Origin of the sequence: Mesorhizobium sp. BR1-1-15 (genome assembly GCF_020165475.1) — a bacterium.
Taxonomy (GTDB): domain Bacteria; phylum Pseudomonadota; class Alphaproteobacteria; order Rhizobiales; family Rhizobiaceae; genus Mesorhizobium.
The window spans coordinates 57672-115342 of record NZ_JAIUIF010000016.1 but is presented as its reverse complement, the minus strand read 5'-3'; the positions used below and the strand labels follow the sequence as shown (position 1 = coordinate 115342).

Sequence of the window (57671 nt, the reverse complement as noted above, 5' to 3'; positions counted from 1 at the left end):
CTGTTGTTCGACGACGGCAATGGGAACCCTTCGGCGGTTACGCGCGACTACGTCTTCGACGTTGACGAGACCGGGGGCGCGCCACTGTTCAATGTCTTCGGCGGCAAGATCACGACCTTCCGGAAATTGGCCTAGCGCGGCCCATCGCCTCGAACATATCTTTCCGCAGATGGGGGGCGACTGGACCGCGAGTGTGCCGCTGCCGGGCGGCAACATGCCGAACGCGGACTTTGAGCCTTCCGTCAACGGATTATGCGAAACATGGCCGTGGATGCCGCGCGCCCTCGTTCATCATTACCGGCGGCTCTACGGCACGCGGTCAGGAGGTGGTGGGCGCCACGGCTGGCATGTCCGACCTCGGGCAGCACTATGGCGGGCTGCTCTATGACTCGGAAGCGCGTTACCTGGTGGCGAGGGAGTGAGGGCGCACGCCCGAGGACATCCTCCCGCGGCATGGCGGGCCTCTTGGGACGACTTGCTGTGGGTCATAAGCTGGACGGTTTGACCGGCGCTAGCTGCCAAGCCAGTCCCGGACAACTCCATTGAATTCGCGTGGGCGATCGATCATGACCATGTGAGCGGCATTGGCGAAAATGTGCATGTCGGCTTGCGGCGCGCGTTCCAGCAGCTTGATGCCGCGCGCCACCGGCACGGTTTCGTCGCAGCCTGACCAGGCTATGAACAGCTTGGCCTGCATGGTGGGCAAATGCGGAAGGAGATGGTCCTCCTGGATCTGGGTATATTCGGTGTCGTCCTTTTTCCGGGCAGCCTGCTTGAAGCGCTCCAACTGACCGGACTCGCAGGCCAGGCGGTAGTTCTTTTTTAGCAGCTCCACGAACTCCGGCGGATTCTTCGTGCTTAGCCTCGCATTGGTTCGCAGAAAGTCTTCCTCGGTGTCGCATCCCTCGAGCACATTATACGCTGCTGCCGCTGCTGCCTGCCAAGCGTGGTCCTCATTTCCGCCGAGGCGCGGGGAGGTCGCACCGCTGCTCACGACGACCACCTTATCGACCAGACCTGGCTTTTCAACGGCGAGCATTGCCGCGATGAAACCGCCTTCGGAATGGCCGACGAGCGCGCATCGGGTGACGCCGAGCGCTTCGATGAAGGCTGAAACGTGATGCCGCCTTTCGAGGCGGGGAACGTGTTTCCCGTCCACCGGCGCATCCGAGAGACCGAAGCCGACCAGATCGGGCGCCAGCACCCGGAAGTCATGCGCGAGTGCCGGGATGGTGTTGTGCCAGGTGGACCAGGCATCGATCGCCAGTGACGAGCCGTGCAGCAGGATCACGGCCGGTCCGCTGCCAGCTTCGAAATAGCGCGTACGGATGCCGCCCGCCACGACATAATTCTCCTTCACCGTCGCCGCGGGTAGCGGCGGACGGGCGGCGTCTCGCGCTTTCAAGCGCCGCCGATCAGCTGACGGATTGGTTTTCAAGCTGTTCGATCATCCCGAGCGCGAACTGGGCGGCTTTGCGTACATGCTTTTTTGCAAGCCGCTCGGCATCCGATGCCCTGCGATTCACAAGGGCGTCGAGCAGGGCTGCCAGCTCTTCCTGAGATGCCTTTCGCCGCTCTGCATCGGAAAGAGAAATCATGCGCAACTGTGAGGCCCGCATATGGATGCTGCGAAGCATCCGTTCCGCCTCGGAATTGTTCGCGCCCGCTACCAAGACGTCGTAGAATCTAGTCTTTGCAGCTATCATTTCGCGCGCCACACCGACGCGATAGGTTTCCATCAACTCGTCATACACGCCCCGACAACGCGTGATATGATCGTCAGTCGCATTCTCGCAAAACAACCTGCATACAAGCGCCTCCAGCGCCTCGCGAAGATCAAAAATGTCCTTCGCGATCTTGGGATCGACGACAGAGACGATAAGCCCCCGGTTGGGCAGGTTCGTGACAAGGCCCTCGTTCTCGAGCTCGCGCATCGCTTCCCTGAGCGACGTCCGCGAAACGCCCATGCGCTCGCAAAGCGTGCGCTCCACCAGCCGCTCTCCCGGCCCCAGTTCTCCGACGACGATGGCGTTGCGGATGGTATCGGCCACCTGCGTGTACAGGCGCGGCGGAGCATGGACTCGCAGATCATACACGGCGGATTTGCTCCTTTGAAACGTGCGCGAACGAGTGCAATTTCACAAGCATATCAGCTTACCGCAAGCATTGTGCTTCATTCAGTGGCCTGAGGCGTTCAGCGGCCGTGGCTCGTAGGCCCCGTCGATGCGGTCGATATGTTCGGAGGTAAGCACTATGTCCAATGCCGCGACTGCCTCGTCGACATGGTCTGTCGAGGTCGCTCCGAAGATGGGCGCGGTAATGCCGGGGCGCGCCAATGTCCAGGCGAGAGCCACCTGCGCCGGTGTCTTTCCGATGTCGGCGGCAACGGCAGCGACGGCTTCGCGCACGGCGTGGTCGCCGTCGCGGTGGTAATATTTCTGCGTATAGTCGTCGCTTTTCGTGCGCGCCGTCTGCTGGCCGGGATTGCGGCGATCCGCGGCAAGGAAGCCGCGCGCGATCGGGCTGAACGGTATCAGGGCAACATCATCGTGGCGGCAGTAGGCAAGCAGTTCCCGCTCGCACTCCCGGTGAGCGGGATTGTATTCGCATTGCATCGAGATGAATGCCGGAAGGTCGCGTGCGCTGGCAGCCGCACGGCATTTTGCGAGTGTCCAGCCGGGCATCGTCGTGACGCCTACATAGAGCGCCTTTCCGGCGCGCACGATATCCGCCATGGCATCGACCAGTTCGTCGAGGTCGGTGTCCTTGTCCCAGATATGCGTCTGGAAGAGGTCCACGTGATCGGTTCCAAGGCGGACCAACGAATCGTCGATTGCCTTGAACAGGTGCTTTCTGGAGTAGCCGCGGCCGTTGCAATGCGCGGCCATCGGGTTTCCCGCCTTGGTGGCGATGACGAAGCTGTCGCGCGGCTGCTTGAGAACGAGTATCTGGCCGAGAATGCGTTCACTCTCGCCAGCCGAATAGAAGTCGCAGGTGTCGAAGAAGTTGATGCCGTGGTCGAGGGCGCGCGCAACGATCGGCGCCGACGCCTTCTCATCGAGCACCCAGGCCCGCCATCCCGCGGATCCGAATCCCATCGCGCCGAGGCATAGCCGGGATACCTTCAGATTGCTCTTGCCGAGCCTGACATAGTTCATGTGTCGATCCGTTGCTTGCGTGATGAGGATTTGGCGTTCTGCCCGGAGTCCCGCAGCAGCGACAGCGCGAAAGCCGCGGATCTTTCGACATACCCGCGCGTGAGCTTTTCGGCGAGGTCGGCATCGCGCGCGCGCAGCGCGTCGAAAATGCCGTGGAGCAAGGCCATCGTATTCCTGCGCCGTTCAGCCGAGGCGACGCGGGTGGTGACGGTGCGCAGATAGGTGACGCGGCCATGCAGGAGAAAGGTCATTTGCCTGGTGATGTCGTTGCCTGCGCCTTGCATGATGATGTCCCACACCGCGTCGAGCTTCTCAGCATGCTGCCTGGCAAGCTCGGAGGTGTCGGTTTCGCCTGCTTCCGAAATACGCCGCGCCAATTCGTCCATTTGTTCCTGGCTGGCCCGTTCGACAAACAGGCGCGCCATGGCCGATTCCAGGATTGCGCGGGCCTCGTAGATCTGCCGGACTTCCCGTTCCGACAAGCGGGTCACGAACATGCCCTTGCCGGCTACCCGAGTCACAAGCCCTTCGGACTCAAGCTGGCTCAGCGCTTCCCGAATGCTTGTGCGGCTTACGCCGGTCTGCTCGGCGAGCTTCCGTTCCACCAGCTTGTCACCCGGCTTGAACACTTCGTTGAACAACGCCTCGCGCAGCGTGACAACGGTCTGCTCGCGCAATGTCGGCGAATCCGCAATCGACCAGTCCGTCCATTCATGCATCGCGGCGTCCTCTCCCGTCGTTCCTTCCATGACAGCTACGCGTTCGACTCTTTCATCACAAGTAGCCGATTCAAATACGGTTGACCATATGCCTGTCTGTCGGTATACCAAAAAAATCGAGTTCGAACGAGGGACCTGGGATGGCGCCGATGCGCACCAAAGACGATCTCATCGCCTATGAGAGAAGCGGTAAGGGCCATCCTCTCGTGCTGGTGCACGGTGTCGGCGCCAACCTGCAAAGCTGGGACGACGTCAGCCTCCAATTGGAGGGCAGCTTCGACATTATTCGCTCCGACCTGCGCGGTCATGGTCAGTCCGCGCACATCGATTCGGAATATTCCGTCGAGAAGTTTGCCGCCGATATCGTTCGGGTGATGGACGACGCCGGCGTGCGCAAAGCCCATCTGGTCGGCTTTTCATTGGGGGGCTTGATCGCGCAAGAACTGGCCTGTTCCTATTCGGACCGGTTTGAGCGCGTCGTGCTTCTTTCCGCAGTTGCGGGGCGCACCCCCGCCGAACGTGAGAAGGTTGTGGCGCGCCTGCAGATGATCCGCGACGGCGGTATGGACGCAGTAGTTGGTGCTGCGCACGACCGCTGGTTCACCAAGGAATTCGCCGAGCGCCATCCCGATGTGATCGAGCGGCGAATTGCCGAGCTCAAGGCTGTCCACGTGCCGTCTTACCTGGAGGCGTATCGGGTGTTCGGCCTTACCGAACTGGTGGATCGGCTTCCCGAGATCAGACAGCCAACGCTGGTGATGACGGGCGAATTCGATCAGGGGTCGAATGTCCGGATGGCCGAGACGATGCACCGGCTGATCCCCGATTCGGAATTACGCATTCTGGCCGGCCTGAAGCACAGCGTCCTGGTCGAGGCATCCAAGCTGGTGTCCGACCATGTCCGCGAGTTCCTTTTGCGTCCACGCTGAAAATGAAGGGAAGACGAATGAACGAGACGCTATTTGAGCGTGGGCTGGAGCGGCGCAAGGCGACGCTCGGCAGCGAATATGTTGAAAATTCGCTGAGCAAGGCAACCGAGTTTTCCAAGGGTTTTCAGTCATTTATCACAGAATATTGCTGGGGAACGGCCTGGGGTGACGACAGGCTGGATGCCAGGACCCGCAGCATGCTGAACATCGTCATGATTGCCGCGCTCAACCGCATGCATGAGTGGGAACTGCATTTTCGCGGCGCCCTTCGCAACGGGGTCACCCGTGACGAGCTGGACGCGTTGATAACCCATCTCACGATTTATTGCGGCGTTCCTGTCGGCGTCGAATGCCATCGCATCGCCAACCGCGTGCTTGCCGAACTCGCAGCCGGCGGAGTGGAAAAATGACTGGGGTCCTGATCCGCAAGATCGTCGATTTCGTCGAGGACACGCTTATCGAAGGGGGGCGCGTCGCGCCGGTTCCGCTTCGCATGGCCGCCTGCGCGGCGGTAATCCGCAATCCCTGGGCAGGATCGGCATTCGTCGAGGACCTGCAGCCGCACATCATGGAGCACGCCAAGGCTCTCACGGATGCCCTCGTGCCTCGCCTGGTGGCGATCATGGGCGGTCCGGACAGGATAGAAGCGTTTGGAAAGTGCGCGGTGACCGGGACGGACGGCGAAGTCGAACACGCGGCCGGCCTGATCCACACGCTGCATTTCGGCAATGTCTTCCGCATCGCCGCTGGTGGCGATTCCTTTCTCCCGTTCACGAACAAGCGTGCCGGCGCCGGCACCGCGCTCACCGTTCCCTTGACCCACAAGGACGCTGAGAAGAAGGGAAGCCGCGCTCATTTTCTGACCGTGGAATTCACCATTCCCGACGCGCCTGCGCATGACGAGATCGTCATCGCCTTGGGCGCCGCGAGCGGCGGGCGTCCGCACCATCGCATCGGCGATCGGTTCAACGACATGCGGATCATGGGAGTCGATCAGGCCGGCCGGCCGCTGCCAGCCGAGAGCAAATAACGCGCAAGCCTCCGGGTCCTTGCCCGGAGGCCAATAACGGCAATGCCGATAATATCGGGAACTGAACCTACGGAGGATTTGTCATGGATAGAAGGCAATTTATGGCCGCCGTCAGCGGCTTCGCAATCGTGGCCTCTTTGCCGGCGGTAGCGCTGGCTCAAGATACCCAGCCGGTCACCGGCGGCACGCTCAACGTCGGCTTCATCAGCGACGTCCGCACGCTCGACCCGCTTCAGTCGTCGCAATGGACCGAGCGGCAGATCCTTTTCCTGATATTCGATACGCTTCTCGAGACCGAGGCGGACTTCTCCCTGAAGCCTGCCCTGGCGAAAAGCTGGGAGTTTTCGGACGACGGCAAGCGCGTGGTCCTGAAGCTGCAGGAAGGCGTGAAGTTCCATGACGGCACACCGTTCAACGCCGAGGCCGTGAAATGGAACCTTGATGCGCGTCTCGATCCGAAAGGCAACTCATCGCAGCTCAAGTTGCTGGAAGGCGTCAAGAATGTCGAAGTGCTGGACGAATTCACCGTCGCCATCGACATGAAGGAACCTTATCCGCCGCTGCTGGCGCTGTTTGCCGACCGCGCAGGGCTGATGGCTTCGCCAACTGCGGCCAAGAAATACGGCAGCGACGTCGGTTCCAATCCTGTCGGGACCGGTCCGTTCGTTTTCGGCGAATGGGTCCGCGGGTCGCGCATCGCGCTCACCAAGAACGACAGCTATTGGCAGAAGGGAATGCCATATCTCGACGGCATTACCTTCCATGACATTCCGACGAACGTCGTCGGCATTCAGCGCATGGCCATCGGTGAACTGGATTTCATAAGCCAGCTTGATCCGTTGGATACGCGCCTTTCCAAGGCCAGCCCGGACATCGAGCTTGTGCCGTCGAAGGGTGGCGTCTGGTATTCCTACCAGTGGCGGTGGGACGCCGAGCCATATAACAAGCCGGAACTGCGCCAGGCCATCGCGCATGGCCTCAACCGCGACCGCATCAACCAGATCATATGGGCGGGGCAAGGCAAGATTTCCGACAGCTTCACGCCAGACGGCCTGTGGTGGACCCCAACCGATCTGGTGCACTACGAATACGATCCGGAAAAGGCGCGCAAGATCGTGGCTGATTCCGGCCTGAAGGGCACCACCATCAAGCTTGCGGCGCCAAGCGGCGATACGCTGCGACGCTTTGCCGAACTTGCCAAGGAAGACCTCGACGCGATCGGCCTCAACATTGAGCTCGAGCCGGTCCCCCAAAGCGACTACTACGCAAAGGCGGTCTCAGGCGAGATACGCTTCACGCCGATGCGCTGGACGCAACGGGCGGATCCCGACGGCCTGATCCACTATCTCTTCTCCAGCAAAGGCACCGCGAACTCCACGGGCTACAAGAATGACCAAGTGGACAAATGGATCGATGAAGCGCGGGTAATTTCCGATCAGGCGCGCCGCAAGGAATTGTACGAAAAGATCCAGCGTCAGATTTCTGCCGATCTGCCTTACATGCCCGTCGGGTTCAGCATCGAATTCAACGCCATGCGCAACACCGTCAAAGGGTTCGCTCCGATGCCGGACGAGATCCCGCGGTTCCGTTACGTCTGGAAAACGCAGGCCTGATCTTCATGCTTTGCCGCGGCGCGCCGCGCCGCGGCGTCTGGCGCGGGTGGACCCGGTCCCGCCTGCAACCGGTAGAGGAACTTGATCGCCATTATGACCGCCGCCCATCGGATGTGCCCCAACCGCCCGCTTTGCGAGACGGGCTCCCCGGAGACGTTTCTTCAATCCTTCGCGATGAACTGAGGCCGGCATGCTTGCGCTTGTACTTTCCCGCATAGCGATCATGGTTCCGAACGTTATCGTTCTGACGTTTCTGCTGTTCACGTCGGTGACGTCCTTTCTGGGGACGCCGGCGGCGATCATGCTGGGGGAGAACGCATCCCCTCAATCGATCGCCGAACTCAACGCGAAGCTAGGCTTCGACCAGCCCATCCTGTCGCGTTACTGGAACTGGATCAGCGCCGCATTGTCGGGCGACCTGGGCCGGTCTTATTCCACCCAACAGCCTGTCGCGCAAATGATCGCGGATGCCCTTCCTCTAACGCTTGAGCTGGCATCCTGGGCGATCCTCATCGCATTCCTGGGGGCCACGCTGATCAATTCGGCGACGTTCATGAAAAAGCTGGTGGAGCGGCTCACCGCCGCCGTCAGCATCGTCGGCATCACCGTGCCCAATTTCTTTCTCGGACTGCTGCTGATCTACCTTTTTTCGGTTCAGCTCCGCTGGCTGCCGACGACCGGATGGTCGCCGTGGTCACGGGGCGCCGGGCAGCATCTCATCCACATGATCCTGCCCGTCATCACGCTTACGACCTTTTATTTCAGCTCCTTCACGCTCGTCTATAAAGCCGAATACCAGTCGGTGAAAGGCAGCCTCTACATCCAGGCCGCGCGTTCGAAGGGGCTGTCCGAGGCGCGCATTTCCTACCGGCACATTCTGCCCAACAGCATATTGCCGTTGATCACCTATGCCGGTCTTTCGCTTGGACAACTGGTTGGCGGCGCGGTCGTCACCGAAACCGTCTTTTCGATGCCGGGCATGGGCCGGCTTCTGGTGGAAGCGATCTCGTCCCGGGATTTTCCTGTCATGCTGTCGGTTGGAATGGTGATCATCGTCGGCGTGATGATCCTCAACCTTGTGGCGGACGTGACCTACAGCCTCGTCAATCCGCTCGTGCGAACATCGGCTTAGCATCCAATGAGAAAACTTCCATTCCGATTGGTCCTTGGCCTGACGCTTCTGGTGATCATCACTTTGATCGCGGTGTTCGCGCCCTTGATCGCGCCCCTGCACCCGACCGCCACGACGGTAAACGTCCTCGGCCCGCCTTCGGCTGAAAACATCCTTGGCACGGATCAACTTGGCCGGGACGTGCTGTCGCGCGTCATCTACGGAACAAGGGTTTCACTGCAGGTGGGCGCTTCGGCGGCCATAGTGGCTGTGCTGATCGGCGCCCCCATTGGCCTGATCGCCGGATTTTTCCGTGGCTGGATCGATTTTGTCCTCGTCCAGATCATCGACATTTTCATCGCCTTGCCGGGGCTCGTTCTCGCATTGATCATCACCGCGATGCTCGGGCCATCGGTGGTCAACCTGGCGGTCACGCTGGGTGTCGTCACCGCGCCGACGGTCGCCCGGCTGGTTCGTGGTCAGGTCTTCGTCGTCCGGGAAATGGTCTTCGTGGAAGCTGCGCGCGCCACGGGCGCAAGCTCTTTCTGGATCATCCGCCATCATATCATGCCAAACACGATGCGCGTGGTGTGGGCGCAGTTCGCAATCAATGTGGCCTTCGCGATCTTCACCTCCGCAAGCCTCAGCTTCCTGGGGCTGGGCGTTCCTCCGCCGGCTCCGGACTGGGGCGGCATGGTACGCGACGGTTCGATGTTCCTGCCGATCCTGCCGCTGCTCAGCCTGGGGCCGGGCGCTGCCGTCGCCCTTACAGTTTTCACATTTTATCTTGTCGGGTCGAGCATGAACGAGGCCGCGTCCCGCAATGATCGCTGATTGGAACAGGGAAATGACGTCTAACCAGATCGAGCCGCCGCTGCCGGCATTCATAGAACAACGCCTGCAGGAGTTTGCCGGCCGGGAAGGTGCCCTGAAAGCGCGGCGATGGATGCGGCCGGCGGATGTTCTGATGCGTGTGGAGAACCTTCGCTGCTTCAAGGCTTCGCGCGTCAGTTTTGCCGACATGTTGTTGCGCAGGATCGTTCGCGAACGCTGGCAGATAAGGATGATCTCGGCGGAATGCGGCGATGACGGCGCGGCGAGATTCGTCTACCGGATCGACGCGGAAGGCCATTCCTTCTCCTATATTGCCCGAGCATATCCATGGGACGGAATCGAAAAAGTCGGACGCCGCTCCGATGGCGCGGACCGTGACATGTTCGGCGCGCTCTTCGTCAATCTTGCCAGCCAACAGCGTATCGAGCGGGAATTTGAAACGTTCGACATCAAGGCTGAAGGCCAGATGCGTACGGATTCGGATGTGGTCGGCTGGACCCCGGCCAATCGCAGCAGCCGGCATTTCGACGCCGTAGTCGAAGCACTGTCCCGCGGCGAACAGCCCGCCCCCGAGCTCGGCATCGCCTATCTCATGCGGAACGGTGGCTTTCAAAGCAGCGGCCGGAATGGCACGGTTTCCTATCCGGGCATTCCCGAGGGGCATCCGCTGGCGCACCCGTTCTTTGCGGATATCTTCGCCATCTACCTGGTGCGGCTCGTCTCCATCGATCTCGTCAATGCCGTGGCGCGGCGGCGCAATCCGGACGCAGCGCAGCTCGACATTTCGATCGCGCGCGGGCTTGGAATAGGCAACTCCTCAGGCCAGGGCATGTGCGTTGCCCTCCAGCGCTGGCCGCATTGGGTCGCCACATGGGTGACCGTACGCGAGGCGGCTCTTGGCTACGCAAAAAGCCTGCCGGTCGATGCGGGAAGCATTTCAGTTGTCCGCGGCTCGATAGAGAGCACCATCCGCATCTATGCGCAGACCGACCCACAGACGCAGGACTACGTGGTGGCCAACGAAACCATCATCGAGAACCTGACACGCATATCGGCAAGCCTGCGCGAAGGACAGTTTCGGTGCTGGGGCGACGTTGCTGCGCACGTCGCAGAAGTCATGGATGGCGAGACCAGTGAGCAGTTCCACAGCGTACTTCTCGACGTGGTACCGGACTTTTGTGACGCCATCGCGCCCTATTTCCAGATCGGCGCAGCCCGCAAGCGGCAATTGCAGCCAGCAATGACGGTCGCTGAATTGCGCGAGATCCTGCGCAGGAACTACGTCTGGGCTCTCACCGCCGACCGCACGCTTGCCGAAACCCATCAGCACTTCTGGTACCATTCGATCGACAATGGCGAACAAAGGCGCGGCGAGCGGGTCATCGACCCGCACGAGCGTTTCGAATCCTTCATCGATCATATCGGATTGATCCAGAGGCTGGCGGCGGTGCTGGTCAGCCGTGGTGACAAGGAGCGCGCCGGCGACGTCGTCCTCGACCATCCGGACTTGCATTACGCCATTTCGCGGGTGCAATATCTGGATGGCCTGCTCTATGCGGAAATACGCGATCCGCTCGCGCATCGCGATTTCGTCCCCGCCGATCTCATACGGTTTTTCCTTGCGTCGCTGGGCATTCGCGGCTCGACGCCGCTCAGCATCCGCTATGTGCGGGGGACTTTCTTCCAAGACCAGCCGCTGCCTTCGGAATTCCTCGAGCCTGGCAGGCCGGGTTCCCGGGTTCGCAAGCATGAGAATGAGGTCGCCCTGTGAGCACGAGCATGTTTGTTGCCTATTCCGAACTGACTCGCGTCCTGCCGTGGTCGCTCAGGGCGCTGGGCTACGCGTTCGGAACCGCTGACCGGGGCGCTCATCTCGTTGCAACAGGTGCGGCGCTCGATCCGGCTATTCTGGATGAAATTCGCCAGGCGGGACCGCGGCCCTCCCATGGCTTCCGCTACCGGAAATCGAACGGGCTCACGATGCTGGACGCCGCCGGCGTTTCATTTCTGGAAACGGGACCTGCCGCGATCGATGCTCTCGCCGCGCATGCAGGCGGCGCCAAATGGGAAATGTGCCGGATATTGGCGGCGACCGAGCTGTCGCTTGTTCCGGCCACGCTGGTCGGTGCGATGGACTACAATCTCTCCTCTATCGGCATCATCGCCAGGGATGGAACCTTCGACTGGCTGTTGGCTGACCCCGACGCACGGGGTGTGCTTTATTCGGGCCGGGGCCGGGATGCCCTGGCGGCGCTCCTCGGTGAGGACACGGCGGTTCTGGAATCGATCGACGCCGCCGGGCTGACGCCGGGCTGCGCGCTTCTCATGGTCAGCGCCCGCAGGCCTGAACTGAAGGCGTCCGGGCACGTTGCCGTTCGGCCTCGGGAAAAGATCGCCATGGCGCACCAGAAGGGCATTCCCCTGTCGCGCGAGACGCTGGATGCGCTGTACGCGCTCGAAATGCTCACCTGGGCTCCAACTTCGGAGCGCTCTCGCTCGCAGGCGGGCTTCACTGTTGCACCGGCGCCAAACTCATGAGTGAACGGAAATCCGATCCAGTGGTCGAGGTAAAAGGCCTCAACGTCGCTTTCGGCAAGCATCAGGTGGTGCATGATGTCGATCTGGCCATCCATGCTGGCGAGACGCTGGCGCTTGTCGGCGAGTCGGGGTCCGGCAAGAGCGTCACCTCCATGACGATCATGGGACTGCTTTCCGGCAATACCCAAGTGACCGGTTCGGTCATCGTGGATGGCCAGCAAGTGGTGGGGGCGTCGACATCGACATTGCGGCGGGTGCGTGGCGGCATTGCCAGCATGATCTTCCAAGAACCGATGATGAGCCTGAACCCGGTTCTGCAGGTCAGCACCCAAATCAAGGAAATGCTGCGCCAGCATCGACCCTTAAGCGATGCCGAGGCGCGGGAGGAGGGCATCCGGCTTTTCGACCGCGTTCGCATTCCTGACGCGCGGCGGCGGTTCAATGACTATCCTCACATGTTCTCCGGGGGGATGCGGCAGCGGATCATGATCGCCATCGCATTGGCGTGCTCGCCGAAGCTGCTTATCGCCGACGAGCCGACAACAGCGCTCGACGTGACGATACAGGCGCAAATCCTCGATCTCCTGAACGAGGTCCAGCGCGATACCGGCACTGCGATCCTGTTCATCACGCATGACATGGGCGTAGTGGCCAACATCGCCGACCGCGTCATGGTCATGCACAAGGGACGCGTGGTGGAGACGGGAGCAGTAAAGGACGTTTTCGAGCGTCCGCGCGAGGACTATACGAGGATGCTGATCGACGCGGTCCCCCGCCTGGGGCAAGGCGTCGCCCGCTCCTACCGCGCGCCCGCCAAGGATGCTGTGCCGAAGCCGGTTTTGAGCGTGCGCAAGCTGGTGACCCGGTTCGACGTGCGTGGCGGGGCGATGCGTCGCAAGGTGGGGCGTCTCCATGCCGTCGAGGGTCTGAGCTTCGACATCATGCCTGGAGAAACGCTGTCGCTGGTTGGCGAATCCGGCTGCGGCAAGTCGACGACCGGACGCAGCATCCTGTTTCTCAATCCTCCGGATTCCGGCGAGGTGGTCTTCGACGGACGCACGGTGCGGCGCGACAACAGGTCCGATCTTTCGGATCTCCGGCGCAATGTGCAGATGATCTTCCAGGATCCTTTCAGTTCCCTGGACCCGAAGCAAAACGTCGGTGCGATCCTGGCGGAGCCCCTGCTATGCCATGGGTTGGCGACCAGGGCCAAGGCCCTGGACAAGGCGAAACATCTTCTGGAGCGTGTCGGCCTCGAACCGTCGATGATCACCCGTCTTCCGCACGAGTTTTCCGGCGGACAGCGTCAGCGAATCTGCATTGCGCGGACCCTGATGCTCGACCCGAAGGTCATTATAGCCGACGAGGCCGTCTCGGCGCTCGACGTTTCGGTAAAGGCGCAGGTGATCGACCTGCTGCTTGAGTTGCAGGAGGACCTGCGGTTGTCCTACCTCTTCATCAGTCACGACATGGCCATTGTCGAACGTGTCAGCCACCGCGTGGCGGTCATGTATCTTGGCGAGATCGTGGAGATCGGGCCCAGCCGCGAGGTGATAGGGAATCCGAAACATCCCTATACCCAGAAGCTGATGGCAGCGGTGCCGAACCCGGAGCCGGCCGCGGACAGGCACCGCTTGATCGGCAAGCCAGTGACGGAATTGCCGTCTCCCGTGCGGCCGCTCGATTTCATTCCGCCGAACCGGCAGCCTCGCGCGGTCGGACCCGACCACTTCGTGATCGAGTGACAAGCTTTAACGAGGGCGCTTCAGATGGACGCCCTTGAACGAATCCGGGCAAGGCGCTTCCCGATACCTATGGAGAATTCGATGAACACACATGCTGATCAGTTCCGAATTGGAGAGAAGGCGGCGTCCTTTTTACGCCAGGAGAAAAAACTCCTTATCGATGGAAAATGGGTGCCGGCTCAGTCCGGGAAGATTTTCGACACATATGATCCGGGCACGGGACGCATAATTGCACAGGTTCCGGAGGGCGACGCCGCCGATATCGACAATGCCGTCAAAGCTGCGCGGCAGGCCTTTGAAGAAGGCCCATGGAGCCGCATCACGCCCAGCGAACGTGGACGTCTCATCTGGAAACTGGCGGATCTGCTGGAACAGAACGCCGATGAACTCGCCGAACTGGAGGTTCTCAACAATGGCAAGCCGCTTGCCAATGCCCGGAATTCCGACGTCACGCTCAGCGTGGATATGTTCCGCTACATGGCGGGCTGGGCGACCAAGATCACAGGCGAAACCATTTCGATCTCTGCGCCGGACAAGTACCATGCCTTCACGGTGCGCGAGCCGGTCGGCGTCGTCGGGCAGATCATTCCGTGGAATGCGCCACTGCTCATGCTGGCCTGGAAGGTAGCTCCGGCGCTGGCCACCGGCTGCACGATCGTGCTCAAGCCGGCGGAGCAGACGCCGCTGACGGCGCTGCGCTTCGGTGAACTGGTCCAGGAGGCCGGCATTCCCGCCGGCGTGATCAATATCGTGACCGGTTTTGGACCTACGGCGGGCGCAGCGATAGCCTCGCACCCCCAGATCGACAAGGTTGCCTTTACGGGTTCCAGCGAGATCGGCCGCGTCATCGTCAAGGCTGCCGCGGGCAATTTGAAGAAAGTGTCGCTCGAATTGGGAGGGAAGTCGCCCGTCATCGTCTTTCCCGATGCTGACATGTCGGTTGCCATTCCCGGTGTCACGCAGGGCATTTTTGCCAATAGCGGCCAGGTCTGCACCGCAGGATCGCGGCTGTTCGCCCACAAGAAGGTGTTCGACCAGATCGTGGATGGGATCGGCCAGCGGGCGGGGAACATCCGCGTTGGTCATGGCCTCAGCGAAGGCGTCCAGATGGGGCCGGTCATTTCCCCGGTCCAGTGCGACCGCGTCATGAGCTATATCGAGCAGGGCAGGAGCGCCGGTGCAACGGTGGCGTTTGGCGGCACGCGGATAGGCAATGAAGGCAACTTCATTGCGCCGACGGTGCTGACCGATACCCGACCCGACATGGCGGTGGTGCAGGAAGAGATTTTCGGTCCTGTCCTGTGCGCCATGAGCTTCGATGACGACGACCTGGAACAGATCGCGCGGCAGGCGAATGACAGCATCTTCGGACTAGCTGGCAGCGTCTGGACGCGGGACCTAAGCGTCGCCCACAAGATGGTACGGCGAATTCGCGCGGGCCGGATCGGGGTCAACGTACACGGCTCGGTGGACGCGGCGATACCCACCGGCGGCTTCAAGCAATCCGGCTGGGGCAGGGAACGGGGACAGGAAGGGCTGAACCTTTATACGGAGACCAAGTCGGTCATCATGTCGCTTTGAAGGCCTGCCAAACCTTTCGCGAACAGCCGGCAAGGTCGATCCTATCCATGCCGGCCATATGGCGGCGGCATGACCCCCGGTAACGAATATGACTGTGGCGCGCCATCGACCAGGAAGGCTATGTAACGATCGAGTACCGGCAAGCAGCGAGGTTCTGTTGAGCGCTTTGGATCGCCCGCTGTCACGCGTCCTGCGCGACGTGACCAGCCTCATCAATTCCAGCGTCGACCTCGAGACAACGCTGCAGCACCTTGTCGATGCGGCATGCCAGCACGATGCCTGGTCGATGGCGGCGGTGATGAGCATCGATCAGGCGGATGGCAATGCTGTGGTCGTGACCCGGCATGATCCTAGCCAGTTGACGAAGTCCTATCGCAACCGCTGGACGCTGGCGACAAGTCCATCCCTCATCGCGTTGACCCGCAATGATCCGGTGATCATTCGCGATGCCCAGGAGAGCATCGAATTTCCGGGCTATCGGGAAGAGGCAATCCAGCGCGGTTATCGCACTGTCGTGGTTTTGCCTCTGGGCTGCCGGGACATGGAAGACCGCGCGATGGTCTTGTCGGTGCAGTCGCGCGACGTTGTCGATCTGTCAGCGGCCGATCTCGCATTCCTGCAGACGATCGTCCATCTGGGCGCCATAGCCGTGGACAAGGCCCACAGGCTAAGGGCGGAACATGCTGCCGCCGCGCAACTCCAAAACGCACTTGCCGCGCATTCCTCCCTGATGCACCAGGTCCTGTCGGACGGTTCCGTCGCATCCGCGGCTTCCATGGTCGAAACCTTCCTGCCGAACGCAATCGTCGTGGTGGATCTGACTGCCAACCTGGTCGTTGCCGGACGTTCGCCCAAGCCGGACCTCATCGACACCGACCGCTGGCGCGAGGAGATGGACGATTGCATGAGCCGCCAGTTTCTCCGTCTTGCTCGCGATATCTCGGACCAGGCCGGGCTTGAAATGCGCAAGCTGTACCTGAACTGCGGCGGCCATCACCTCAACCTGCCGGCGGCGGTGGAGCCGTTGGTGGTGGATGGCAAGACGGTAGGGGCGCTGATCGTGTTTTCGCTCGACGCCAATTTCGGCGACCTCGATCATCTACTTCTTCAGAGCGCTCGGTTCGCGCTCAGCGTCCAGTTGATGCGCAGCCATTTACGGTTCCAGACGGAATCGCAGACTTCCAGCGAATTGTTCATGGAAATCGTTTCCGGCAACTGGCGCAACGTGGACGATTTGACGGCGCGGGCGCGCCGGCTCGGCATTGACGTAAACGCCACCGCCAGGCTGGTCGCGATCGGCCTCCCGGAAACTGTGCCGGAAAAGGGCAAGACCATACCCGAACTGCACCGCTCCATCATGCGGCTCGCCGGCCAATTGGCGCCGCAGGCGACCGCCGCCGCATTGGGCGAGATCATTCTGTGCCGCATTCCCGACGCGCCCCGCGACGCGGACACGGTGGTCAAGACGTTTGTGCGCAAGCTGATCGAGGAAACGCAGTGGCTGATCGGCACCAAGCCGATCATCGTGGCGGGTAAGACCTGTTCGAGCATTCACGACTATCCCCAGGCATGGCTTGAATGCGAGCGCATGATCCGTCTTGCCGTCCGCTTCAACCGTACCGGGTTGCTTGCGCCCCAGGACTTCGGTCCTTTTCCGCTGCTGCTTTCGGCGGCCGACAGCAAGGAAGTGAGGTCGTTCGTGGATATCGCCATTGGCGCGGTCGTGCGTCACGACGAGGCGCATGCAACGGACTATATCAGGACCCTGACCGTCTTTCTGGAGCACGGTTGCCGCAGCCAGGCCTGCGCGGACGCGATGGAATTGCATGTTACTACGCTTCGTTATCGCCTGAACCGTATCCAGGAACTGTTTGGCATCGAGATCGATTCACCCGAACGTCGGTTCGCGCTTGAACTGGCAATACGCCTCAACGAGACCATCGCCCGGGAGCAACCTGTCTGATGCGGTCTCTGCTTCGTGTCCTAGGAGTCTGACTACCGCCTCTCCTGCGTAGAGCAGGAAGACCCTCTCTCACGTCCCTTTATCCTTCCATCCTCCTGGAGAGGCAGGACGCATGACGGACAAGAGGCAAAAAGAGCTGAGCACGATCGATCCAGTGGAACTGCGGCGAACGTTCGGCACCTTCGTCACGGGCATCACGGTGGTGACGACGCGGGACGAAGATGGTTCGCCGCGCGGCATGACTGCGAATTCCTTCACCTCAGTCTCCCTTGAGCCGCCGCTGCTGCTCGTCTGCATAGGAAAGAGCGCCAGCAGCTTTCCGGCATTCAACACGGCCGAAGGCTTCGCCGTCAACGTACTGCACGAGCGCCAGAAGGAGGTGGCGAGCCTCTTCGCCTCGAAGTCACTCTCCAAGTTCGAGACGATAGCCCATACTACCGTGCATACGGGCTCGCCGGTGCTCACCGACAGCCTTACCTGGTTCGACTGCACGGTGCATGACCGTATCGAGGCGGGAGACCATGTGATCCTGATCGGCCGGGTGCGTGCTTTCGGCACCAGCCCTGCCGCTCCGCTAGGGTTTTGCCGGGGGCGCTATGTCTGCGTGGAAGACCCGATGCCGCCTGGCTGGACGCCTTCCCATCGCATGATCATCGGCTACCTGGTCGAGCATGACGGCCGCATCCTGCTGCGCGACGATGGCGCCGGAGGCTGGGAACTGCCGACGGCAACGCACCGTAAGCCGGGCGACATGCTCAGCTTCGAAGGCGGCGGCGTGGTTGCGCCGCTCACCAGCGATGCGTTTCTCTATTCGGTCTTCGATGTGGCCGACCAGCAGCCCGGTTATGTCGTTTACCGTGGCGCGCTCGCGGGCCCGCCTGGCGAAATTCCGGATTTGTCGCCGTCGCTGAGGTTCTTTGCCCATGAAGAGCTGCCTTGGGACAGCATTCCGATCAGGCAGATACGCGCAACGCTGCGCCGTTACCTGCATGAGCGCGCGGACTCTCGCTTCGGGATCTACGTCGATTCCAGCGATGGCGGCCGGGTGGCGATGATAGACGGCGCCCCGCGTCCGTGGCGGTCGCTTAACGGCTTGGCCGGCGACCGAGAAACCGCGAAGGGATGAGATGATGGACCTGACGCTGAAGGTGATCGAAGGATCGCGCCAGGATCTTTTCATTGCCGGGGAGCGCCTCGCGCCGCGGTCCGGCCGCTACATGCCGAGCTACGATCCGACGAACGCGGCGCCCTGGTATGAGGTTGCCGACGCCGGGGCGGATGATGTCGACGCCGCCGTGCAGGCAGCCAAAAGAGCGTTTCACGATCCGGCCTGGCGCAGGCTGACGCAGACGGATCGCGGCAAGCTGCTGCGCCGGTTGGCCGATCTCATCGCGGAACACGCCGATGAACTCGCGGCCATCGAGACGCGTGACAACGGCAAGCTTCTGAAAGAGATGCGTGTGCAACTGCGCGCGGCGCCGGACAGCTATCTCTATTTCGCCGGAATGGCCGACAAGCTGCATGGCGAGACCATACCGGTCAATAAGCTCGATATGCTGAACTTCACGCTGCGCGAGCCGATCGGCGTCGTAGGCATGATCTCGCCGTGGAATTCACCGCTGATGCTGCTGACCGGCACGCTCGCACCCTGCCTGGCGATTGGCAATACGGTCGTGGTCAAGCCATCAGAGCATACTTCCGCGTCCACCCTTGCCCTCGCCGAACTGATTGCAAAAGCGGGCTTCCCGGCTGGCGTTTTCAATGTCATTACCGGCAAGGGCGCCACGGCGGGCGAAGCGCTGACCTTGCATCCCGATGTCGCCAAGATCGCCTTCACGGGCAGTACGGCAACCGGCCGCCGCATCGCCGCCAACGCTGCCAGCCGACTTGTTTCGTGTCAGATGGAACTGGGCGGCAAGTCGCCTCATGTCGTATTCGCCGATACCGACATCGAGCGCGCGGTGAACGGCGTGGTTGCCGGCGTGTTCGCCGCTGCCGGGCAGACCTGTATCGCAGGCTCGCGCTGTTTCGTCGAAAAATCCATCTATGCCGCATTCGTCGAAAAGCTGGCGGATCGTACCAGGCGCGTGCGTATCGGCCATCCGACCGATGAGGACACGGAAATCGGTCCGCTGGCGCTGGCTGCCCAACTCGACAAGGTCGAGCAGTATGTGGACTACGGCGTCGCCGACGGTGCGCGGCTGGTTGCCGGAGGCCGCCGGCCGCGGCGGGACGACCTCTCCGGCGGCTGGTATTACGAGCCCACGGTTCTGGCGGATGCGCGCAACGACATGCGCTTCATGCGCGACGAAATTTTCGGGCCCGTCGTGGGCGTCGTGCCGTTCGACAATGAAAGCGAACTGATTGGGCTTGCCAACGACACCCATTATGGGCTGGCGGCGGGTGTCTGGACCCGCGACATCGACCGGGCGCTGCGCTTTGCGCGCAACGTCGATGCCGGCACGGTCTGGGTCAATACGTATCGCTCTGCTGCTTACATGTCGCCCTCCGGCGGGTTCAAGGAGAGCGGTTACGGCAAGCGCGGGGGCTTCGAGGTCATGCGCGAGTTCTCCCGCCTGAAGAATGTCGTCATCGACTACTCCGGCGCCACGCAGGACCCGTTCGTAATCCGTTTGCGCTGACGCTCATCCGACGGTTCCCTAATATTCGAAAAGGTCATTGCCATGAAATTTTCCGTTTCCCTGAACATGGAGAGGTTCAGTCCCGACAAGGATATGCGCCAGGTGGCGGCTGAGACGCTGGAACTGGTCCGTATGGCCGATGCCGGCGGCTTCGAGACCGCCTGGTCGCCCGAGCATCACACGATTGAATTCACGATCGCGCCCGGCCCGTTCCAGTTGCTGGTCTGGTGGGGAGCTCATACCGAACAGATCCGGCTTGGCACCGCCACCATCGTCGCGCCGTACTGGACCCCGATCCGTCTCGCGGGAGAGGCCGCACTTTGCGATCACCTGACGGGAGGGCGGCTGGAATTCGGCATCGCCCGCGGCGCCTATCAGTATGAATTTGATCGTATGGCGGGAGGCATCCCGCAACAGGAAGGCGGCGCCTACATGCAGGAACTGCTGCCGGCAGTCCAGAAATTATGGGCAGGCGACTACGCCCACGAGGGTAAGTATTACCACTTCCCGCTGGCAACCTCGGTGCCGAAGCCCTTGCAGCAACCCAACCCGCCTATCTGGGTGGCGGCGCGTGACCCCGGCACATTCGATTGGGCGGTGCGCAATGGCCACAACATCCTCTCCACGCCGTTGTCGCGGCCGGTCGCGGAAATCGGCATTCTCGGCGACAAGTTCAAGAAGGCGGTCCAGGATCATCCCGAAGTGCCGAGACCGCGGTTCATGATGCTGCGCCGCACTTGCGTGTATGAACGTCCCGAGGACTGGGAACTGCCGGTTCGCTACAGCTATCAATATGGGCGCAGCTTCGAGAACCTGTTCCAGAACATCGGCACGGTGAAGAACGGCTTTCCTGAAGCGGTTTCTTACGACACCGTTGGCAACAGCGGCGACTACGATCCACGGTCGATCCGCGACAATCTCCTTTTCGGCACCCCGGACGAGGTGGTCGAAAAGCTGATGGTCTATGAAGCGGCGGGCGTAGACCAGTTCTGCCTCGGCCTCGCCTTCGACCTGCCGTTTGAGGTGCAGAAGAAATCGCTGGCGCTGTTCATCAAGGAAGTGATGCCCGTATTTGCGATGCGCGAGAAGGAAGCGGGCAGGGAAAAGTCGCGGGTGATCGCCTGATGGGAGCTGTCACGCCATGATTGTCGAGGAACGCATCTACAAGATAAGGGCCGGCCGTCTCGCCAGGTACATGCAGCTTATCAGCGAGGAAGGCCTTGCCATCCAGCAGCCGATCCTGGGCAACCTGATCGGCTATTTCCGCACCGAGATCGGACCTCTCAACCATGTCGTGCATCTATGGGGCTATAGCGACCTGAACGACCGCGCCGAGCGGCGTCAGCGGCTGGCCGAAGATCCCGCGTGGCGGGCGTTTACCGTCAAGCTCACCGAGAATATCGAAACGATGGAAAACCGAATCCTGATCCCGACCGATTTTTCACCGCTGCGGTAGGTTCAAGACCTGGCTTCCCGCTTGCCCGACCGCGAAAGAATCCAGGAGCCGGTCCGTGGTCATGACCCAGCCGTAGTTGCGTGCGAAAGCATCGAGCATGGCCTGCCGGCTGGGCGGATGGTTGGAAGAAACAGCATCCTCCACCACAATCGTGGGATAACCGAAATGCACGGCGTGACGGCAGCTATCTTCGACGCACATCTCCGCTACCGTGCCGACGAATACCAGACCGTCCACCGCAAGCAGCTTGAGCGTCTTGGCAAGATCCGTGGCATGAAAGGCGCTGAAATAGACCTTGTCCAGCACGATATCGCCATCCTGTGGCGCAAGCTCGTCAATCACCTCCGCGGCATCCCGCATGCCCTCGACATCGCCGTAGGAGCGCATGAAGCCTGGTACGCACGCATGGGTCGGCGCATCGGTCAGCTTGATCCAGGTCAGCTTGCCGGCGAGGGCCTGATACAGGGAGTCGGCAACGTATCGCGTGAATACCACCGGCTTGCCGTTGCCGCGAAACGCCGCAATGAGTCTGCCGATCGAAGGTATGGTTTCGCGCGCGGATGCAACCTCCATCGGCGCATGCCTGCGCACGAAATCGTTCTGCATGTCCACGACCATGAGGGCAGGGTTTTTAAGCGAAGCCAGCACGCCGTTTCTCCATACAGGCGTCCCGGATTATACCTATCCGGGTAGCGGAGAGCCTATATCATCGAACCCGCGAGCCGTATGCTTTCCTTCGTAGCACTGGGCTACGCGGGTATCCTGCCGAACGGGGGAAGACGGCGGGTGCACTTCTATCTTCATTAGTCGGGATCGTGGCTCTGGAATGTGCTGACTATCGTCCGCCAGGCCAGGAGTGGAGGACAGGTGTGACGGATCGCATAACGGTCGAGGGCGTGTACAAGATTTTCGGCAGATCGCCGGAATCGGCTTTGGCCATGCTGAAGTCTGGCGAGACAAAGGAAGCTGTGCTCCAGAAGACCGGGCAGGTCGTCGGCTTGAGCGACGTGTCGCTGTCCGTTCCCGTCGGTTCGATTTACATGATCATGGGCTTGTCCGGCTCCGGTAAGTCGACGCTTGCGCGATGCATCAATCGCCTCATCGAGCCGAATGCAGGGCGCATCCTTATCGATGGCGAGGAGATCACCGGCGCCAGCGAAGCGCGGCTGCGCGAAATCCGCCGGACGCGTATCTCCATGGTGTTCCAGCACTTCGGCCTGTTGCCGAACAGAACGGTGTTGGAGAATGCCGAGTTCGGCCTGAAACTGCGAGGTGTGCCAGCCGCCGCGCGCAGGAAGAAGGTGATGGAGGTGCTGGAGGTCGTCGGGCTGGCTTCGTGGGCAAATCATCTTCCCGGTACGCTGAGTGGCGGCATGCGTCAGCGCGTCGGATTGGCCCGCGCACTCGCCACGGATGCCGATGTCCTGATCATGGACGAGGCTTTCAGCGCGCTGGACCCACTCATCCGCAGCGAAATGCAGGACGAACTGCTGCGCCTGCACAGGACTTTCCACAAGACCATCCTGTTCATCACGCATGATTTCCAGGAGGCGCTGAAGCTCGGAAGCCGGGTCGCCATCATGGCGGATGGAATGGTGATGCGCGAAGGCGTTCCGCAGGACATCGTGACCAAGCCCGGGAATGACTACGTCGCCGCCTTCACCCGCGACGTCAACCGGGCCCATCTGTTCGATGCGAGTTCCGTGATGGTGGAAAGCAGTCCGCTCCGGCTAGACGGACGTGCGTTTGGCGGCCGCGATGCCGAGGGCGAACCGGTGTTCATCGTCGACGATTCGATGCAGGTCGTGGGTGTCGTCGGACCACGCCAGTTGCCACGCCTCGCCGATGGTTCGGCGATCCAATCATTGATGAGCAAGGACTATGAGACGGTATGCGGCACGGAAAAGCTGTCGGTGGTGGCCAGCCTGTGCCATCGAGACCGGCCGATAGCCGTCGTTGACGAGGGCGGCCGATATTTGGGGCGTGTCGATCCACTCCAAATCCTGTCCCGCATTGGCGCTCCGGCGGCGGCTTCCTCGCAATCCCGGGGAGCGAAGGCCTGATCATGCTGGATGTCGATAATCTCTATGTCATCCCGCTGGACCAGTGGATCCAGGTCGGCGTCCGCTGGCTGGCAATGCATTTCCGGCCGCTTTTCCAGACCATCAAGTGGCCCGTCGAGACCCTTCTGACCGCGATCGACCATGGACTCCATGCCATTCCGTTTCCAATCCTGATCGGGATCTTTGCCCTCATCGCATGGCGCTCCGCATCGCGTGGCGTGGCTATATTCACGCTGCTTTCGCTGACCCTGATTGCCTTCATGGGCCTGTGGGCGGAAGCGATCACCACCCTGTCGCTCATCGCCACGGCAATCGTGGTGTGCGTCATTCTTGGCATTCCAATCGGAATCCTGTGCGCGCGCCACGATCGCGCCTGGACCATCGTGCGGCCGGTGCTCGATGTCATGCAGACGACGCCCAGCTTCGTCTACCTGGTCCCGGTGGTCATGCTGTTCGGCGTCGGAACGGTGCCTGGGGCAGTCGCGGTCATCGTGGCGGCGATATCGCCGCTGATCCGCTTCACCAATCTCGGGATTCGTCTTGTCGACAAGGAGATGGTCGAGGCGGGGCGGGCTTTCGGTGCCACCGATCGCCAACTTCTCTGGGAAGTCCAACTTCCATTGGCCTTGCCAACCATTCTGGGCGGCCTCAACCAGACAGTATTGATGGCTATGGTCATGTCTGTGATCGTATCCATGATCGGGGCCGAAGGGCTCGGACTTGTGGTCCTGCAGGGGCTGGGACGTCTCGATGTCGGCATGGCTGCCGTCGGCGGCATCGCCATCGTCCTGCTAGCCATGATCCTCGATCGCATCACGCAGGGTCTGGCCAACCAGGACAAGGCCGGACCGACCCGGGGCATCCGGGCCGCCCTGGCTCAGTTGCTGCGTCCCAGAAATGAGGAAGCGGGGAGTTTCGAAACGAACCACCAGCAGGTTTGAACACCGTCTCGATCAGGCGGAACGACGCAACAAATATCACAACAAGGGGAGAATACATGTCGGCGAATTATCGATACCGCAAAGGGCTGAGACTGGCCTGCGCCATGGCTGTTGCAGCAACCATGATGGGTGGGCAGAGTTTTGCGCAGGATAAGCCTGGCGAAGGCAAGACCATTCGTTTCACGTCCTCCGACAGCCTGGGCGCCAACTATATTCAAGACCAGGTCCTGATAGCGGGCCTCGAGAAACTCGGTTACGACGTAAAGTTGTCGACCATGAACATGTCGGCGATCCTGCAGGCCATTTCGCAGGACGACCTCGACATGACCGGCGACATCAACTGGCCGCAGGCCGAGCCCGCCATCGCACAGATCTCGGATACGGTCGAACTGATCAATGAAGGCACGATCGCGGGCGGCGGCATCAACGGCTACATGATCGACAAGAAGACGGCCGAAGCCAACAACATCACCAATGTTTCGCAACTGAAGGACCCGAAGATCGCGGCCTTGTTCGACACCGACGGTGACGGAAAAGCCAATCTGGTGAATTGCGATCCCGCTTGGAAGTGCGGTGACGTCGTCGATTTCCAGGTCAAGGAGTTCGGTTTGAGCGATACGGTGCGCTCCATCCGCGCCAAATACGAGCCGCTGATCGGCGAGGTCTTTGCACGGGCCGACCGAGGAGAGCCGATCCTTCTTTACACCTGGAGCCCATCCTGGATCGTCTATCGGCTGAAGCCCGGCAAGGACGTGGTGTGGCTGCCGATCCCGCATGACGCTCTTCCCGAGGGCGTATCGAAACCGAAGACGCACGAGGTCAAGGACGTGGTTGGCTGTGCGGGGGGGCAGAACCCATGCCGCATGGCGGTTGGCCCATGGAACTGGCGCACGCTCGCCAACAAGAAGTTCCTGGCTGACAATCCGGCGGCCAAGAAATTCATCGAACAAGCGAAATGGTCGCTGGACATCTGGAGCCAGTGGGAAGGCGATCTGGGGGCCGGCAACAAGACCGACGCCGAGATCAAGAAGATCGCCAACGACTGGATTGCCGCAAATCAGTCGGAGTTCGATGGCTGGGTAAAGAATGCGGCTGCCGCCGGGAAATAATCCGGGCAGGCCTCTATCGTGGCTTGTTATCACAATGGTGGCGGACCCTGTCCGCCACCATTGTCGATTGAGGAGACCGATTGCCGGCCAAGCGTTTTCGCTTCATGGCGACGTTCCTTATGCGGAGCAGCTACACCAGGCTCATGCAAAGGGCAGGCGATCGTTTGGACATACGGCCTCAGAGACGATTATCTCGAGATAAATAGCTGCCGCCGCGCCTGATCGAGCGCGGGCCGCTTGGTATAGTGAGAAAAACTGAGTGAAGCCTTATTTCACGCGCAGCTATTACTCTAGGTCGCGCGTGAAGGTTCCGTTCTCCTTGAGCCCCCCGCTGTCGTGGAACTTGACATCCAGACGCCAATGCGAACGGCGGCGGCATGTCGTTACAAGCGCGAAACCGTCGCCAGGGGCGAAACTTGTCTGCACCTCGCAACAATACGGCCCCTGCTCAGGATCGGGATCGGGAAAGCAAAAAGTCTCATTGGCCTGGAAATTGTCGGCAGTTCCGTTCGCAAACGGATATGGCGCGTACAGCGCCGAACTGTGGATACAATGCAGGATGCTCTGCTTGCCGGTTTTGCTGTTTGTTACACGAGCGGTGACCAGGCTGCTCACGTGCTCGTCACCCGACAGGAATACCAGTCCCTTTATTTCCTTGTTGCACACGAACCTGAGCAGTTTATGTAAGGAAAACGGGTATCCATCCCACGCGTCCGAACGCAAGGCACAAGTGGGGGCCTCGGCCACCTCCCGCCGCCGCGGCAGCACTGCCGAGGATGTGAGAACAAATTTGGGCATTTCGGTGTGTTCAGGCTTGGTAAGCCATTCACAAAGTTTGGCGAATTGCGTTGAACCCATGATCCGCGCTTCGCACCAGTTCGAAACCGTCCGTCCTTGACGTTCGGTGCGCGTGTCGCAAAGGAAGAATGGCATACCGTTGTGGGTTAAATCGTCTCGCCAGATGTGTGCCGGCAGGCGCTTTTCCAGCACCTCGGTCTTGCCACGTTCGTACCTGAAGTAAGCCAGCTTCCCAGGCTTTATGACGATATCATTCTTGCGCATCGCCGGGTCGGGGTCTTTTGCCCAATTGTCGCGAATCTCATGATCGTCCAGCATCATTTCAACCGCCATGTCCAAGCGCTGCATCACCGCCTTCACACCGCGGCTCTGGCCCCGGCGTTCGTAGGGTATTCGGAATCGGTCGTTGACTACCTTAGGGTCGAAAAGCCCTGCCGTAGCGTCGATATATACCTGATCGCCGGCCAGCAGCAGCAACGTTGGGGCGCCGGGTTTGCCCAGTAGATCGCCGAGCGCGAGCAGAGACGCATCCGCGGGCCCTCGTGTCGCATGCTGACCGTCGGGCATGTGGTCGAGGAAATCACTGGGGTATTGGCAACTTGCGAGAGCGAATGAAAGGTTCGATACCGCGCGGGCATCGCTCTTGTGCCGATGGCTTCTGTGCGACCTTCCAGGCCTGCCGACGATCAGGCCACCTCGCAAATCATCCAATGTGTCAGTCTCGAGCGCATACCGAATAGCCTCGGCGGCCCTCTTCACCGCGTTCTTGGCATGCGAACCTGTGTCGAGGATTTCAGGTGGTGATCCCGCCGCGTCGGGCAGTTTCGGTAACCGAGCCAAGCCGCCAATACCCTGCGCCTGAACGTACAGCAGCAAGACCAGTACCTGCTGCGCTTCAGGCCACTCATGGAGCGGAACTTCAAATACGTAAGGAGATGCGGGTTGCTTAATATAGTAATGCGGAAGACTATTATAGAGGCTATCGTCGCTCTGTCCTTTCTCGTCGCCGCGGCTCGTAACCGGCGGACCGATCATGTGCAGGCGGTCGCCCTTTGCGTAGACGGGAACAATGAAAGCTGCATGAGGCAAGCCCCGCCCTCCGCTATCGGCCGCTTGCACCAGGATCTTGCCCGCCTCGACCTCTACGCGCACCCCGAAGGCGGGCGCCCTGGCTTCAGAGGGGAGAGAATGCGTCATGGCTTTTCCTCCAAGGGCCCCGGCATATCGGAGATATCCGGCATTCCTAGGTATTTCGCTATAACGCCGCAGATCGACGAGGCGTCTTTGCCGATCAGGCAATCCTGATGACCGTGGCCGGCAATGCACCAGGTCAGGTAGGACGGTTGGCCGAGCGCCAGGAACTGGCCGCTTTTGTCAATAAGATCCCTGATTTCTTCCTCCGATTGCACCGCCTCGACCGCATGCAGAGATGAGTTCAAATGCGGCACGCCGGCCCCTTTGAGCATATTTCGCATCAGTCTTAGCGTTGAGGGGGCGACCAAACCGTTTTCCGCTCCATGGATCGACATCATCGGGAATCTCAGTCGATCCCTCACCCGGTCCGGCAGCACATAGCGATTTATGCCGGCGCGATCGGTCACGGTGTTGAAGCCAGCAAAATGTATGACCTGCGAGACTGTCTCGACGCTGAGCGGGCCGAAGAAATCGTCGATGTGGTCGAGTACGAGGTCAGAGAGATTGTTGAGCGAGAAGGTGCGTGCATAGAGCGCGTCCATCCGATGTCTTGTGCCGACCCAAGGCGTCGCTTTGCCTGGGGGCCAGAGGGGATTCTCGCGCCGATACTCGTCGGACGGCAGCCACATTGCCGAGAGCGCTCTGTCGAGCAATTGACCGGCGAGCGAGATATCGCCATGCGGACTAAACACATAGTCTTCAAGTTGAAGAAAATAACGTACATATCGCATCACATATGCGGCGAGCACATTTGCCGAACTCAACAGCATTGCCGGGCCGACTTGCGAAAACACCACGCGCCCGATCTTATTGTGCAAATTCCTTCGATCATGCTCGCCAAGCACTGCCATGCTGAACATTGCCGCGCCCATGCAATGGCAGACGACATCGAGCCTTTCCTGCCCTGTCGCAGCCAGCACGTGTTGGACGGCGATCGGAATGTCATTCTCCGCCATCTCCTCAAAAGACCAACCGCCTGTGGCGGTAGTCAGGCCTGAACTCGATCGCATATCGAGCACCCAGACATCGCGCCCAGCATCACACAGCGATTGAGCGAGGTTGCCGGGTACGGCAGCATGAGCAAATGTGGTGCCGCTCGCACTGTAACCATGGATGAGCAAGACGGGGCGTTTCGGGACGCCCTTCTCGATCACCTTTGCGGAACTGCCGTCATAGCGGGCCAGGCGAATGCGGATCGGCGGGCTGAGCTGACCTTTCAAGGTCAACCAGTCGATTTGGGGCGCAGGTAAGCCCGGCACCGCCCCGGGCAACCGTTGTGGTTCACGCGCAGATGGCGGGTCGGGGCGGCGAAAACTCAGTGCATGTATCTGAAGCACGACGCGAAAACCGTAGAGTATGAAAGAGGCCAGATCTGCCAGTGCCGCGACACGGTCTTGCTGCCCCACTATCCGCAGCAGAGGCACCGATTGCCGCGCCAGGTATCGTTTGTTTAGCTCTAGCGACGGTAGCTTCCTGCCAATGACGGTCTTGCTCATCTGCGGGAAAACTTCGACCGACATCTCCATCAATTGCTGCCAAGGGCTGGCGCCGCGCGCATAGGTGAGCCGCTTCACCGCTCTGATTTTCTTCTGCGTGAACAGAGAGCTGTCGAACCTCGCGCCCGTGCCGAGATCTTCCGGCTCGACAACCTTGTCGATGTGCAAATCGTATTCGATCAGGCGGACCCCGCCCGCACGCGAGCACAGGTGCAGAATGTCGAGCAGTCTGAGATGGGATGCCCCTCCGCTAGGCGGCGTGAAACGCAACCATTCCTGGCCCTGGCGGACCAAGCGGTAAGCAAAGTCGCGCATCCCGCGGTTGAGCGCCCACGCAAGGATAGCGCGCAGCATTCGGGGCACGGGGCGCGATTCTTCCAGATCGAACAGGTGGAGCGATCCCGAGATCTCCGCCTCGAGCGCAACATGGCTTTCATAGGCCTGATCTGCAATGGGGTCGAACTCCTTTCCTGCACGCAGAATGCGCAGCCGACCATGGGCAATCGGCAAACACCGTCCACGGGGCGTTTGCAGCGCGTAGAGATCGGTGAGCACCACCGGCTTGGTGGTTAGCGTCAGTTCGACCATGTGTGGTTTCACACCGTTGCCGCGCATAGCCAGAGGGACCTTGCCGCGCACCTGTTCGGTCAGTTCGATGCTGGTAGGCGTAGGCGCAGGGTTCGTCCGCGGCGTGGAATATATCGGCCGCGTTTCGCCACGAGAGTTCCCAGGCAAGGGTGCATTGATCAAACGGCCGCCACTGAGTTGCCATTCCTCCTTGAGCTCGGTGATCGCTCGCAATGCCAGAACGGCTATGGTCAAGGCGGGATTGATGCCCAGCGACGTGGGCACGACCGAGCCATCGAGCACGATCAACCCTTCGTGAGTGCGTCTGAGGCCGACCGCAGCGGCATCGAACACGCGGCCGCAATGATCGGTCACGCCTTGGCGAACGTCGTCACCCATGGCGCAGCCCCCAAGGGGATGCACCGTCAGCAGCGGCCCGCGTTGGCGACCGAACACGGCTTCGAGCCTGTCGGACAAAGGTCGCCACAACAGGTTGTTCACCAGCCGTCCGCCCAATCCAGACTCTCGAAGCAACTTGCCAAGGCGCGCATGATGGTTCTCCAGCCGGGGGTCCAGTCGCAACTCCGGCCAGCGCACCGTGAGCATCCCGTCGGCGAGCAATTTTTCAGCATCCTTTTGCACCCCGTCGGCGCGCAATTTTTCAGCATCCTTTTGCATCCCGTCGGCGCGCATTTTTTCAGGATCGCCTTGCATCTCATCGGCGCTGTTTTGCATCGAGGGCCCTAGCGCAAGTGCTCCCTCCGCGTCGTCGCGGCCGATCATGGCCAGCACCAGGGAGTTGGTGATGGCGGCAGGATTGACGGCTGCGTCGTCTACTCGTGAAGGATCCGGCTCATGCTTCGCCCAGTCGCCATCGGCGACGCGATTGAGCACATCGAATGTGGTGGCGCTTTCCTCAAACAGGCGGCGCAGCGGTCCCGGTACGGCAAGATCCTGGATTACCAGGTCAGTAGCCGCGTTGCCGTCGCGCAGATCGATCATTGCGGTTATTGTCGGGCCGACCGCGCGACCGCAATCCTCGCTTTTGGTGTTTGGGGCCGGATCCTCGGTTTCATCAGCGACGCCATTCACCCGTGCCGCCAAATCATGGGCAACGACGAGCATGTCACCATTGGCGGAGAACTTGCTTCCCAGCTGATCGGAGAACTTTATCCCGCGGATTTGCGAGCGCATCAAAATTTCCGTCGAGCCGAATGTGCCTGCTGCAAGGATCACGCGCCTCGCCAGCAGCGCGAACGGCTTCCGCTGGTTATCGCGTAGATGGCCGTCGGTGTGATTGACGTCCAACTGCCATCCTTCGCCCGCGCGCAAAACGCGCAAGACGGTGGCGCCAGTGACGATTCGTACTCCGCTTTGTCGAGCCAGCCGCAACAAATTCAGGTCGAGGGATTCTTTGGCATTGTAGTTGCAACCAGTGGCGCAGTCGCCGCAACGGCGACATTCGCTCATCGCGACCCCGGCGTGGTTGGTGTGGCAATCGGAAGCGACGGTTATGTGAGCGGGCCGTGCTTTGCCACCAGCCAAATTTCTAATTGCTTCGGACTTGGCCAGGAAAGGCTTGGTGACACGTATCGGCTTGGCTCCCAGCCAATCGCGCAGCCGTTTACCCGTCTCCTCGAGATTCGTATCCCTGCGGATTTTGGTGGGCCAGCGTGCTTCCCGGAAAATCTCCAGCAGCGGCATCTCCATCACGCCGGCGTTGATTAATGAGCCTCCACCCAAGCCACACGCGACGAGAGCTACCGCGTCGTCGCTGCAGCGCAAGTCGTAAAGACCATCGAACACGCCGCGTTGGCGTTTCGCAAAGGGGGTGGCAAAGCGGATGTGGCCACCCAGATCGGCCAATCGCGAAGGGAACATTCCGGCCAAGTACTCCTTGCCGCGTTCGAGCACGCAGATTTTTAAAGATTGGCCTTGCACATCCTTGCAGCTACTCAGTTCGGCGGCAGCCACCGAGCCGCCATAGCCGCTGCCAACGATGACAACATCAAAGTCATATCCGCCCTTGACAGTTGCCCTTTCCGTATCGGCGATCTGCGGAAAATCGTGGACCAATGTCTCGAGTCGGTGCGAGAGCCAAGCCGTCGCACGTGGCGGCTCCGGCGCTGCCTTGATGTGTACCGGCAATGCGTCCTCCCTAATTTAGATATCAATCATATACGAAATTTGGTGTAACGTCAGGAAGTCACGCAATCTATCGGGGCGATATTCATTCCCTTTAGGAAGTGCGCGGTCGGCGGTGCCTTTCTCTGCCCTGAAACCATGGGCACGGCTGCGGGAAGGAACCCATGGAGGGTACTTGCGAGCTACTTGAGAGTTTTCTGCCGCTGGAATTACTCGGTAGAATTCACGCACTTCGAGCGGATGGCCCAGTAGCCGTCGAATTCCAGGCTGCAGTGGTGTTTGTCGATGTGTCCAGATACACGGCCTTGGTCGAGCAACTAGCACGACGGGGGCAAGAAGGACTTGAAAGAATCCCGAGCCTGCTTAGTCATTCCTACGCACGATGCGTAGAGCAAGTATACAATCGTGGAGGCGAGATTTTGTACCTCGCCGGCGACGAACTGCTAGCCTACTGGTCGGCGGATGTCCGCGGACTTGAAAGCGCGGTGCGAGCGGCGACAGCCTGTGCCAAGGCAATCTGCGGCGGCCAGAACGAGCGTTTGGAGGACGGAACAGCTGAAATCGCACCCGCGCTGCATGTTGGAGTAGGGGCGGGGGCCCTCTGGGCGGCGGCTTTAGGCGGTCAGCCGGTCTGGACTCTCTTTGCAGGCGGAGATGCCATCATGCAGGCCGCTCAGTCCCAAGCGGCTGCGCGCCGATGGGAATATGTACTTTCCGACAAAGCCAACTTGGCCCTTGCGCAGCCGTCTCAATCGCGGCGCAGTCGGCCTACGCTGGCTTCTCCGCCTCCGGGCTGGCTGGCAAGGTTTTTGCCTTTGCAGCTCAGGGACCTGCTGTCCGAAGCCGACTTGCGCTCAGTTGCCGCGGACAGCGCCGTTGCCATCCGTTCCGAAGAAGATCGTCCAACGACCGCCCGCTTAGACGCCCTGGCGGAGATTAGGCCGATCACCGCCCTTTTCGCGCGAATTGCCGGACTTGACCATCGTCAACCTCAGGCGCTTGCGCGCTATCAATTGCTATGCGCGACCCTCCAGGAGGATCTGCGTTCGCGCGGTGGGCCGGCCGGCGAGTTGCTCTTCGACGACAAAGGTCTGATTTTCTTTGCGACGTTCGGAGCGCGAGGCAGTTTCCACCGCGACGATCCTTGCCGTGCCGTCGATGCTGCTCGCGCGATCCGTCTGACGGCCCAACGCTTGGGCCTCTCCGCGTCGATGGGCGTGGCTACCGGCGATGCGCTTTTTAGTGTTGTCGGAAGCGCACGTCGGCGCCAGCTGATGGTGATCGGCGCGCCCGTGAATCGGGCGGCGCGGCTTATGACGGCGGCATCGGCAAACGTTCTCTGCGATGCACCAACAGAGCGAGCCAGCCGGACGGCGTTTTGGTTCGAAGAACACGGCACGTTGCAACTGGACGGACTTGGGGACATGGCAACGGTATTTTGTCCCATGGATCCGCGCGCCCCGGTCCAACCTCTTAGTCCGCTGATTGGTCGGCAGAGCGAGCTGGAGTTCCTGAAACGTACGTTCGAGGAGACCCGCCGTGGAGGCAGGCGTTTGCTCGTTGTCTTGGGTGAGTCGGGCATTGGAAAAACCGCTTTGATCAGAGCTTTCACGGACGAACTGCGCTCAACCGCAATCGAGGTTTTGACCGCGCGCGCCGAACGTGACGATCGCCGGACATCGCTCCTGCCATGGCGGCGGGTGCTTGTGTCCCTTCTCGGCCTACCGTCCGACAGCGATGGATTTGCGGTGCTTGATGTCGTCACACAACGGGTTCAAGGCAACTCGTCGCTCGTTGGGCGACTGCCCTTGCTAGGTGATGTTCTGAGCATCGAAATTCCCCAAAACGACGGGACGCGACATCTGGAGGGACCTCATCGCGCTGATGCCACCATGCGTCTTTTGGGTGATCTCATGGATAACTTGGCACCGCGCCCGTTGGCATTGGTCCTGGAGGACAGTCAGTGGCTGGATTCGGCATCGTGGCGCCTCGTCGAGTGGGTTCTCTCATCTCTGTCCTCGTTGCTTCTGGTCCTGTGCGTACGCTCGGACGAAGTTCCGGAGGAGTTAAAAAACCTACGAAGGCGAGCCGAGGCCACAAGAAGGAATACATCCGGAACGGAACCTGACGATCCCGCGCGCCTGTGTCGTATCCTGGATCTTGAGGAACTCAGCGAGGCGTCGATTTGCGAACTGGTCGCCCGCACGCTCGGGGATGTGCCCCCACATGGCGAACTGGCGCGCCGGGTCTCGGCCTTAGCCGGTGGCAATCCGTTTTTCGCCGAGGAGATAGCGCTGACATTAAAGAGCCAGGGGCTCATCGCCATACGCGATGGTTTGTGGTGTCCGATCCGCCCGCTCGAGAGCCTTCGATATTTCGAAGGTGTCGATCGGGTCATTCGGGAGCGCGTTGATCGATTGGAGACCTCAGTCCAGCACGTTCTCAGGGCTGCGGCCGTGATCGGGCGTTCATTTACCGGCGAGGCCCTGGCGACGTTGCTCGAGGGCGAGTTGGATCACGACGGTGTGGGTGCAGCTGTCGAGTCGCTCGTGGCGGCGCATCTCGTGCGTCAGGGCACTGGATCAGGGAACTACGAGTTCCGTCATGATCAAATCCGAGACGTCGTTTATGGCTCAATTCCCAGTGAAGTGCGACAGCGACTTCATGCAGCTCTGGCCGCTTGGATCGAGTCGAGCCAGTCGGCCGCCATGGGCGCGGATGTCGCGGCCCTCGTTCAGCATTTTGAGGCCGCCGGAAACAATTTCAAGGCAGTTGGATATGCCAATTTGGCAGCAATCAAGGCGCTGCAGGTCGGTGCGTTTCGAGAGGTCGAGGCGTTTCTGGAAATCTGCTTGAGATACGAGTCGAAGCAGCCTTGGAGTGCTGAGCAAAGACTTCAGTCGGTGCGTTGGCGCAGGCAGCTCGGCGAGGCCCATTACAGTCGTGGCGACCTCCATGCTCAGGGCATTTCGGTGAGGCGCGCCCTCACCTTGGCGGGCACGCCGGTTCCACGTTCCTCGGCAGCCCTTTTGATGCGGCTGCTTGGGGGTGGAATGCGGCTCGCGTTCCAACAAGTGTTCCCTCCTTCGCTATGGTCAACTCAGGGTGGTGTGCTGGACTCCTGGGAGCGAGAACTAGCTCGCTGCTTTAACCAGGCGGCGGTCGTGGACTATTTCGAGCTTCGCTTTTCGCGAGCGTTTTCCCACACCGTCGCGGCTGTCGCCCATGCGGAGCGCACGGGGCTCACCATGGAGATGGTGATCGCGTCCGCCCAACTGGCATGCGGGCTGGGAATTCTGGGGCGCCGGCGCGCTTGCAACTACTTCATGGCAAGGGCAGAACGGGTGGTGACTGCGCTCGCCGATCCAGCGGTCCATGCCCACCTGTGTAATCTCGATGCGCTCTGGCGCATCGGCCGCTGCGACTGGCTGATGGTAGATCGTCGTCTGGATCAGTCTCAAGAGCTGTGTCTAAAGGCGGGCGATCAACTAAGTTGGTGCAACGCCCAGGCCATGCGCTTCTGGTCAATGTACTACCGCGGTGAATCGGGTGCGCTGGAGTACACCGCCCAAGCGCTGCTCTCCCGCGCACAGAACAGCGGAAACCTCCAGCAAGAGATTTGGGCGCTCCGATGCAAGTCGTTGTGTGTGCTCCACACGGATAGCCCCCGTGAAGCGGTCGACATCCTTCGGCTGACCACGTCCGCTATGGCCGGATCCGCTGATCTCGCCGACTTGGTCTCCGCCAAAGGGTCGCTTGCGCTCGCGCTTGCACGGGTCGGGCTCCATGCTGAGAGCCTTCGGGCTGTGGTCGAGACGCTACGCCTGCTGCGCGAGATGCGTCGGCCGACTGTGCACAGCACACTGCCCGGCATTGCCGGCGTGTGCGAAGTGCTTCTGCGCGGCAGGGAGGCAGGCCTCTCGCGCGAGTACGACCAGTGGCGCCACTGGGAGCGCCAAGCGCTGCATGAGCTCAAGCGCTACCGCCGCGCGTTTCCTGTCGGCACCGCCCAATATGGGCTGTGGGTCGGCGTGGCCCATTGGCTGGACGGACGCGGTGACCGCGCCGTCTCTACTTGGCGGCAAGCACTCGCGGCTGCGCGGCGCCTCTCGTTACGCAGGGATCAGTCGATCATTGCGGCCGAGCTGAGGCGCCGGCAAGACAAGACCTAAGATACTCTCCTGCGTTGGAGTTATCCGATCGGCAACTTGGGGGCGACATGGCTTTTGGCGGCGCGAACGAAAGAAATGATCTGCCGCGCCTTGCACGGATCGATCCGCGCCTGTTCGATCTTCTTTTCGGCGGCTGCAAGGTTGAACGCCACGCGGCGGGCCAGATTCTCTTCGTCCAGGAAGATCCATCCGATCGTATTTACGGGGTTATGAGCGGGACGGTGGAGATCTCGATGTATTCGCCGGGAGGCCGGAAGCTGGTGGCCAATATCGAGCTTTCGCACAGCTTGGTCGGAGAGATCGGCGCGCTCGACGGGCGCTCGCGCACCGCAACCGCTACTTGCCTGACCGTTTGCGATCTGGCCTCGCTCGGTCGGAAGCAGCTCTTCGATCGGATCGAAAAAACCCCACCTCTGGCACGCGCCATGATTGAGCTTTTGTGCGCACGGCTGCGTTGGGTCAGCGGCGAACTTGGCGATCAGGCTTTCTTCGGCATTGAGGCCAGGCTGGCAAAGCGACTGGCCTTTTTGGCCGGCGTTATGGCGGATGGCTCAGGTTGGATACCGATCTCCCAGTCCGAACTGGGGGAGTTCCTGGGCGCCACGCGCGAGTCCGTCAACAAGACGCTTAACGATTGGCGCAACCGTTCGATTATCGCAATCAAGCGTGGTGGCCTGCGCATAACGAATGCCGGTGCGCTTCGTCACATTGCCGAGTCACAGGACGATGACTGATGTCGCCATTCGCAATCGGCGCGCGCATCAGAGCCGCGAATCAGATTGCGCAACGAAGACCGGATCGGCATGAAGGGATAGTCCTCCACCTGTCGTGGTGACGAACTGGGAACCTCCGTTCAGCATCCTGACGCCGTCCCAGGCGATTGGACCTGCCACGGCTGTCGCGCGATCTATGGTGGGGCTTTTCTCAATAGTCCGTCGGTCAGTCGGTACCCGCTCAAGGAGGCAGAGCGGTGGCGCTAGCCACCGCTCTTATCTGGATCAATTCCGGCAGTCCGGGCTGACAGGATCGTACTGGTGTGGGCTGACCCCCATGCACTTGGAGTTCGAAGCGCCACCAGGCAATCCGATCGACCCGGTCGGGAAGCCATACACCGCTTCTTCTGAAGCCAATGAATGTTGACCCTTCAAGTCACCCGGGGCTTCGAAGTCACCATTGTCGGCTCGCAGACTGTGGACGAAGGTCGAGTCGATCGCGAACGAAGGCACCGTGAGGATGAAGAATGCAGACGCAGCTGTAATGATCTTATACATGTTTCTCTCCCTTTGGTTGATGGCATCACAAAATTCGTGATGAGAACGAAATTGGCTTAGTTTAAAAACCAACTTCCTCTTCGGGCTTGATCTTTGCTATTTTCTTTATGATCTGTCCGAAAGAGAGACTAAATTGCCTGCTCTGTCATCTCTTGTACGCCGCGGGTGAGATTTGTATGTGAAGGAATTCACGCAGGGTGCTAATATGATCGACGGGACGCTTTTCATTCCCGCTGCTTCAGCACCGGGATCGGAACGAGGGACATCGGCTGGTACTGAGCCAGTCTTCGAAGGCCCGCAAGATCAGTCAAGTCGATGAAGCGCGCGTTGCTGGTGATAAGCTGTTCGGCGCGCAATTGCTGAATGATGCGATTGAGATGGGGCACGCTCAACCCGAGCGCGTCCGCCATGATTTCCTGTGAAAACGGCAGATCGAAACTTGCTTCGTCGGCGCGTTCGACTTCCAGGAGACGCGCGTGAATCTCCAGCAAAAGGTGCGCCAACCTTTCAATCGGAGTGCGCCGACCTAGATTGACGATGTGTTCCGCATAAGTCGCTGCCTCTTGGGCGGCGAGCCAACTTAACACCAGACCGAATTGGGGCTGCTCGTAGCAGAGACGAATGTACGCGTCGAACGAGCAGACGGCGTAGGTCAGTTCGCTCACGGCAACGACCGAACAAGTGGATCGATCGAAAAAGCTGACCGGGAATCCAATGACATCACCGGGCAGGATGAGCTTCAGGATTTGCCGCCTGCCGCTGCGCAGCAACCTGTAGCGGATCGCGTAGCCGTCTTTAACAAAGCACAGGTTTCGGAACTCGGAGCCGTGAACGACGAGTTCCTCCCGTTTCCGAATGGTAAGATCGCGCTCGAAGATTGCCTCAAGACGTTTGATGTCTAGCGAATCCAGCTTCATTGCACGTGTCAGTCGGGTCACGATCGGGTGGCCGGTCAGCGGCATGCCATGCTCCAAATGTTCATGACCTTCAACGAAACTTTCCTATGCTTATTAATCCAGATCAATGAACAGAATTATCAAACGAAAGTTGTATTGACTGGCAGGCCTACGCCACTGCGAATGCCCATGCAAATAGGCCATTTTCAGCGTTTCGCTGGAAAAAACCGGTTTGCGGGAACAACAAATGAGAGCCGTCCGACGGCTCCACGCTAAGGAGGAACAGCTGATGCCGCTCGACGATCAAAATACTTCCAATATATCCCGCCGCACCATGCTGCACGCGGGCGCAGGTCTTCTCAGTAGTGCCGTTCTGCCCTTATCCAGCTTTGCGGCTTTTGCAGCCGACGACAAGCCCGCGATAGGCACCTGGCCGGCCGGGTCGGCGGGCGACACCGTCCACATCGGAGCCGCGGTGCCCCTTACCGGTGCCTATGCCGTGCAGGGTGCTGATGAACTTAAGGGCTGGCAGCTGGCGGTCGACCACATCAACAACGGCCATGAGTTGATGAAGGCGTTGGCGCCGAAAGTCGACAAGGGGTTGCTCGGCAAGAAGGTCGAGCTGTTGTCCGCCGACAGCGCGGCCAAGCCAAATCAGGCCGTCGAGCTCGAGCAGAATTTCATCCACCAAAACAACATCATCCTGATGACCGGCTCGACTTCATCAGCGGTCGCGGTTGCGCTCAACAAATTCGCGCAGCGCGAGAAGATCCTCTACGTCGCGGGCATCTCCGGCTCAAACGACACGACAGGCAAGGACTGTGTCCGCTACGGCTTCCGCCAGAACTTCTACGGCCAGACCGCAGCCAACGCGATCGGCCCGATCCTTCTGAAGACCTACGGAAAGGGAAAGAAGGCGGCATTCATGACGCCGGACTACACTTACGGTCACACCGTCACCAAGTCGGTGAACGACTACCTGACCTCTCAGGGCGGATGGGAGATGGTGACGGACCAGGTCTCGCCGTTGGGCACCCAGGATTTCAGCCAGTATCTCACCAACATCGCCAATTCAGGCGCCGAATTCATTGTCAACGTCAACTGGGGCCGCGACGCAGTGCTGTCGATCCAGCAGGCCAAGCAGTTCGGCCTGACTCCGAGCATGAAGATGGTCATCCCCTACCAGATACCCTTCCTTGCCAAGGAAGTGGGCCCCGAACTGACAGCCGGGGTTTTTGCCGCTACCGATTTCTGGTGGACCCTGCAGGACAAGTATCCGCTCGCCAAGCAGTTCGTGGACGCGTTCCAGCAAAAGTTCGGCTATCGGCCGGAATGGGGCGCCGAAAATGCCTATGTCAGCTTCGCTCATTGGGCCCGCATGGTGTCGCAGGCCGGTAGCTTCTATCCGCCGGACGTCATCAAGCAATACGAGAAGAGTGAGACCATCCCTTCACTCGTCGGCGACGTTCACTATCGGCCGGAAGACCATCAGTGCGTGCGACCGGTCGTACTCGTCCAGGGTAAGGACCCCAAGGACATGAAGAGCGACGACGACTACTGGAACGTGGTCGAGGTGGTCGATGGCGCGCCGCTGATGCAGAAGCCTGACGAGTTCGGCTGCAACCTGGGCAGCTACACCTGATATCCCGCAGCGCCTTCTCCGCCCGCCACGGGTGGAGAAGGCGCTCGCACCGGGACTGGCTCTGGCTGGACGCAGACGGTTCGTCTCCCGGCGGTCGGTGGAATGTCGATTGTTCGCGACTTATCAACCAAACCCTTGCTGGCGCGAGGGCAGGGCATATTTTTCATGATTAAGGTGGGCGCAGAGTGATCAACTGGGCAAATTTCATCTCGCAGTGCTTCAATGGGCTCGTGCTCGGCGCGCTTCTGGCGCTGATCTCCTCCGGGCTGACCATCATCTACGGGACGCTCGGCGTCCTGAACCTTGCCCATGGCGCGATGTTCATGCTCGGAGGCTATGCCGGCTGGCTCGCCTACACCTACACAGGTTCATTCCTCGCCGCGGTGGCGGCCGGATCGCTGTTCGTGATGATCGTCGGGGTGTTGATCGAGCGGCTGATCATTCGCCATTTCTACACGCGGCCGCTCGAGGACCAGCTTCTCGTCACGTTCGGGCTCGGCATCGTCTTCGTCGAGACGGTCCGCTTCTTCTTCGGCAGCCTCTCGCGCACGGTGCCGCCGCCCGCCTCGCTGGTCGGCATCACCCATCTGGGCTTCATGGTCTATCCCACCTACCGATTGGCGCTCCTCGGCATCGTCGCCCTGGCGCTGCTGATGCTCTATGTCGTGCTCTATCGCACCCGCATCGGGATGATCGTGCGAGCAGGCATCGAGGATTCGGTAATGGTCGATTCGCTTGGAATCGACGTCTACAAGATCTTCATGCTCGTCTTCGGCATCGGAGCCATGGCGGCCGGCTTCGCCGGCATTGTCAATGCACCCGTGGTGTCGATCGCGCCCGATGTCGGGGAAGCCATACTGGTCCAGACCTTCGTGGTCGTGGTGATCGGCGGCGTCGGTTCCTTTCCGGGCGCGATCCTCGGCGGCCTCATCGCCGGCGAAATCATCAGCATCACCTCGATGTTCAATCCCGGTTATTCCTATGTCATGCTGTTCGTGGCGATGACTCTGGTGCTGGTGCTTCGCCCGCACGGGCTGCTCGGCACGGCAGGGCGCGAGTAGATGCGGTCGCCATGAACATCAAACATCCCTTCCTTGTCGAGCTTCTGACGGCGCTGGCGCTCGTCCTGGCGCCGTTCGTGCTGCCCCATCTCGGCTTTTCGCCCAGCACGATCAATCGTATCCTTATATGGGGCCTGTTCGGGATCGGCTTCGACATCCTGTTCGGCTACACGGGATTGCTGTCCTTCGGCCAGTCGGCCTTCTACGGTACTGGCGGGATGTTCGCCGCCTATCTCCTGACTGAAACCGGCTTCTCCTATGTCATGGCTGCCATCGTCATGGGCGCCGTCGTGTCGGGTGTCGTCGGCTATGTGATCGGCCTGATCGCCCTGAGACGCACCGGCATCTATTTCGCCATGATCACGGTGGCGATCGCCGAAGTCTTCTTCTTTGTCGAGTTCAATCCGCTCTCGGCATTCACAGGCGGCGAGAACGGCTTGCCTGGCGTGCCAACCCCGGTCGTCAACCTCGGCTTCACGGTACTCGAATTCAACACCGACTGGACGATGTATACCTTCCTGGCGTTCTGGTATTTCGTGGGCATTGTCGTCGCACTTCGCATCGTACGCTCGCCGGTTGGCGCGATCCTTTCGGCAATCCGCGACAATCCGCTCCGCGCCGCGGCGCTCGGCCACGACATACACGGCTACAAGCTCACGGCCTTCGTGATTGCGGCGATCTATGCCGGCTTTGCCGGCGGCCTGTTGGGCGTCATGCAGGGCTTCATGCCGCCGGACGCTTTCATGTTCGACACGTCCGGCCAGGTCGTGATGCAGACGGCGATCGGCGGTGCTGGCACACTGTTCGGGCCGCTGGTGGGCGCGACGGTGTGGCTGTATCTGAGCGACTTTTTCCAGAACACATTGCATCTCGGCGCCACATGGAAGTTGGTGCTCGGCATCGTTTTCGTGCTGCTGGTCTGCTTCCTGCGGCGCGGCATCGTCGGTGCGATCGTCGATCTCTATGGGTTGACCGGCGGCCGCAAGCGCATCGAACGGGCCAATACCGCGGTCGAGAGTGCGCCGCACGTCGTGACGGTCGTCGAACCGATGCCGGCGCGCCGGCATGGCACTGCGCCAGCATCCGGACCGATCCTGCAGGTGCAGGGCCTAACCAAACGCTATGGCGGCATCACAGCCAACAGCAACATCGACTTCAGTGTCGATCATGGGGAGATACGGGGCATCATTGGACCCAACGGCGCGGGCAAGACCACATTCTTCAAGATGCTCACCTGCGAGATCGCGCCGACCTCCGGCCGCATCATGCTGGCCGGCCGCGACATTACGGGCATGGGCGTGTCCGAGGTGTGCCAGCTCGGGCTCACCAAGAGCTACCAGATCAACCAGCTGTTCGACCGCCTGACGGTGCGGCGGAACCTGATGATTGCCGCGCTGGGCGAGGCGCGTGGAAAGTTCCGGCTTGACCTGTTCAAGAGTATCCACAGCGTTCCCGGTCTCAATGAGCAGGTCGAGCGAACGGCGGCGCTGGTGAACCTTACGGCGCGGCTCGATCGGCCCGTTTCGGAACTGGCCTATGGCGAGAAGCGGCGGCTGGAAATCGGCCTTGCGCTGGCGACGTCGCCGAGCCTGCTCCTGCTTGACGAGCCGCTTGCCGGCATGAGCCCGCGCGAGCGCGTCGAGACCGTGGCGCTGCTCAAGTCAATCGCGCGTGGACGCACGATGATCATCATCGACCACGACATGGATTCACTCTTCGAGCTGGTCGAGAAAGTGACCGTCCTGCAGGAGGGCAGGGTACTGGTCGAAGGCATGCCCGCTGAGATCAAGACCAACGCAAAGGTGCAGGAAGCCTACCTCGGCGGGGTACATGGAGAGGTGGCATGAGCCTGCTCGAAGTCAGGGCGTTGAACAGCTATTATGGCGACAGTCACATTCTGTTCGACGTCTCATTGAGGGTCGAGAAAAACGAGGTCGTGGCGCTGCTCGGGCGCAACGGCGCGGGCAAGTCGACGACGCTGAAGAGCCTGATGGGCGTGGTGACGCCACGAGCCGGCTCGGTTGAGCTCGACGGGGTTGAGCTGGTTGGCAGGAAGGCGCACAGCATCGCTCGGGAAGGCATGCAGCTCGTGCACGAGAATCGGCGCATCTTCGGCAGCCTGAGCGTCGAGGAAAACATCATTCTGGCCGGATTGACCGCCGACGACCGCTGGCCGCTGGAACGTATCTACACGATGTTCCCACGGCTGAAGGAACGGCGCACCAGCCGGGGCACGGATCTCTCGGGTGGCGAACAGCAGATATTGGCCATAGCCCGTGCATTGGTGCGCAACCCGAAGATCCTTCTGCTTGATGAACCCTTCGAAGGACTTGCTCCAGTCATTGTGCACGATCTGGTGCGCGCCTGCCGCGAACTGGCCCAGGCAGGGCAGACAATCGTGCTGGTGGAACAGAACATCGCCGCGACGCTGGCGCTCGCGAGCCGCGTTTATATCATCAACAACGGCCATATCGCCCACGAGGGCCCGGCCGCCGAGCTCAAGACACAGCCGGGGCTGCTGCAGCATCATCTCGGCGTCTAGGGGCGAGCAGCCGCGGATGGCGTTCGACTTCCGACCGCCTTCGGCCATCCGTGCTTCATGCCGGCGACTATCCAGGGCCATCGCTTGCAGGACCATATCGCCTTCTGGCACCAGCCGCTGATCGCCGGAAATATCAGGACAGTCTCCAGGTTGGAGTCGGCCTGGATGATTGCCGACCTGCCGTGTTGGAAAAGAGAGGCACCGTTCGATTTTCGAGGAATTTCAAGTCGAGCCGGCGCCGGCTTCGGCGGCAATCGAGCAGATGATCGCGTGGAACCCGGAACGGATCGTGTCGACGCACGGTTGATGGTCTCCGGCGGTGCGGTGGGCGAACTGAGGCGAGCCTTCCGCCGGGTCTTATAAAGAGTGTTTCGCCGGCTTGTGCACCGCAAACGAGCGCTCTGATATTTGGCGCGAGGACACCGAGATGACTGAACGACCGGAGAGATATCGAAATGCGATTGTCCCTCATATCTACGTCGACGGGGCGTCGGATGGGATCGCGTTCTACGAGCGGGCATTCGGAGCGATGGAATTGTTCCGAATTGCCCACCCAGGCGGCAAAATCATGCACGCCGAGATTTTGATCTGCGGAGCCGTGATCATGATCGGGGATCCGGACGAGAGACTATACGGCGAGCCGCGGACACTTGGTCGCTGCACAGCTGGCCTTCACATCTTCACTGATGATAACGCGACCTTGCTGCGGCGCGCGGTCAAGGCTGGCGCGGAAGAGATTCAGCCACCCACGAATATGTTCTATGGCGCCAGTTCCGCCACCGTGCGCGATCCCTTCGGCCACGTCTGGGTGCTCCTGTCGTGGAGGGAGGACCTCGATCCGGCAGAGATGGAACGGCGCGGGAATGCGCTCCTGGCCTAAAGAAGAAAACGCCGGCGACATGCTAAATGCGGCTGTTCGCTGTGCGGCTCGTTAGTGAGAACCGGCTCGAAAACCTCCGCGAGGCAGTGAGCTTCGCCCGAGCGGCGTCGCAGCATTCTCCATAGGACGTGAGAGGTGTGGGGCATCGAGATTGCTCCCGGATCTCTGAACCCGCAGCGTCAATCATTCAGATGCTTCGCGTCAGGCATCGGCCTTTGCCGCTTTCCATTCCGCCGGCTCCGCCCCGCGCCATTCGGTTTCCCCTGCGGCGTGCCGAGCAGCACGCGAACGGCGATTTCATGAAGCGGTTGCGCGGCGCCTTGGACGACGTAGTCCAGGCTGGAGCGATCGGAGATCAGGGTCGGCAGGCGCAAGGTGCCGATCAATCCTTCCGCCTCGAAGCGGGAGCGTAGAAGTTCGTAGAGTCCGGCATTGCAGGTAAACGGGCCGGTGATGAACGCCTTCTCGGGGAAAAGCAGCCTGCAGGCGTTCCCCAGCGCGCGCGCCATAAGATCGACGGCGACCCGGATTTCGGGAATATCCGTCAGCTCCATCGTCTCGATTTGGCTGGAGAGGAGTTCCTCCTCCCCCGAAGCCCACGGATATATCTCCCGTATGACCGGCAACAGGGCTGACAGCGAAGCTGCTGTTTCGAGACAGCCCCGGTTGCCGCATCCGCAGGGGCGATCCTTGAGCACGTTGAAACGCCAATGGCCGATTTCGCCGAAGGGGCCGCCCTGGCGCATCGGCGCATCGTCGCTGCCGCGATAGGCCAGGCCGATGCCCCAACCCCAATGAAGAATGAAGGCGCCTTCCAGTCGTTCCATGCCCGGCACGGCGTATCGGGCGCTCAATTCGACATCCAGTTGGCGAAACAGGAACACGCGCGGCGTGATGCCATCGAGCGCCTTGCCGACGTCGAAATCGCGAACGTTCGGCCATCGCGAGGTCAATATCCACGTCCGGGTCTTCACGTCCACGATGCCGGAAACGGCAACGGACGTTCCGACATGACGCATGCCAGACGGGCAGCTGCCGAGCAGACCGGCGACAAGGTCACGCATCGTCGCGGTCATGCGGGCCGAATCGGCGTCGGACGGAACATGGGCGGTTTGCCGGGCGAGGACACTTCCGCGGAAATCGACAAGGACGCCAACCAGTTCCTGGCTGGAAACAAGAAGGACGGTCGCGCCCGCGCAACCGGGGTTCAAAACGATTTGCGCCGGTGGGCGGCCACGGCCGCTCACCTGGCCGACGCTTTGCTCGATGATGCCCCTGCCGACGAGGTCGGCGATGGCGCGCGAGATCGCCATCGAGGTCATGTCCAACTCGGCGGCAAGTGCGGCGCGGGATTTGCCGCCGCCTTCGTGCAGGCTGGCGATGACGCGTGCGCAGTCGCGTTGGCGGGCGTCCTCGAAATCCGCGGTGTAGAGCGTCAACATGCCCGGATTCTTTTCCTTTCGCATTTCTGGATAACATTATTCAAAAATGGCTTGCAAGCGGTATCAAGCCGTGTACTCTCCGCGTAAGGAATCTTGGCGATCGGCCGCAACATGATTACTCCCGGTCTGGTCGACATGCAGGTCAATGGCTTCGCCGGCGTCGATTTCAACTCGGGGACCCTGACGGCGGCGGAACTCGACGAAGCGCTGGAGGCCCTCCTGGCGTGCGGCGTGACAGCGTGCCTGCCGACGATCATCACGGCAAGGCCGGACGAATTGTCGGCGCGGTTCAGCGCTCTCGACAAGGCTGTCTCCGAAAGCCGCCTCGGTCCCCTCATGTGCCCCGGCTATCATCTGGAAGGTCCGTTCCTCAATCCCGCCCCGGGTTATTCCGGATGCCATCCCGCCTCGGCGATGACCGCTGCGGATCCTGCGCTCATTGAGCGCCTGCAGTCGCTGCTCAAGCGCCCGATCCTTTTGACGACGCTGGCACCCGAAGTGGAAGGTGGCATTGCTTTCATTAGGGCCATGAACCGGCACAACATCCTTGTTTCGATCGGCCACTCGGCTTGCGGTTTTGAGCTCGTAGCGCAGGCCGCGGCGGCTGGCGCTGTCCTTTCCACCCATCTCGGCAACGGGCTGCCGCAAACCTTGCCGAAACTGGACAATACCCTGTTTGCCCAACTGGCCGAAGACCGTCTCGCCGCGACATTCATCGCCGACGGGATTCACGTTCCGCCAGGCGCGTTGAAATCGCTGGTCCGGGCAAAAGGGCTGGACCGGTCGGTCCTGGTTACCGATGCCGTTTCGGCGGCCGGTGCGCCGCACGGATCTTACGAATTTGCCGGAATGCGGGTCGAGAGCCGCGCCGATGGCTCGGTCCGCGTTCCTGGCGGCATCGGGCTCGCCGGGTCGGCGCTGCGACTGGACGACGCCGTGCGCAACCTGGTGCGCTGGGGCATTGCCGGTTTCGCACAGGCTGTCGATATGGCCTCGGCAAATGTGATGGCGCTGCTGCAGCCGGTGCTGGACGCGCATGGCCTTCGCGTGCCCGCCAGCGAGATCGAGTGGGCGCCGGACATGACCATCACCCGTGCGCGCGTCGGAGAAGAAGAACGCGAATACGACCGGCAAACGACAAAATGGGAAGGAAGACAACCATGACTGCTCGTGAACTCAAGGTGAATCGCCGCACCATCCTTGGCGGCATTGGCGGTACATTCCTCGCCGGCACGACGCGGGCCTGGGCGCAATCACCCAAACTGCCGGCATCGCCGGTCGTCATCTCGGTGATGGACGTGGGCGGCGCGCTGGCGCTTTCGCAGCCGGCCTTCGAAAACTACGCCAAGAAATATCCCGAGCGCACCGAACGCATCGTCTTCACCAAGGCACCGGTGACCGAGCTGGCCGGAAAGCTGCGCGCGCAGCAGGAAGCCAACCGCGTCGATATCGACATGGTGCTGACCGGGTCCGACGGTCTGGCGGCAGGCCTAGCCAACGGCACGTGGATCAAGATTCTGCCTGATTTCAACGACAAGTTCCCCAAAATCGAGGACAATTACGAACCGGCCGCACTGGCCCTGCACAAGAAGCAGGGCGCGGGATATGGCATTGTCGTCAACTACTATCCTTCCGGCCCGCTGATCGAATACGCGCCTGAGCGGGTGAAGGAGGTTCCCGGCTCGGTAGAGGCGCTGCTAGCCTGGGCCAAGGCCCATCCGGGCCGCTTCATGTATGCGCGGCCCACCAATTCCGGCCCCGGCCGTACATTCATGATGGGTCTCCCCTACCTGCTCGGCGACAAGGATCCGCAGGATCCCGTCGACGGCTGGGAGAAGACCTGGGCCTATCTGGCAGAGATCGGCCAGTATATCGACTATTATCCCGCCGGCACCGGCGTCACCATGAAGGAATTCGGGGAAGGCAGCCGCGACATCATCATTTCGACCACGGGATGGGACATCAATCCGCGCGCCCTCGGCATCGTGCCGGAATCGGCAAGGATCGGCACGCTCAAGGGCTTCCATTGGGTTTCGGACGCCTTTTTCATGTGCGTTCCGAAAGGCATTTCCGACGACAAGCTCGCCGTGGTGCTTGATCTGATGGCATTTTTGCTTACGCCCGAAGCGCAGGCTTATTCCTACGATGAGGGCTATCTCTACCCCGGCCCGGCGGTGAAGAACGTGCCTGTCTCCATGGCGCCGCAGCACAGCCAGGACATCGTCAAACGTTTCGGCAGGGACGAGTATGCCAGCCTCATCGCCGACAACCCGATCGAACTGCCGCTGCCGCCGGAAAAGATGATCGCCGCCTTCCGAAAGTGGGACGAATTGGTCGGCGCAAAGAAATCCTGATGCTTCGCCAAAGGCCGGCCGCGTCGAGGGGCTGGCGCTAGGATAGTGCAGCATGCCAGGCACCGGCCTGACGCGGCCTGTCCGCGACGGGACCTTCAGCGCAGCGGGGCGTCATTTGTGTTGCATTCGATACTAATAGACTAATATATCATTCGTCTGGGAGAGCCGGGATGAAAGTGCGGAGATGCCGCTCTTTCAAGGAGATAAATGAGGAGGACGACGATGTTCACGATTTCACGCCGCCAGGCGCTCGGCGGATTGGCCGGGTTTGCAGCGCTGCCCTTTGGCAGGTCATTCGCCGACGAGCTTGCCCTGCCCACTTCGCCGGTGGCGCTCAACATCATTGATGTCGCGGGCAATCTGCAGCTTACCCAGGCGGCAATCGAGAAATTCGGCAAGGAAAATCCGGGGCTCGTCTCCAAGATCACGTTCTCGCGCGCGCCGTCCCCCGAACTGCCGGCCAAGCTCGCCGCGCAGCAGGCGGCCAACCGGGTCGACATCGACCTGGTGCTGACGGGGCCGGGTGCCATGTCGGACGGCATCACCCAGGGCCTGTGGATCGACGTGTGGACGAAATACCCCACTGTGCTGCCCAAGGCTGAGGACGTCTATCTCGACAGCGCCTTGATGATGCAGAAGAACTTCGGCCAGAACGAAGGCGTCGCCGTCGTCTATTCGCCGTCGGGCCCACTCTTCGAATATGCGCCGGACAGGATCAAGACCATCCCCAGGAACACCGACGAACTGCTGGCGTGGGTGAAGGCCAATCCCGGCAAATTCTGCTATGCGCGGCCGGTCAATTCGGGACCGGGCTGGACCTTCCTGATGGCCATGCCCTACATCCTCGGCGACAAGAATCCTTCCGATCCCATCAATGGCTGGGAGAAGACCTGGGCCTATCTGAAGGCGCTGGATGAAGGCATCGATTACTATCCCTCGGGCACCACGGTGACGATGAAGGAGCTGGCCGAGGGCACCCGCGACATGATCGTTTCCACCTTCGGCTGGGACATCAACCCGCGTGTGTTGGGCATCGTGCCGAAGGAGATCGAGACGTTTGCGCTCGAAGGCACGCATTGGGTGCCCGATACGCAGTTCATGTGCATTCCCAAGGGCGTCGCGGAGGAAAAGGTCGCGGTTCTGGTCAAGCTCATGGCCTTCATGCTCGAACCCGCGCAGCAGGCCTATACCTACGACAAGGGCTATTTCTATCCCGGTCCGGCGGTCAAGGGGGTACCACTCAGCGCCGCGCCGCAGGAAAGCCAGGACGCCATCGCAGAGTTCGGCCGCCCACAATATGAAGAGCTGATCAGGAAGTTCCCGGTCGAAGCGCCGTTAAAGCCGGAAGCACTGGTCGCCGCCTTCGAGAAATGGGACCGCGAGGTCGGTGCCAACAAGATGAAATAGCGGACCAATGCGATTTGCCGTGATCGGCATCGATCATCGTCACGTCTATGACCTGATCGGTGGGCTTCTGGATGCCGGCGCCGAGTGCGCCGGCTACGATCCCGCGACGACCGATCCCAAGGTTGCCGCCGGCATCGCCGAGCGTTTTCCACGGATCGCGCCGGTCGAACGACGGCGCCTGATCGAGGATCCCGCCATCGACCTCGTCGTTACCGCGGCTGTCCCCTCCGACCGGGCCGCCATTGCCGTCGAGGCCATGTGGCATGGCAAGGACGTGCTTGCGGACAAGCCCGGCCTGACCACGTTCGAGCAGCTTGCCGCCGTGCGGCAGACCGTGCGTGAGACGGGACGCATCTTTTCGATCTGCTTTTCGGAGCGCCTCCTGACCCGAGCCTCGACGCTGGCGACGCAACTGGCGATGGACGGCGCCATCGGCGAGGTCATCCATGTGACGGGCCTGGGGCCGCACCGGCTCAACCGTGCGCTACGCCCGGCGTGGTTTTTCGATCCCGTGAATTACGGCGGCATCCTGGTCGATATCGCCTCGCACCAAATTGATCAGTTCCTGTTCTATACTGGCTGCGCCGACGCGAATGTCGTTTCAAGTGCGGTCGGCCATTTTGGCGCTCCTGACATTCCAGCATTCCAGGATTTCGGCGACATCCTCCTGCGGGGAGACAAAGCGAGCGGCTATATCCGCGTCGACTGGTTCACCGCCGACGGGCTGCCGACCTGGGGGGATGGACGGCTCATCCTGCTCGGCACCAAGGGCACGATCGAACTTAGGAAATATGTCGACATAGCCGGCAAACCTGGCACGGACCACGTATTCCTCGTCGATGGCCAGGGCACGCGCCATTTCGATGCGTCGGGCGAAAAGATATCCTATTTCGAGCGCCTGCTTGCCGACATGTGCGAGCGTACCGAAACGGCGATGACGCAGGAGCATGTCTTCACGGTCTGCCGGCTGGCGCTCGAGGCGCAGGCGGCGGCGGTCGTCGTGACGGGGCAGGAAAGGAACGCGCGATGAGCAGGCTACGTGTCGCCATGATCGGCTTGGGTCCGGCGGCGTTGCCGCATGCGAAGAGCCTCGTCGATCTTGCGGGCAGGATCGAGGTGAAATGGGCGGCCAGCCGCAGCCAGGCGACGGCAGAAGCCTTTGCCGACCAGTTTTCCTTTCCCGTGACGACCGATATTGCGGCCGCGATTACCGATCCCGAGGTTCAGGCGGTGCTGGTGCTGACGCCGGCCAACGCGCATCTGGCGGTGGCCGAACTGGCCCTTGCCGCCGGCAAGCACGTGCTCGTCGAAAAGCCGCTCGAAACGACGCTGGCGCGCGCCGAGAAGCTGGTCACGCTGGCCCGCGGGGCCGGCCTGCGCCTCGGCGTCGTCCTGCAGCACCGTTTCCGGCCGGCCAGCCTGCGGCTGCGCCAACTGCTGGCTTCCGGCGCCATCGGCACGGTGGAGGCGGCCAGTCTTCGGGTTCCGTGGTGGCGGCCGCAGGCCTACTACGACACCGGCGGCCGCGGCAGCTTCGCGCGGGACGGGGGCGGCGTGCTGTTGTCGCAGGCCATCCACGCCATCGACCTTTTCCGCTCTCTGCTGGGAGAGGTAGAGGTGTTGGCTTCGCAGGTGCGGACGACCGGCCTGCACCGGATGGAGGCTGAGGATTATGTCACCGCCCTGATGCGGCTCGGCAACGGCTCACCGGCCTCGCTGCTCGCCACGACGGCGGCCTATCCGGGCTCGCCTGAAACCATGGAGATTGTCGGCTCGCTCGGCACGGCCACGCTGACCGGCGGGGCGCTGAGCGTCGACTGGCTCGACGGGCGCGAAGAGCGCGTCGAGGCGGAGGGGAAGACAGGCAGCGGCGCAGCCATCATGGACTTCCCCCACGACGCGCATCGTGCGCTGATTGACGATTTCGCCGATGCGATTTCGCAAGACCGCGATCCGGTCGTGACGGGTGAGGAGGCGCTCCAGACACAGCGCCTGATCGCAGCCCTCATCCGTGCGGATCCGGCCAGCAACCAACCCGTATAAGAGCGCTTCCTTCGAACCTCGAACGCTCCAGGATTCCTGGAGAGTGGCTTTCCGCCGCCATCATGCGGCGGAAAGAAAAGCCTGTTTCAGGCGGAGGCGGGCTGCTGCTTTGCCCGCGCTACAATCTGCGTCGGATTGACGAAGCGCAATGCGATCAGCAGCCAGACCAGCGTCGTTATCATATACACCACCGCCATCGCGTCGATCGACTGCACCGCGCGAACGCCCGAGGCGAAGACCGAATAGTACAGCGCCACGACGAGCGTCTGGCTGGTCGGCCCGGCTGTCAGGAAGGTCAGTTCGAACATGCCGATGGTACGCACCAGCACCAGCAGCAGCGCCGCCAAGATGCCCGGCATCAGCATCGGCAGCAGAACATGGAGAAAGAGCTGGAACGTGTTGGCGCCGAAGACACGCGCGGCCGCCTCGATCTTGGGATCGATCTGCTCGATGAAGGGGATCATCACCAGGATGACGAAAGGAACCGTCGGCACGAGATTGGCCAGCACCACGCCCCAGAAGGTGCCACCGACCCCCGATTGGTAGAGCACGGTAGCCAGCGGAATGCCGAAGGTGATCGGCGGGACCAGAAGCGGCAGCAGGAACAGAAGCATGACCAGCTTCTTGCCGGGAAAATCGCGCCGCGCCAGCGCATAGGCCGCCGTCACGCCGAGCAGGCCTGAAAGCGCGACCACGGTGAAGGCGATCTGGAAGGTTACGATCAGGATATCGTGGAGCTGGAATTCCGCCCAGGCGGCGAAATACCAGCGGGTGGTGAAGCCGGCAGGAATCCATGTGCCCAGCCAGCGCGTGCCGAAGGACGACAGGATGACCGTGGCAATCATCGCCGCGAGGTTGAGTACGAAGAAACCCACCACCACCCAGATGGCGGTGATCCAGAGCTTGGCGGCGATGGTTGTGTCGCGGATCATGTCAGCCCTTTCCGCCTGCGGTGCTGCCACGATAGAACAGGTTGCGCAGCATCAGGATGGCGACGACGATGACCAACTGCACACCGGCCATGATCATCGCGATTGCCGAGGCCATCGAGTAGTCATATTGCTCGAAGGCGGCCTGGTAGGCCGCAATCGAGATGACCCGGGTCGGCCCGGCCGGCGCACCGAGCAGAACCGCCGACGGAAAGACGGCGAAGGCCTGTACGAATGAAAGCAGGAAGGCGATGGCCAGGCCGGGGATCAGCAGCGGCAGGAACACATAGCGGAACCGCTGCCAGGAGCGCGCGCCGTGGGTCGCCGCTGCCTGTTCCAGTGCCGGATCGATGCCTGTCACATAGGAAAGCGTCAAAAGGAACGTGAACGGGAAACCGGTGATGATCAGCGACGCGAAAACACCCCAGTAATTGTTGGTGAGTTTCACGGGACTGCTGATGACGCCGAACAACATCAGCGTGCGGCTGAACCAGCCCTGCGGTCCCAGATAGTTGAGCAGGCCTTCCGCTACCAGCACCGTGCCGAGCGTTACCGGCAGCACGAGGATGGTGGTCAGCATGCGCTGGTGCGTCATCAGGCGAACGCGAAATGCGATGGGCAGCGCCAGCGCCAGGCTGATAACGGTGACCGGCACCGCCAGCCACAGCGTGGTGGCAATGGTGTTGTAGAGGAACGGGTCGGTGAAGAAACGCTGGTAGTTGGCGAGGAGCCCCCCTTCCTTCGGCTGGAAGGACAGGAGCAGGCCGTAGACAAAGGGATAGACGAAGATCGCCAGCGTAAACAAGGCGGCCGGAAGCACCAGAAGGGTGACGCCGTCGATCCCGTGCAAGGCCAGCCGCTGGCGCAGAGAAGGAGAGGGCGTATGATCGAGCGTCGACATCGCCATCCTCAGGCCGCGTAGATCAGGGCATGGGCAGAATCGATCGAGAGCGAAACCGTGTTCCCGACCGACGCGGCCTGGCTGGCATGGAAAATCAGCTCGAGGCCGCCCTCGGTGCGTGCCGTGCCGACGAATTCCCGGCCGCGATACTCGATGGTTTCGACCTTCGCATCGAGCGTCCCGACGCCCTTGTCGCTCACGGTGACATCGTCCGGCCTGGCGGCGATCACGGCGTGCGCGCCAACCGCGAGATCGTCGCGCACTCTGCCCGAAAGGCTGACGCCGCCGACCTCGACCGTGGCAATGTCGCCGTCGCGCCGGGTGACCTTGCCGGTTAGCCGGTTGCGGTAGCCCATGAATTCGGCGACGTCGAGATGGTCCGGGCTCTCATAGAGGTCCCGCGGAGCGCCGACCTGCCGGATTCGGCCATCGCGCAGCACGACTATGCGGTCGGCAAGCGACAAGGCCTCATCCTGGTCATGCGTCACATAAAGGGTGGTGGCCCCGAGCTGGTTGTGGATGCGCCGGATTTCCGCACGCATCTCGATGCGCAATTTCGCGTCGAGGTTGGAGAGCGGCTCGTCCATCAGCACCAGCGGCGGCTCGATGACGATGGCGCGGGCGATGGCGACCCGCTGCTGCTGACCGCCTGACAGTTGACCCGGCAGCTTGTGGCCCTGCGTTTCCAGCCGCACCAGTCCCAGCGCCTCGTCGACGCGTTGCGTGATCTCGGTCTTGGGCGTGCCGCGCATCTTCAGGCCGAAGCCGATATTGGCTTTGACGGTCATATGCGGGAACAGCGCATAGTTCTGGAAGACCATGCCGAAGCCGCGGTCTTCCGGCTTAAGCTGGTCGATACGCTTGTCGTCGAGATAGATGCTGCCGCCCGTGGTGGAAAGCAGTCCGGCGATGCAGTTCAGGGCGGTCGACTTGCCGCAGCCCGAAGGTCCGAGCAGGGCGATGAATTCCCCCTTGCGCACGGTCAGCGAAACGTCACTCAGCGCGCTCATACTGCCGAATTTTCGACTCATATGATCGAGGCGGAGTTCGTCGAATTTCGACGAGGCGAGCAGCATCCGTTCGTAGCCCCATTGTTGTAGGCGAACCGGGCGGCATGCCCGGTTCCTATTATGCGCTGAAACTCAAAGGTTTGTCATTTCGCGGCGGCGGCGACCTGTTCGTCCCAGGTTCGGAATGCCGTGACCATCGAAGCTGGCTCCAGCGGCAGTTCGATCGGATTGTTGGCGATCAGGTCGGCATATTCGGTGCGGCCGAATTCGGCGATCGCATCCTGGCTTTCCTGCGGCGCCATGTCGAGGGTGACATCCTTGACCGCCGGGCCCGGATAGAAATAGCCCTCGTCATAAGTATAGGCCTGCTGCTTAGGCGTCAGCAGGAATGCCATCAGGTCCTTGAGCACGGCCAGTTTTTCGTCGCTGACCCCTTTCGGCACGCACATGTAATGAGCGTCGGCGACCCAATGGAAGCCTTTCAGCGCCCCAACCTTGGCTTCCTTCGGCACGACGCCGAGAACGCGCGGGTTGATGTCCCAGCCAGTCGTCGACACAGTCATGTCGCGCGTGCCTTCGCCGAGTTCCTTCATCAGCGCACCGGTGCCGGTCGGATAATATTCGATGTATTTGTGCAGTTCCTTAAGATAGGCCCAGGTCTTGTCCCAGCCCTTGACCGGATCCTTCGGATCGCTGTCGCCGAGCAGATAGGGAAGACCCATCAGGAAGGTGCGGCCGGGGCCGGAATTGGCCGGGCGCGCATAGAGGAACCGGTTCGGGTTCTCCTTGGCCCACGCCAGAAGCTCCTCCGCCGTGGTCGGCACCGTCTTGACCTTGTCGGGCATGTATTCGAGCAGCGGCCCGGACGGGTAGTAGGTGACGACGACGCCGTGGTCCTTGGCCAGCGTCTGCATCCGCGCTGCCGGCTCCTGATAGATATCGGCCAGCTTCGGCAAGGCGCCCGAATCGTCAGGAAGCAGCTTGACCCACAGGTCCATCTCGAGGCCTGCCGACAGCGCATCCGTTCCGGTAAGCACGAGGTCGATATCGACGCGGTTCGCCGCTTGCTGCGCCTTGATCTTGCCCGGAAGCTCCGGGGCCGGCGCCTTGGTGAAGACGATGTTCGAGATCAGTTCCGGCTTGGCCGTCTTGTAATTCTCGATCGCCTTCTGGGTTAGCGCCAGATTGCCGGCGACATCGACGATATTGATGGTGACGGGCGCGGTCGGCAGCTTGGCGGTCTGGGCAAACGCGCGCGCAACCGGAAGCGCCGCCATGCCGGCTAGTCCGCCGACCGCCTGTCGCCGAGTGATCTTGATCATCTTCATCTCCTCCGCTGGGGTCCTGTCTTGTCCGGCAGGATTTCAATTTTGATATATTAATCTACCAGTCCTCAAAAACAACCGCTTTCTGCTTCGTGCGTGAACCGCTGCGCCAATCATGCCACGGTGGTTGCGGCGCCGTCGTTCAAAAGATCGGTCAATGCGGTTCCTAGCCTTGCGAGATGGGGGCTGGCCGAGAGATCGGTGCCGAGGACCTGCTTCAGCCGCAGGAAGACGGCGGCCAGTTCGGCAGCCGAGCCGACCTCTGCGGTCCGCGCGCCCGATCCCGGCCGGCAGGTCACCCAGGTCCGATTGGAAAGCTGCTGCGCCATGGTCAGAGCCTATAGGCTTTCTTGGCCAGGCGGTAGGCGAGATCGTGCGCCACTTCCTGCGCCTCGTCCTCGTCGAGCCGGTGGTCAGCCACCAATTCCGCGAGAAAATTGCAGTCGACGCGGCGCGCCATGTCGTGCCGCGCGGGGATCGAACAGAAGGCACGGGTGTCGTCGTTGAAGCCCACCGTGTTATAGAAGCCAGCTGTCTCCGTGGTAAGTTTGCGAAACCGGTACATGCCTTCGGGGCTGTCGAAAAACCACCAGGGCGGGCCGAGGCGCAGCGCCGGATAATGCCCGGCAAGCGGCGCAAGCTCGCGCCCATAGGCCGTCTCGTCCAGTGTGAACAGGATCAATGTCAGGCGCGTGTCGTTGCCGAACGCGTCGAGGAGCGGCTTGAGGTCGTGGACATAATCGGTGCCGGTGGGAATGTCTGCGCCCTTGTCGAAGCCGAACTCGGTGAAAATCTGCGGGTTGTGGTTGCGGAAAGAGCCGGGATGGATTTGCATGACCAGGCCGTCCTCGACGCTCATGCGCGCCATTTCGGTCAGCATTTGTGCGCGGAACAGGTCCGCATCCTCGGGCGAGACATCGGCCTTCAGCACCCGGTCGAACAGAGCCGTTGCTTCCGCCTTCGAAAGGTCGGCGGTGCGGGCATTCGGATGGCCGTGGTCGGTGGACGTCGCGCCGCGCTGCTTGAAGTAGGCACGGCGGATGCGGTGCGCCTCAAGATAGCCGGGATAGCTGGTCGGCGTTCCGGCCAACGCCAGGAACCGCTCCACCTCGGCATGGAAACCCTTGCGCGAAGGGTCGACGACGGCGTCTGGCCGGTAGGCTGGTACAACCTGGCCGTCCCAGCCGGAAGCCTTGATCGCATCATGCGCGGCAAGCGCATCGGTGGCGGCGTCCGTCGTTGAGATGGCTTCGATGTTGAAACGCTTGTAGAGCGCGCGCGGGCGCATCTCCGGCCGTTCGAGCTGTTCGGCGATGCGATCATAAAGAAGGTCGGCATTCTTCGCGCCGAGCCGCTCTTCGATTCCGAAGACCGTTGCCAGCGAATGCTCGAACCACAGCCGTGTCGGCGTGCCGCGGAAAAGAGCGTAGTTCTCGGCGAAGCGGCGCCAGATCTTGCGGGGATCGGTTTCGATCGGGCCCCCATCCAGTCGTGGGACGCCGAAATCTTCCATGCGCATTCCCTGGGAATAGAACATGCGCAAAATGTAGTGGTCGGGCTTGACGAACAGCGTGGCCGGATCCGGGAACGGCAGGTCATACGCATACCAATCCGGCTCGGTATGGCCGTGCGGGGAGATGATCGGCAAGGCACGCACGCCTTCATAGAGGCGCCTGGCGATGGAACGGACGGTAGGATCAGGCGAAAAAAGCCTGTCGGGATGGAGCGGCATTGCAAAATCCTTGCGGTCGAGCCGCGAAAGCGGCGTTCGGAAGGGAGGGGCGATTGAATGCGCGCGATCATAATTTGGGATGAAGCGGCGTTCCGATATTGGCGAACAGTAAGGAATAATATATTAATATGTCAACTGATTGAAGATCGGGGATCGAGAAATGACATCAGCAAAGGCGCATGCGGGCATTGCGGGCTCCGACCGCGACGCCGTCTCCGTTCGAACGAAGATGCGTCGGCCGGGCATCGTGCGTACGACGGCTGCGTCCGCAGTATACCGCGAACTGCACGAGGCGATCGTATCCATGCAGCTTAAGCCCGGCAACGCCTTGAATGAAAAGGTGCTGACCGAGCGTTTCGGTGTCAGCCGCACGCCGGTGCGCGAGGCGTTGATTCGTCTGGTCGAAGACGGGCTGGTCAATATCTATCCTCA

At 61.2% G+C, this 57671-nt stretch carries 48 protein-coding genes and 1 pseudogene (2 of these 49 cut by a window edge); 33 read left to right on the top strand and 16 right to left on the bottom strand.

Translation table 11 applies throughout. From position 1 onward, the window contains the following. A pseudogene (locus LB541_RS23430) lies at positions 1-419 on the top strand (glycerol-3-phosphate dehydrogenase); its annotated part reaches 132 nt to the left of the window's first position; the annotation flags it as partial. Between the two features lie 92 nt (positions 420-511). Here the strand turns inward: LB541_RS23430 and LB541_RS23425 are convergent. From LB541_RS23425 to LB541_RS23410, 4 genes are all read right to left on the bottom strand, one after another. Further along, entirely contained in the window at positions 512-1438 is a 927-nt protein-coding gene (locus LB541_RS23425; RefSeq protein WP_140567215.1) for an alpha/beta fold hydrolase, read from the bottom strand. Then, entirely contained in the window at positions 1416-2096 is a 681-nt protein-coding gene (locus tag LB541_RS23420) for a GntR family transcriptional regulator (RefSeq protein WP_140650383.1), read from the bottom strand. Before LB541_RS23420 ends, LB541_RS23425 begins: the two co-directional genes overlap by 23 nt. A gap of 81 nt (positions 2097-2177) precedes the next feature. Beyond that, complete coding sequence (locus tag LB541_RS23415; protein WP_140513428.1) at positions 2178-3158, bottom strand: aldo/keto reductase; 981 nt, start codon at positions 3156-3158, stop codon at positions 2178-2180. Then, on the bottom strand, positions 3155-3877 hold the full coding sequence (locus LB541_RS23410; protein ID WP_181165366.1) for a GntR family transcriptional regulator: 723 nt from the start codon (positions 3875-3877) through the stop codon (positions 3155-3157). Before LB541_RS23410 ends, LB541_RS23415 begins: the two co-directional genes overlap by 4 nt. A gap of 149 nt (positions 3878-4026) precedes the next feature. Here LB541_RS23410 and LB541_RS23405 point away from each other — a divergent pair, with 149 nt between their 5' ends. The 15 genes from LB541_RS23405 to LB541_RS23335 all read left to right on the top strand — a co-directional run bounded on the left by LB541_RS23405 (position 4027) and on the right by LB541_RS23335 (position 21319). After that, positions 4027-4806: an alpha/beta fold hydrolase gene (locus LB541_RS23405; RefSeq protein ID WP_181171805.1), complete on the top strand. Its 780-nt coding sequence runs from the start codon at positions 4027-4029 to the stop codon at positions 4804-4806. Between the two features lie 17 nt (positions 4807-4823). Then, positions 4824-5216: a carboxymuconolactone decarboxylase family protein gene (locus LB541_RS23400; RefSeq protein ID WP_140498501.1), complete on the top strand. Its 393-nt coding sequence runs from the start codon at positions 4824-4826 to the stop codon at positions 5214-5216. Then, positions 5213-5836 carry an amino acid synthesis family protein gene (locus LB541_RS23395; protein ID WP_140498500.1) on the top strand — a complete coding sequence of 208 codons (624 nt, stop codon included), beginning with the start codon at positions 5213-5215 and terminating at the stop codon, positions 5834-5836. Before LB541_RS23400 ends, LB541_RS23395 begins: the two co-directional genes overlap by 4 nt. Before the next feature lie 101 nt (positions 5837-5937). After that, entirely contained in the window at positions 5938-7449 is a 1512-nt protein-coding gene (locus tag LB541_RS23390; protein WP_181171806.1) for an ABC transporter substrate-binding protein, read from the top strand. A 190-nt stretch (positions 7450-7639) separates the two neighbouring features. Beyond that, the gene (locus LB541_RS23385; RefSeq protein ID WP_140498498.1) at positions 7640-8581 is read left to right on the top strand and encodes an ABC transporter permease; all 942 of its coding nucleotides are present in this window, start codon (positions 7640-7642) and stop codon (positions 8579-8581) included. A gap of 72 nt (positions 8582-8653) precedes the next feature. Further along, entirely contained in the window at positions 8654-9394 is a 741-nt protein-coding gene (locus tag LB541_RS23380) for an ABC transporter permease (protein ID WP_224619722.1), read from the top strand. Between the two features lie 13 nt (positions 9395-9407). Further along, on the top strand, positions 9408-11165 hold the full coding sequence (locus LB541_RS23375; protein WP_140513437.1) for a hypothetical protein: 1758 nt from the start codon (positions 9408-9410) through the stop codon (positions 11163-11165). An 8-nt stretch (positions 11166-11173) separates the two neighbouring features. Beyond that, on the top strand, positions 11174-11932 hold the full coding sequence (locus tag LB541_RS23370; protein ID WP_140513439.1) for a hypothetical protein: 759 nt from the start codon (positions 11174-11176) through the stop codon (positions 11930-11932). Then, the gene (locus LB541_RS23365; RefSeq protein ID WP_140513441.1) at positions 11929-13677 is read left to right on the top strand and encodes an ABC transporter ATP-binding protein; all 1749 of its coding nucleotides are present in this window, start codon (positions 11929-11931) and stop codon (positions 13675-13677) included. Before LB541_RS23370 ends, LB541_RS23365 begins: the two co-directional genes overlap by 4 nt. Before the next feature lie 24 nt (positions 13678-13701). Continuing rightward, positions 13702-15258: an aldehyde dehydrogenase family protein gene (locus LB541_RS23360; protein ID WP_281405584.1), complete on the top strand. Its 1557-nt coding sequence runs from the start codon at positions 13702-13704 to the stop codon at positions 15256-15258. Positions 15259-15346: 88 nt separating this feature from the next. Next, positions 15347-17221: a helix-turn-helix domain-containing protein gene (locus tag LB541_RS23355; RefSeq protein WP_140498493.1), complete on the top strand. Its 1875-nt coding sequence runs from the start codon at positions 15347-15349 to the stop codon at positions 17219-17221. Between the two features lie 112 nt (positions 17222-17333). Further along, positions 17334-18347, top strand: coding sequence for a flavin reductase (locus LB541_RS23350; RefSeq protein ID WP_224619708.1), 1014 nt, complete (start codon positions 17334-17336; stop codon positions 18345-18347). A 4-nt stretch (positions 18348-18351) separates the two neighbouring features. Then, positions 18352-19863, top strand: coding sequence for an aldehyde dehydrogenase (locus LB541_RS23345; protein ID WP_224619720.1), 1512 nt, complete (start codon positions 18352-18354; stop codon positions 19861-19863). Between the two features lie 42 nt (positions 19864-19905). After that, complete coding sequence (locus LB541_RS23340) at positions 19906-20988, top strand: LLM class flavin-dependent oxidoreductase (protein WP_140498491.1); 1083 nt, start codon at positions 19906-19908, stop codon at positions 20986-20988. Between the two features lie 16 nt (positions 20989-21004). Then, positions 21005-21319: an NIPSNAP family protein gene (locus LB541_RS23335; protein WP_140498490.1), complete on the top strand. Its 315-nt coding sequence runs from the start codon at positions 21005-21007 to the stop codon at positions 21317-21319. Here LB541_RS23335 and LB541_RS23330 read toward each other — a convergent pair. Further along, on the bottom strand, positions 21305-21967 hold the full coding sequence (locus LB541_RS23330) for a cysteine hydrolase family protein (RefSeq protein WP_140561330.1): 663 nt from the start codon (positions 21965-21967) through the stop codon (positions 21305-21307). The genes LB541_RS23335 and LB541_RS23330 overlap by 15 nt on opposite strands. Before the next feature lie 221 nt (positions 21968-22188). On the opposite strand from LB541_RS23330, the gene LB541_RS23325 reads away from it, so the two are divergent. From LB541_RS23325 to proX, 3 genes are read left to right on the top strand one after another with little or no spacing between them, the layout of a single operon-like run. Then, positions 22189-23382 (top strand): glycine betaine/L-proline ABC transporter ATP-binding protein, encoded by a 1194-nt coding sequence (locus LB541_RS23325; RefSeq protein WP_224619706.1) that lies wholly within the window; start codon positions 22189-22191, stop codon positions 23380-23382. Between the two features lie 2 nt (positions 23383-23384). Then, a complete protein-coding gene (locus tag LB541_RS23320; RefSeq protein ID WP_140498487.1) occupies positions 23385-24323 on the top strand; it encodes an ABC transporter permease in 939 nt (312 codons plus the stop codon). 56 nt (positions 24324-24379) lie between these two features. Continuing rightward, complete coding sequence (gene proX, locus LB541_RS23315) at positions 24380-25432, top strand: glycine betaine/L-proline ABC transporter substrate-binding protein ProX (protein ID WP_224619704.1); 1053 nt, start codon at positions 24380-24382, stop codon at positions 25430-25432. Between the two features lie 285 nt (positions 25433-25717). Here proX and LB541_RS23310 read toward each other — a convergent pair whose 3' ends face one another. Both LB541_RS23310 and LB541_RS23305 read right to left on the bottom strand, forming a co-directional pair. Further along, positions 25718-27427: an alkaline phosphatase D family protein gene (locus tag LB541_RS23310; protein ID WP_140525292.1), complete on the bottom strand. Its 1710-nt coding sequence runs from the start codon at positions 27425-27427 to the stop codon at positions 25718-25720. Further along, positions 27424-31635 (bottom strand): GMC family oxidoreductase N-terminal domain-containing protein, encoded by a 4212-nt coding sequence (locus LB541_RS23305; protein WP_224619702.1) that lies wholly within the window; start codon positions 31633-31635, stop codon positions 27424-27426. Before LB541_RS23305 ends, LB541_RS23310 begins: the two co-directional genes overlap by 4 nt. A 416-nt stretch (positions 31636-32051) precedes the next feature. On the opposite strand from LB541_RS23305, the gene LB541_RS23300 reads away from it, so the two are divergent. Next, positions 32052-35804, top strand: a complete 3753-nt coding sequence (locus LB541_RS23300) for an ATP-binding protein (protein ID WP_181174442.1) — start codon at positions 32052-32054, stop codon at positions 35802-35804. 47 nt (positions 35805-35851) lie between these two features. Further along, positions 35852-36538, top strand: a complete 687-nt coding sequence (locus tag LB541_RS23295; RefSeq protein ID WP_140498483.1) for a Crp/Fnr family transcriptional regulator — start codon at positions 35852-35854, stop codon at positions 36536-36538. Positions 36539-36802: 264 nt separating this feature from the next. On the opposite strand, the gene LB541_RS23290 is transcribed toward LB541_RS23295, so the two are convergent. Together LB541_RS23290 and LB541_RS23285 are read right to left on the bottom strand one after the other, a co-directional pair. Further along, the gene (locus tag LB541_RS23290; protein ID WP_140498482.1) at positions 36803-37075 is read right to left on the bottom strand and encodes a hypothetical protein; all 273 of its coding nucleotides are present in this window, start codon (positions 37073-37075) and stop codon (positions 36803-36805) included. Between the two features lie 224 nt (positions 37076-37299). Continuing rightward, on the bottom strand, positions 37300-38037 hold the full coding sequence (locus LB541_RS23285; protein ID WP_140498481.1) for a Crp/Fnr family transcriptional regulator: 738 nt from the start codon (positions 38035-38037) through the stop codon (positions 37300-37302). A 223-nt stretch (positions 38038-38260) separates the two neighbouring features. Between LB541_RS23285 and LB541_RS23280 the strand changes: the two genes are divergently transcribed. The 6 genes from LB541_RS23280 (at position 38261) to LB541_RS23255 (ending at position 44096) form a co-directional block, all read left to right on the top strand. Next, positions 38261-39613 carry a substrate-binding protein gene (locus LB541_RS23280; protein ID WP_140498480.1) on the top strand — a complete coding sequence of 451 codons (1353 nt, stop codon included), beginning with the start codon at positions 38261-38263 and terminating at the stop codon, positions 39611-39613. Between the two features lie 185 nt (positions 39614-39798). Further along, positions 39799-40674 (top strand): branched-chain amino acid ABC transporter permease, encoded by an 876-nt coding sequence (locus tag LB541_RS23275; protein WP_140498479.1) that lies wholly within the window; start codon positions 39799-39801, stop codon positions 40672-40674. 11 nt (positions 40675-40685) lie between these two features. Further along, positions 40686-42521 carry an ABC transporter permease subunit gene (locus tag LB541_RS23270; protein ID WP_140498478.1) on the top strand — a complete coding sequence of 612 codons (1836 nt, stop codon included), beginning with the start codon at positions 40686-40688 and terminating at the stop codon, positions 42519-42521. Continuing rightward, positions 42518-43216 (top strand): ABC transporter ATP-binding protein, encoded by a 699-nt coding sequence (locus tag LB541_RS23265; protein WP_140498477.1) that lies wholly within the window; start codon positions 42518-42520, stop codon positions 43214-43216. The genes LB541_RS23270 and LB541_RS23265 overlap by 4 nt, the downstream gene beginning before the upstream one ends. An 84-nt stretch (positions 43217-43300) precedes the next feature. Continuing rightward, positions 43301-43579, top strand: a complete 279-nt coding sequence (locus tag LB541_RS23260) for a hypothetical protein (RefSeq protein WP_140498476.1) — start codon at positions 43301-43303, stop codon at positions 43577-43579. Positions 43580-43643: 64 nt separating this feature from the next. Beyond that, positions 43644-44096, top strand: a complete 453-nt coding sequence (locus tag LB541_RS23255; protein ID WP_140498475.1) for a VOC family protein — start codon at positions 43644-43646, stop codon at positions 44094-44096. A 179-nt stretch (positions 44097-44275) separates the two neighbouring features. On the opposite strand, the gene LB541_RS23250 is transcribed toward LB541_RS23255, so the two are convergent. Further along, on the bottom strand, positions 44276-45409 hold the full coding sequence (locus tag LB541_RS23250; RefSeq protein WP_224619718.1) for an ROK family protein: 1134 nt from the start codon (positions 45407-45409) through the stop codon (positions 44276-44278). Between the two features lie 240 nt (positions 45410-45649). Between LB541_RS23250 and LB541_RS23245 the strand changes: the two genes are divergently transcribed. The 5 genes from LB541_RS23245 to LB541_RS23225 all read left to right on the top strand — a co-directional run bounded on the left by LB541_RS23245 (position 45650) and on the right by LB541_RS23225 (position 51342). After that, a complete protein-coding gene (locus LB541_RS23245; RefSeq protein WP_140498473.1) occupies positions 45650-46702 on the top strand; it encodes an N-acetylglucosamine-6-phosphate deacetylase in 1053 nt (350 codons plus the stop codon). Continuing rightward, complete coding sequence (locus LB541_RS23240; protein ID WP_140498472.1) at positions 46699-47892, top strand: ABC transporter substrate-binding protein; 1194 nt, start codon at positions 46699-46701, stop codon at positions 47890-47892. Before LB541_RS23245 ends, LB541_RS23240 begins: the two co-directional genes overlap by 4 nt. A gap of 222 nt (positions 47893-48114) precedes the next feature. Beyond that, positions 48115-49299 carry an ABC transporter substrate-binding protein gene (locus LB541_RS23235; protein ID WP_140498471.1) on the top strand — a complete coding sequence of 395 codons (1185 nt, stop codon included), beginning with the start codon at positions 48115-48117 and terminating at the stop codon, positions 49297-49299. 7 nt (positions 49300-49306) lie between these two features. Further along, positions 49307-50329: a Gfo/Idh/MocA family protein gene (locus LB541_RS23230; protein ID WP_140498470.1), complete on the top strand. Its 1023-nt coding sequence runs from the start codon at positions 49307-49309 to the stop codon at positions 50327-50329. Beyond that, entirely contained in the window at positions 50326-51342 is a 1017-nt protein-coding gene (locus LB541_RS23225) for a Gfo/Idh/MocA family protein (protein WP_224619699.1), read from the top strand. The genes LB541_RS23230 and LB541_RS23225 overlap by 4 nt, the downstream gene beginning before the upstream one ends. Positions 51343-51428: 86 nt before the next feature. Here LB541_RS23225 and LB541_RS23220 read toward each other — a convergent pair whose 3' ends face one another. From LB541_RS23220 to uxaC, 6 genes are all read right to left on the bottom strand, one after another. Further along, the gene (locus LB541_RS23220) at positions 51429-52274 is read right to left on the bottom strand and encodes an ABC transporter permease (RefSeq protein WP_140498468.1); all 846 of its coding nucleotides are present in this window, start codon (positions 52272-52274) and stop codon (positions 51429-51431) included. Between the two features lies 1 nt (position 52275). Next, a complete protein-coding gene (locus LB541_RS23215; protein WP_140581312.1) occupies positions 52276-53172 on the bottom strand; it encodes an ABC transporter permease in 897 nt (298 codons plus the stop codon). A gap of 8 nt (positions 53173-53180) precedes the next feature. Continuing rightward, positions 53181-54248 carry an ABC transporter ATP-binding protein gene (locus tag LB541_RS23210; protein WP_140581311.1) on the bottom strand — a complete coding sequence of 356 codons (1068 nt, stop codon included), beginning with the start codon at positions 54246-54248 and terminating at the stop codon, positions 53181-53183. A gap of 77 nt (positions 54249-54325) precedes the next feature. Further along, on the bottom strand, positions 54326-55501 hold the full coding sequence (locus LB541_RS23205) for an extracellular solute-binding protein (RefSeq protein ID WP_140513571.1): 1176 nt from the start codon (positions 55499-55501) through the stop codon (positions 54326-54328). Positions 55502-55620: 119 nt separating this feature from the next. Then, positions 55621-55836, bottom strand: a complete 216-nt coding sequence (locus LB541_RS23200; protein WP_140672079.1) for a hypothetical protein — start codon at positions 55834-55836, stop codon at positions 55621-55623. Positions 55837-55838: 2 nt separating this feature from the next. Continuing rightward, on the bottom strand, positions 55839-57239 hold the full coding sequence (gene uxaC, locus LB541_RS23195) for a glucuronate isomerase (RefSeq protein WP_140581309.1): 1401 nt from the start codon (positions 57237-57239) through the stop codon (positions 55839-55841). A gap of 160 nt (positions 57240-57399) precedes the next feature. On the opposite strand from uxaC, the gene LB541_RS23190 reads away from it, so the two are divergent. Next, on the top strand, positions 57400-57671 hold the start of the coding sequence (locus tag LB541_RS23190) for a GntR family transcriptional regulator (protein ID WP_411969812.1). 472 nt of this gene lie beyond the right edge of the window; only the first 272 of its 744 coding nucleotides appear in the window; it begins with the start codon at positions 57400-57402; the stop codon falls past the right edge of the window.

Bases quoted from the DNA above. Each gene is read 5' to 3' on its own strand.
- LB541_RS23415 (WP_140513428.1), bottom strand. From the start codon at position 3,158: ATGAACTATGTCAGGCTCGGCAAGAGCAATCTGAAGGTATCCCGGCTA.
- LB541_RS23410 (WP_181165366.1), bottom strand. From the start codon at position 3,877: ATGCATGAATGGACGGACTGGTCGATTGCGGATTCGCCGACATTGCGC.
- LB541_RS23405 (WP_181171805.1), top strand. From the start codon at position 4,027: ATGCGCACCAAAGACGATCTCATCGCCTATGAGAGAAGCGGTAAGGGC.
- LB541_RS23400 (WP_140498501.1), top strand. From the start codon at position 4,824: ATGAACGAGACGCTATTTGAGCGTGGGCTGGAGCGGCGCAAGGCGACG.
- LB541_RS23395 (WP_140498500.1), top strand. From the start codon at position 5,213: ATGACTGGGGTCCTGATCCGCAAGATCGTCGATTTCGTCGAGGACACG.
- LB541_RS23390 (WP_181171806.1), top strand. From the start codon at position 5,938: ATGGCCGCCGTCAGCGGCTTCGCAATCGTGGCCTCTTTGCCGGCGGTA.
- LB541_RS23385 (WP_140498498.1), top strand. From the start codon at position 7,640: ATGCTTGCGCTTGTACTTTCCCGCATAGCGATCATGGTTCCGAACGTT.
- LB541_RS23375 (WP_140513437.1), top strand. From the start codon at position 9,408: ATGACGTCTAACCAGATCGAGCCGCCGCTGCCGGCATTCATAGAACAA.
- LB541_RS23370 (WP_140513439.1), top strand. From the start codon at position 11,174: ATGTTTGTTGCCTATTCCGAACTGACTCGCGTCCTGCCGTGGTCGCTC.
- LB541_RS23365 (WP_140513441.1), top strand. From the start codon at position 11,929: ATGAGTGAACGGAAATCCGATCCAGTGGTCGAGGTAAAAGGCCTCAAC.
- LB541_RS23360 (WP_281405584.1), top strand. From the start codon at position 13,702: ATGGACGCCCTTGAACGAATCCGGGCAAGGCGCTTCCCGATACCTATG.
- LB541_RS23355 (WP_140498493.1), top strand. From the start codon at position 15,347: ATGACTGTGGCGCGCCATCGACCAGGAAGGCTATGTAACGATCGAGTA.
- LB541_RS23350 (WP_224619708.1), top strand. From the start codon at position 17,334: ATGACGGACAAGAGGCAAAAAGAGCTGAGCACGATCGATCCAGTGGAA.
- LB541_RS23345 (WP_224619720.1), top strand. From the start codon at position 18,352: ATGGACCTGACGCTGAAGGTGATCGAAGGATCGCGCCAGGATCTTTTC.
- LB541_RS23340 (WP_140498491.1), top strand. From the start codon at position 19,906: ATGAAATTTTCCGTTTCCCTGAACATGGAGAGGTTCAGTCCCGACAAG.
- LB541_RS23335 (WP_140498490.1), top strand. From the start codon at position 21,005: ATGATTGTCGAGGAACGCATCTACAAGATAAGGGCCGGCCGTCTCGCC.
- LB541_RS23320 (WP_140498487.1), top strand. From the start codon at position 23,385: ATGCTGGATGTCGATAATCTCTATGTCATCCCGCTGGACCAGTGGATC.
- proX (WP_224619704.1), top strand. From the start codon at position 24,380: ATGTCGGCGAATTATCGATACCGCAAAGGGCTGAGACTGGCCTGCGCC.
- LB541_RS23310 (WP_140525292.1), bottom strand. From the start codon at position 27,427: ATGACGCATTCTCTCCCCTCTGAAGCCAGGGCGCCCGCCTTCGGGGTG.
- LB541_RS23295 (WP_140498483.1), top strand. From the start codon at position 35,852: ATGGCTTTTGGCGGCGCGAACGAAAGAAATGATCTGCCGCGCCTTGCA.
- LB541_RS23290 (WP_140498482.1), bottom strand. From the start codon at position 37,075: ATGTATAAGATCATTACAGCTGCGTCTGCATTCTTCATCCTCACGGTG.
- LB541_RS23285 (WP_140498481.1), bottom strand. From the start codon at position 38,037: ATGCCGCTGACCGGCCACCCGATCGTGACCCGACTGACACGTGCAATG.
- LB541_RS23280 (WP_140498480.1), top strand. From the start codon at position 38,261: ATGCCGCTCGACGATCAAAATACTTCCAATATATCCCGCCGCACCATG.
- LB541_RS23270 (WP_140498478.1), top strand. From the start codon at position 40,686: ATGAACATCAAACATCCCTTCCTTGTCGAGCTTCTGACGGCGCTGGCG.
- LB541_RS23265 (WP_140498477.1), top strand. From the start codon at position 42,518: ATGAGCCTGCTCGAAGTCAGGGCGTTGAACAGCTATTATGGCGACAGT.
- LB541_RS23255 (WP_140498475.1), top strand. From the start codon at position 43,644: ATGACTGAACGACCGGAGAGATATCGAAATGCGATTGTCCCTCATATC.
- LB541_RS23250 (WP_224619718.1), bottom strand. From the start codon at position 45,409: ATGGCGATCTCGCGCGCCATCGCCGACCTCGTCGGCAGGGGCATCATC.
- LB541_RS23245 (WP_140498473.1), top strand. From the start codon at position 45,650: ATGATTACTCCCGGTCTGGTCGACATGCAGGTCAATGGCTTCGCCGGC.
- LB541_RS23240 (WP_140498472.1), top strand. From the start codon at position 46,699: ATGACTGCTCGTGAACTCAAGGTGAATCGCCGCACCATCCTTGGCGGC.
- LB541_RS23235 (WP_140498471.1), top strand. From the start codon at position 48,115: ATGTTCACGATTTCACGCCGCCAGGCGCTCGGCGGATTGGCCGGGTTT.
- LB541_RS23230 (WP_140498470.1), top strand. From the start codon at position 49,307: ATGCGATTTGCCGTGATCGGCATCGATCATCGTCACGTCTATGACCTG.
- LB541_RS23225 (WP_224619699.1), top strand. From the start codon at position 50,326: ATGAGCAGGCTACGTGTCGCCATGATCGGCTTGGGTCCGGCGGCGTTG.
- LB541_RS23220 (WP_140498468.1), bottom strand. From the start codon at position 52,274: ATGATCCGCGACACAACCATCGCCGCCAAGCTCTGGATCACCGCCATC.
- LB541_RS23215 (WP_140581312.1), bottom strand. From the start codon at position 53,172: ATGTCGACGCTCGATCATACGCCCTCTCCTTCTCTGCGCCAGCGGCTG.
- LB541_RS23210 (WP_140581311.1), bottom strand. From the start codon at position 54,248: ATGCTGCTCGCCTCGTCGAAATTCGACGAACTCCGCCTCGATCATATG.
- LB541_RS23200 (WP_140672079.1), bottom strand. From the start codon at position 55,836: ATGGCGCAGCAGCTTTCCAATCGGACCTGGGTGACCTGCCGGCCGGGA.
- uxaC (WP_140581309.1), bottom strand. From the start codon at position 57,239: ATGCCGCTCCATCCCGACAGGCTTTTTTCGCCTGATCCTACCGTCCGT.